This is a genomic window from Arthrobacter sp. 8AJ (genome assembly GCF_902506025.1).
Taxonomy (GTDB): Bacteria; Actinomycetota; Actinomycetes; order Actinomycetales; family Micrococcaceae; genus Arthrobacter.
The window spans coordinates 3,004,262-3,045,230 of record NZ_LR733289.1 but is presented as its reverse complement, the minus strand read 5'-3'; the positions used below and the strand labels follow the sequence as shown (position 1 = coordinate 3,045,230).

Annotated in this window: 42 protein-coding genes (1 of these 42 only partly in view); 24 read left to right on the top strand and 18 right to left on the bottom strand. The window is 67.5% G+C overall.

The window, feature by feature from the left end:
• The 4 genes from BACI349Y_RS14090 to BACI349Y_RS14075 all read left to right on the top strand — a co-directional run.
• The coding region (locus BACI349Y_RS14090) for a hypothetical protein (protein WP_236560839.1) at positions 1-551 on the top strand (551 nt) is incomplete at its 5' end.
• Between the two features lie 45 nt (positions 552-596).
• On the top strand, positions 597-1,238 hold the full coding sequence (locus BACI349Y_RS14085; protein WP_159632637.1) for a class I SAM-dependent methyltransferase: 642 nt from the start codon (positions 597-599) through the stop codon (positions 1,236-1,238).
• Between the two features lie 70 nt (positions 1,239-1,308).
• On the top strand, positions 1,309-4,035 hold the full coding sequence (mgtA, locus tag BACI349Y_RS14080) for a magnesium-translocating P-type ATPase (RefSeq protein ID WP_159632636.1): 2,727 nt from the start codon (positions 1,309-1,311) through the stop codon (positions 4,033-4,035).
• Positions 4,036-4,151: 116 nt separating this feature from the next.
• The gene (locus BACI349Y_RS14075; protein WP_159635699.1) at positions 4,152-5,831 is read left to right on the top strand and encodes a GAF domain-containing sensor histidine kinase; all 1,680 of its coding nucleotides are present in this window, start codon (positions 4,152-4,154) and stop codon (positions 5,829-5,831) included.
• Positions 5,832-5,905: 74 nt separating this feature from the next.
• Here the strand turns inward: BACI349Y_RS14075 and BACI349Y_RS14070 are convergent, their stop codons facing one another.
• The 3 genes from BACI349Y_RS14070 to BACI349Y_RS14060 all read right to left on the bottom strand — a co-directional run bounded on the left by BACI349Y_RS14070 (position 5,906) and on the right by BACI349Y_RS14060 (position 7,571).
• Positions 5,906-6,592, bottom strand: a complete 687-nt coding sequence (locus BACI349Y_RS14070) for a response regulator (protein WP_159632635.1) — start codon at positions 6,590-6,592, stop codon at positions 5,906-5,908.
• 91 nt (positions 6,593-6,683) lie between these two features.
• Complete coding sequence (locus BACI349Y_RS14065) at positions 6,684-6,998, bottom strand: hypothetical protein (protein ID WP_159632634.1); 315 nt, start codon at positions 6,996-6,998, stop codon at positions 6,684-6,686.
• 33 nt (positions 6,999-7,031) lie between these two features.
• The gene (locus BACI349Y_RS14060; protein WP_159632633.1) at positions 7,032-7,571 is read right to left on the bottom strand and encodes a hypothetical protein; all 540 of its coding nucleotides are present in this window, start codon (positions 7,569-7,571) and stop codon (positions 7,032-7,034) included.
• Positions 7,572-7,890: 319 nt separating this feature from the next.
• Between BACI349Y_RS14060 and BACI349Y_RS14055 the strand changes: the two genes are divergently transcribed.
• Positions 7,891-8,592: a hypothetical protein gene (locus BACI349Y_RS14055; RefSeq protein WP_159632632.1), complete on the top strand. Its 702-nt coding sequence runs from the start codon at positions 7,891-7,893 to the stop codon at positions 8,590-8,592.
• On the opposite strand, the gene BACI349Y_RS14050 is transcribed toward BACI349Y_RS14055, so the two are convergent.
• Genes BACI349Y_RS14050 through BACI349Y_RS14040 form a run of 3 tightly spaced genes read right to left on the bottom strand, consistent with a single transcriptional unit; the run spans position 8,519 to position 10,515 of the window.
• Positions 8,519-9,298, bottom strand: a complete 780-nt coding sequence (locus tag BACI349Y_RS14050; protein ID WP_268891567.1) for a hypothetical protein — start codon at positions 9,296-9,298, stop codon at positions 8,519-8,521. The genes BACI349Y_RS14055 and BACI349Y_RS14050 overlap by 74 nt on opposite strands.
• Entirely contained in the window at positions 9,299-10,063 is a 765-nt protein-coding gene (locus BACI349Y_RS14045) for an alpha/beta fold hydrolase (RefSeq protein ID WP_159632631.1), read from the bottom strand. It abuts the gene before it with no gap.
• A 41-nt stretch (positions 10,064-10,104) separates the two neighbouring features.
• Positions 10,105-10,515 carry a TfoX/Sxy family protein gene (locus BACI349Y_RS14040; protein WP_159632630.1) on the bottom strand — a complete coding sequence of 137 codons (411 nt, stop codon included), beginning with the start codon at positions 10,513-10,515 and terminating at the stop codon, positions 10,105-10,107.
• Positions 10,516-10,748: 233 nt separating this feature from the next.
• Here BACI349Y_RS14040 and BACI349Y_RS14035 point away from each other — a divergent pair, with 233 nt between their 5' ends.
• The 6 genes from BACI349Y_RS14035 (at position 10,749) to BACI349Y_RS14010 (ending at position 14,984) form a co-directional block, all read left to right on the top strand.
• The gene (locus tag BACI349Y_RS14035) at positions 10,749-11,237 is read left to right on the top strand and encodes a hypothetical protein (protein ID WP_236560837.1); all 489 of its coding nucleotides are present in this window, start codon (positions 10,749-10,751) and stop codon (positions 11,235-11,237) included.
• A gap of 10 nt (positions 11,238-11,247) precedes the next feature.
• Positions 11,248-12,474 carry an NRAMP family divalent metal transporter gene (locus BACI349Y_RS14030; RefSeq protein WP_159632628.1) on the top strand — a complete coding sequence of 409 codons (1,227 nt, stop codon included), beginning with the start codon at positions 11,248-11,250 and terminating at the stop codon, positions 12,472-12,474.
• Positions 12,471-12,881 (top strand): hypothetical protein, encoded by a 411-nt coding sequence (locus tag BACI349Y_RS14025; RefSeq protein ID WP_159632627.1) that lies wholly within the window; start codon positions 12,471-12,473, stop codon positions 12,879-12,881. Before BACI349Y_RS14030 ends, BACI349Y_RS14025 begins: the two co-directional genes overlap by 4 nt.
• The gene (locus BACI349Y_RS14020; RefSeq protein WP_159632626.1) at positions 12,868-13,215 is read left to right on the top strand and encodes a PRC-barrel domain-containing protein; all 348 of its coding nucleotides are present in this window, start codon (positions 12,868-12,870) and stop codon (positions 13,213-13,215) included. Before BACI349Y_RS14025 ends, BACI349Y_RS14020 begins: the two co-directional genes overlap by 14 nt.
• A 203-nt stretch (positions 13,216-13,418) precedes the next feature.
• Positions 13,419-13,622, top strand: a complete 204-nt coding sequence (locus BACI349Y_RS14015; protein ID WP_015936345.1) for a cold-shock protein — start codon at positions 13,419-13,421, stop codon at positions 13,620-13,622.
• Between the two features lie 408 nt (positions 13,623-14,030).
• Complete coding sequence (locus tag BACI349Y_RS14010; protein ID WP_159632625.1) at positions 14,031-14,984, top strand: plastocyanin/azurin family copper-binding protein; 954 nt, start codon at positions 14,031-14,033, stop codon at positions 14,982-14,984.
• A gap of 66 nt (positions 14,985-15,050) precedes the next feature.
• Here BACI349Y_RS14010 and BACI349Y_RS14005 read toward each other — a convergent pair whose 3' ends face one another.
• Entirely contained in the window at positions 15,051-15,785 is a 735-nt protein-coding gene (locus BACI349Y_RS14005) for a FadR/GntR family transcriptional regulator (RefSeq protein WP_159632624.1), read from the bottom strand.
• 190 nt (positions 15,786-15,975) lie between these two features.
• Between BACI349Y_RS14005 and BACI349Y_RS14000 the strand changes: the two genes are divergently transcribed.
• From BACI349Y_RS14000 to BACI349Y_RS13990, 3 genes are all read left to right on the top strand, one after another.
• Positions 15,976-16,521, top strand: a complete 546-nt coding sequence (locus BACI349Y_RS14000) for a gluconokinase (protein WP_159632623.1) — start codon at positions 15,976-15,978, stop codon at positions 16,519-16,521.
• 36 nt (positions 16,522-16,557) lie between these two features.
• Positions 16,558-17,961, top strand: a complete 1,404-nt coding sequence (locus BACI349Y_RS13995) for a GntP family permease (protein ID WP_159632622.1) — start codon at positions 16,558-16,560, stop codon at positions 17,959-17,961.
• 116 nt (positions 17,962-18,077) lie between these two features.
• On the top strand, positions 18,078-18,905 hold the full coding sequence (locus tag BACI349Y_RS13990; protein ID WP_236560835.1) for an SDR family NAD(P)-dependent oxidoreductase: 828 nt from the start codon (positions 18,078-18,080) through the stop codon (positions 18,903-18,905).
• An 8-nt stretch (positions 18,906-18,913) separates the two neighbouring features.
• Here the strand turns inward: BACI349Y_RS13990 and BACI349Y_RS13985 are convergent, their stop codons facing one another.
• The 4 genes from BACI349Y_RS13985 to BACI349Y_RS13970 all read right to left on the bottom strand — a co-directional run bounded on the left by BACI349Y_RS13985 (position 18,914) and on the right by BACI349Y_RS13970 (position 24,214).
• The gene (locus BACI349Y_RS13985) at positions 18,914-19,627 is read right to left on the bottom strand and encodes a hypothetical protein (RefSeq protein WP_159635696.1); all 714 of its coding nucleotides are present in this window, start codon (positions 19,625-19,627) and stop codon (positions 18,914-18,916) included.
• A gap of 252 nt (positions 19,628-19,879) precedes the next feature.
• The gene (locus BACI349Y_RS13980) at positions 19,880-21,580 is read right to left on the bottom strand and encodes a phospholipase C (RefSeq protein WP_159632620.1); all 1,701 of its coding nucleotides are present in this window, start codon (positions 21,578-21,580) and stop codon (positions 19,880-19,882) included.
• 72 nt (positions 21,581-21,652) lie between these two features.
• Positions 21,653-22,672: a DUF6454 family protein gene (locus BACI349Y_RS13975; protein ID WP_159632619.1), complete on the bottom strand. Its 1,020-nt coding sequence runs from the start codon at positions 22,670-22,672 to the stop codon at positions 21,653-21,655.
• A gap of 129 nt (positions 22,673-22,801) precedes the next feature.
• Positions 22,802-24,214 carry an aminotransferase-like domain-containing protein gene (locus tag BACI349Y_RS13970; RefSeq protein WP_159632618.1) on the bottom strand — a complete coding sequence of 471 codons (1,413 nt, stop codon included), beginning with the start codon at positions 24,212-24,214 and terminating at the stop codon, positions 22,802-22,804.
• Here BACI349Y_RS13970 and BACI349Y_RS13965 point away from each other — a divergent pair.
• Together BACI349Y_RS13965 and BACI349Y_RS13960 are read left to right on the top strand one after the other, a co-directional pair.
• The gene (locus BACI349Y_RS13965) at positions 24,213-25,247 is read left to right on the top strand and encodes a DMT family transporter (RefSeq protein ID WP_159632617.1); all 1,035 of its coding nucleotides are present in this window, start codon (positions 24,213-24,215) and stop codon (positions 25,245-25,247) included. The genes BACI349Y_RS13970 and BACI349Y_RS13965 overlap by 2 nt on opposite strands.
• Positions 25,160-25,780 (top strand): FMN-binding negative transcriptional regulator, encoded by a 621-nt coding sequence (locus BACI349Y_RS13960; RefSeq protein WP_159632616.1) that lies wholly within the window; start codon positions 25,160-25,162, stop codon positions 25,778-25,780. The genes BACI349Y_RS13965 and BACI349Y_RS13960 overlap by 88 nt, the downstream gene beginning before the upstream one ends.
• Positions 25,781-25,801: 21 nt before the next feature.
• Here the strand turns inward: BACI349Y_RS13960 and rlmC are convergent, their stop codons facing one another.
• Positions 25,802-26,929, bottom strand: a complete 1,128-nt coding sequence (gene rlmC, locus BACI349Y_RS13955; protein ID WP_159632615.1) for a 23S rRNA (uracil(747)-C(5))-methyltransferase RlmC — start codon at positions 26,927-26,929, stop codon at positions 25,802-25,804.
• Positions 26,930-27,138: 209 nt separating this feature from the next.
• Between rlmC and BACI349Y_RS13950 the strand changes: the two genes are divergently transcribed.
• On the top strand, positions 27,139-28,575 hold the full coding sequence (locus BACI349Y_RS13950) for an amino acid permease (protein ID WP_159632614.1): 1,437 nt from the start codon (positions 27,139-27,141) through the stop codon (positions 28,573-28,575).
• A gap of 95 nt (positions 28,576-28,670) precedes the next feature.
• Positions 28,671-29,432, top strand: a complete 762-nt coding sequence (locus BACI349Y_RS13945) for an IclR family transcriptional regulator (protein WP_159632613.1) — start codon at positions 28,671-28,673, stop codon at positions 29,430-29,432.
• Between the two features lie 3 nt (positions 29,433-29,435).
• Here the strand turns inward: BACI349Y_RS13945 and BACI349Y_RS13940 are convergent, their stop codons facing one another.
• Positions 29,436-30,197 carry an IclR family transcriptional regulator gene (locus tag BACI349Y_RS13940; RefSeq protein WP_159632612.1) on the bottom strand — a complete coding sequence of 254 codons (762 nt, stop codon included), beginning with the start codon at positions 30,195-30,197 and terminating at the stop codon, positions 29,436-29,438.
• A gap of 101 nt (positions 30,198-30,298) precedes the next feature.
• Here BACI349Y_RS13940 and mmuM point away from each other — a divergent pair, with 101 nt between their 5' ends.
• Entirely contained in the window at positions 30,299-31,255 is a 957-nt protein-coding gene (mmuM, locus tag BACI349Y_RS13935; RefSeq protein WP_159632611.1) for a homocysteine S-methyltransferase, read from the top strand.
• 55 nt (positions 31,256-31,310) lie between these two features.
• On the top strand, positions 31,311-31,658 hold the full coding sequence (locus BACI349Y_RS13930; RefSeq protein ID WP_159632610.1) for a DUF3846 domain-containing protein: 348 nt from the start codon (positions 31,311-31,313) through the stop codon (positions 31,656-31,658).
• Here the strand turns inward: BACI349Y_RS13930 and BACI349Y_RS13925 are convergent.
• Entirely contained in the window at positions 31,655-32,209 is a 555-nt protein-coding gene (locus BACI349Y_RS13925; protein ID WP_159632609.1) for a dihydrofolate reductase family protein, read from the bottom strand. The genes BACI349Y_RS13930 and BACI349Y_RS13925 overlap by 4 nt on opposite strands.
• A 223-nt stretch (positions 32,210-32,432) precedes the next feature.
• On the opposite strand from BACI349Y_RS13925, the gene BACI349Y_RS13920 reads away from it, so the two are divergent.
• Complete coding sequence (locus tag BACI349Y_RS13920; RefSeq protein WP_159632608.1) at positions 32,433-32,843, top strand: hypothetical protein; 411 nt, start codon at positions 32,433-32,435, stop codon at positions 32,841-32,843.
• 16 nt (positions 32,844-32,859) lie between these two features.
• Here BACI349Y_RS13920 and BACI349Y_RS13915 read toward each other — a convergent pair whose 3' ends face one another.
• Positions 32,860-34,974 (bottom strand): putative bifunctional diguanylate cyclase/phosphodiesterase, encoded by a 2,115-nt coding sequence (locus BACI349Y_RS13915; RefSeq protein ID WP_159632607.1) that lies wholly within the window; start codon positions 34,972-34,974, stop codon positions 32,860-32,862.
• A 213-nt stretch (positions 34,975-35,187) separates the two neighbouring features.
• Complete coding sequence (locus tag BACI349Y_RS13910) at positions 35,188-35,457, bottom strand: GlsB/YeaQ/YmgE family stress response membrane protein (RefSeq protein WP_043452229.1); 270 nt, start codon at positions 35,455-35,457, stop codon at positions 35,188-35,190.
• A gap of 199 nt (positions 35,458-35,656) precedes the next feature.
• Here BACI349Y_RS13910 and BACI349Y_RS13905 point away from each other — a divergent pair, with 199 nt between their 5' ends.
• Positions 35,657-36,520 carry an HAD family hydrolase gene (locus BACI349Y_RS13905; RefSeq protein ID WP_159632606.1) on the top strand — a complete coding sequence of 288 codons (864 nt, stop codon included), beginning with the start codon at positions 35,657-35,659 and terminating at the stop codon, positions 36,518-36,520.
• Between the two features lie 3 nt (positions 36,521-36,523).
• Here BACI349Y_RS13905 and BACI349Y_RS13900 read toward each other — a convergent pair whose 3' ends face one another.
• Positions 36,524-37,888, bottom strand: a complete 1,365-nt coding sequence (locus tag BACI349Y_RS13900) for a UDP-glucose dehydrogenase family protein (protein WP_159632605.1) — start codon at positions 37,886-37,888, stop codon at positions 36,524-36,526.
• Entirely contained in the window at positions 37,885-39,042 is a 1,158-nt protein-coding gene (locus tag BACI349Y_RS13895) for a glycosyltransferase family 4 protein (protein ID WP_201302448.1), read from the bottom strand. Before BACI349Y_RS13895 ends, BACI349Y_RS13900 begins: the two co-directional genes overlap by 4 nt.
• Before the next feature lie 262 nt (positions 39,043-39,304).
• Between BACI349Y_RS13895 and BACI349Y_RS13890 the strand changes: the two genes are divergently transcribed.
• Both BACI349Y_RS13890 and BACI349Y_RS13885 read left to right on the top strand, forming a co-directional pair.
• Positions 39,305-40,162 carry a DUF2382 domain-containing protein gene (locus BACI349Y_RS13890; protein ID WP_159632604.1) on the top strand — a complete coding sequence of 286 codons (858 nt, stop codon included), beginning with the start codon at positions 39,305-39,307 and terminating at the stop codon, positions 40,160-40,162.
• A gap of 438 nt (positions 40,163-40,600) precedes the next feature.
• Positions 40,601-40,969 carry the beginning of a cell division protein PerM gene (locus BACI349Y_RS13885; RefSeq protein WP_159632603.1) on the top strand. Its footprint extends 948 nt past the window's final position, so 369 of the gene's 1,317 nt are visible here — the first part of the coding sequence; its start codon is at positions 40,601-40,603; its stop codon lies off the right edge, out of view.

Here is a 40,969-nt window from a genome sequence, read left to right as displayed (position 1 = left end):
CCATGACGGCGACCCCGACGACGCCGGGCAGCACCTCAGCCGCGCCCACCACCCCAGGTGCCGCGCCGCCGTCGTCCGCCCCGGCAAGCCCGCCGCCCACGCGCGAACCAACGCAGGAACCCGCCCCTACCGGCCTTCCCGAGCAGATGGGGCCGCTGACCGTCTACTACGTGGCGGTAGGCGACAACGGCGTCTCGGGGCCCAGGATCGGGTGTGGTGACAGCCTGGTGGCCACCACCACGGCACCCGTCCGCTTCACGGACCAGGTGGGCCCCAGCGTGGGGACCCTGCTGGCGAATAAGAGCCGGGATGTGGGCCTGTCCGGACTGGTCAACGTCCTGTACCAGTCGAACCTGACCTACCTTGGCGGCGAGCTGAACGGCAGCACCATCACCATCTGGCTCTCCGGGCAGTTCATGCTGGGCGGCGTCTGCGACATCCCGCGGGCCAAGGCGCAGCTGGAATACACGGCCATGGCCGCCTCCGGCGCCACGGACGCGCAGGTGTTCGTCAACGGCCGGCCAATAGACGAAGTGCTGAGCCTTAAGTAGTTGTGAAGGGTGGCTTGCAGAGAGCATCCCCGAGGAGGCAACCGCATGGACCGCCTGCAACACCCGCTTTTCGCCCGGGCCTTCGCACGCGCCGTCGCCGGCATGGACCGCCGCGGGGCCGCAGAGCACCGCCGCCGCATCGTGGCCGGGCTGCAGGGAACTGTGGTCGAAATCGGCGCAGGGGCGGGATCGTCTTTTCCGCTGTACCCGCCTGCCGTCACTCATGTCCTCGCCCTGGAGCCCGATGACTATCTCAGAAGCGTGGCGGAGAAAGCAGCAGCATCGGCCAGTGTGCCGGTCACCGTTGTGGCCGGCGCCGCGGAGCACATTCCCGCCCCTTCCGGAAGCGTGGACGCCGTGGTGGCAAGTTTGGTCCTCTGCAGCGTCTGGGACCAGGCCACCGCCCTCGCGGAGATCCGCCGCGTGCTCAAGCCCGGCGGAACCCTGGCCTACTACGAGCACGTCCGGTCCGCCCATGCGGTCCTGGCCAGGGCCGAAGACGTGCTGACCCCGGTCTGGGGACGGTTCATGGGCGGCTGCCATCTCAACCGGGACACCCTTGCCGCCATCACCGCGGCGGGATTCACAGTCCAGGACAACCAACGCTTCGATTTTGCCGTTGCGCGGTTCAACCCGCCCATGGCCCACATCCTGGGAACCGCCATCAGCCCCGGGGCGCCTGATTGAACCGGCCCCGCCGTCGTACCCTTGCCTTAGGTTAAAACCACGAAGCCCACGCGTTCCGAACGGATCCGGCATGACAGACGTGAACGTCCAGGAGCGCAGCTCCCTCCAGCTGGCCATCACCGACGCCGCGAGCCTGACGGCGGAGCAGACGCTGGCGCGCCTGGGTTCCGGGCCTGGCGGCCTCACCGGGGAGGAAGCGGCCGCCCGCCTCCAGCAGCTGGGCCCCAACGCGGTCCGCACGCACCGCGCCAACGCCTGGGCTGTACTGGGCAGACAGTTTGCCAGCCCCATCCTCATTCTCCTGATCGTCACCGCCGGGTTGTCCCTCTTCCTTGGCGACGCCACCAACTCCATCGTCATCGGTGTGATCCTGCTGGCCAGCGTAGGCCTCGGCTTCACCAACGAGTACCGTGCGGAGCGGGCATCCGAAGCCCTGCACGACCGCGTAACGCACAGGGCCGTGGTGCTCCGCGACGGAACCACCGGTGAAGTGGACGTGACCGCCCTGGTGCCGGGCGACGTCGTCCATCTCTCCCTGGGTGCCATCATCCCGGCGGACATCCGGCTCCTGACCACCAACAGTCTTCTCTGCGATGAAAGCATCCTCACCGGGGAGTCCCAGCCTGCGGCCAAGGAAGTTGCTCCCGTTTCCGCCGGTTCAGCATTGGGCGACCTCGCCTCCTGCGTGTTCATGGGCACGGTGGTCCAGTCCGGCGGCTGCACCGGGGTGGTGGTGGCCACCGGCGGCCGGGCCGAATTCGGGCGCATCGCACTCGGGCTGGGCGAGAGGCAGCCGCAGACCGAGTTCCAGCTGGGACTCAAGCGGTTCTCCTTCCTGCTGCTGCAGGTAGCCATGGTGCTCACCTCGCTGATCTTCGTGGCCAACCTGCTGCTGCAACGTCCGCTCATTGAATCCCTGCTGTTCTCGCTGGCAATTGCCGTCGGCATCACCCCTAAGTTGCTCCCGGCCGTGGTCAGCACATCCTTGGCCACCGGCACCCGGCAGCTGGCCAAGCGCAAGGTGCTGGTCAAACGCCTGGTATGCATCGAGGACCTGGGGGACATGGACATCCTGGTCACGGACAAGACCGGCACCCTGACGGAGGGCAGGATCAGCTTCACCGGTGCGCTGCCAGCCGCCCCGGAGACGTCCGACGACGGCCTGCTCACCTTGGGCCTGCTGGCCACCGAGACCGATTATGCGGAGGCCAAGAATTCGCCGGCCGGGCAGAACCCGCTGGACGCCGCCCTCTGGGACAGCCCCGGGGCGTCCGGTTTCGATCCGGGGCGCTTCGAGCGGGTGGACCTGATCGGCTTTGACCACCAGCGCCGCCGCACCACCGTGCTGGTCCGGGAGCTCGCCGGCCCTGCGAAGCTGGTCACCAAGGGCGCCCCGGAGGACATCCTGGCCCTCTGCGGACCCACCCCGGCCGCCGTGCAGGCACTGCTGGACCAACAGTTCGACGCCGGCTCCCGGGTGGTTGCCGTGGCCACCCGCCCGGCCGCGGGGCTGGAAAGGCTGGCGCCGGCGGACGAGCGGAACCTGACCCTGGCCGGTTTCCTCGTCTTCCTGGACCGGCCCAAGGCCAACGCCCGGCAGTCCCTGGACCGCCTTGAGGCACTGGGGATTTCGGTGAAGATCGCCACCGGGGATAACGCCAAAGTTGCGGAGAAGGTCTGCGCGGACCTGGACGTGATTTCCGGCGGCACGCTCAACGGCTCCCAGGTTGAGGCGATGTCCGACGCCGACCTCGCCGCCGCCGTGCGGACGGCCACGATCTTCGCGCGCGTTTCGCCCGAACAAAAGGCGCGCATCATCGGCCTGCTGCGCCTCAGCGGCGGCTCCGTGGGCTTCATGGGCGACGGCGTCAACGACGCCCTGGCACTTCACAAGGCGGACATCGGCATTTCCGTGGACACCGCAACGGACGTGGCCAAAGACGCGGCCGACGTCGTGCTGCTGGACAAGGACCTGGGCGTGCTGGCGGACGGCGTGATGGAGGGCCGGCGGATCTTCGCCAACACCATCAAGTACGTGCTGATGGGCACGTCCAGCAATTTCGGCAACATGTTCAGCGCGGCGGTGGCCTCCGTGGTGCTGAGTTTCCTGCCCATGCTGCCGGGCCAGATCCTGCTGAACAACCTGCTGTACGACTCCGGGCAGTTGGCCATTCCGGGGGACCGGGTGGACAAGGAACAGCTGCGGGCGCCGTCGCACTGGGACATCGCGTTCATCCGGCGGTTCATGCTGCTGTTCGGGCCGATCAGTTCGCTGTTCGACTTCGCGACGTTCGGGCTGATGCTGTTCGTGTTCACTGCAGCGCCGGGGGAGTTCCGGGCCGGCTGGTTCATCGAATCCATCGCCACCCAGACGCTGATCATCTTCGCCATCCGCACCCGGCGGGTCCCCTTTCTGCGGAGCCGGCCCTCAGCGGGCCTCATCGCTGCCTCGCTGGGAGTTGTGGCCCTCGGCATCTTCCTGCCGCTGTCACCTGCGGCCGCAGTTCTGGGCTTCGACCCCTTGCCGGTGCCGTTCTTCCTGGCCCTGCTGGGCATGGTGGTGGTGTATCTGGTGCTGGTGGAGGCTGCCAAACAATGGTTCTTCGCACGCGACGCCCAGCAGCTGCCGGCCCTGCCGCCGCCCGTCCGGCGCCGGAAGGATACGCACCACATCTCCCGGCGGGCATTCCGGTTCAGCATCCCCGTCAAGGTGCCCCCTCACCCGGTCCCTGCGTCCCGCAGAAACCTGTTGAAGGGCCGAAGGGCACAGCGGGGGACGACTGTCCGTAACCTTTAGGGCGCGCAGTGCCGAGGGTTGTTAGCATGGTGAAAAGAGACGCTGGGGGCTTTCCAAAAACGGATCCGGGGTGATGCAGCCCGCCGTGGATGCGTTCGATTTCGGAGCGTTTTTACATGTGGCGTGAACCAATTAGGCGGCGGACCCGGGAACTCCTACGGGAGTTTGTAGAGCGGGCGGATGATCTTGTCCGGGCACAGGAACATGTCGAGGGGCTGCTCGGCGCAGTGGTCTCCATGACAGAGGACCTGAGCCTGGAAGCAGTACTGGACCGGCTGGTGCAGTCGGCGTGCGAACTGGTGGGGGCACGGTACGGGGCCCTGGGTGTCATCGGCGACGACCAGCAGCTCAGCCACTTCATCACCGTGGGCATCGATGAAGAGGGTGCCCGGGTCATCGGTGACCTGCCCACCGGCCATGGCGTGCTTGGCGAGCTGATCCGGGAACCCAAGCCGTTGCGGCTCCACGATTTGGGCGAGCATCCAATAGCGGTGGGGTTTCCTTCCAACCATCCGCCCATGAGCACCTTCCTGGGCGTCCCGGTCCGGGTCCGGAACGAGGTCTTCGGGAACCTGTACCTGACGGAGAAGATCGGTGACCAGGATTTCACCGGTGAGGACGAGGACCTCGCTGTCGCCCTGGCGGCGGCCGCCGGGGTGGCCATCCAGAACGCGAAGTTGTTTGATGACACCAGGCGGCGCCAGCGCTGGCTGGAAGCGGGCATGGAAGTCAGCGACCGCCTCAAGGACCAGCCACGCTCCGACACGGAGAACCTGGACATGATCGCTGAACGCGCCCTAAACGCCTCGGCTTCCGTCCTGGCCCTGATCGCCTCAGTGGGGCCGGACGGAATCATCAGGTGCCGGACCTCGGTGGGTGCCCAGTCGATGCCAGGCGGCCAGGAAATGCCTGCTGCCGCCGTCCTGTCAGAAGTCCTGGAAACGGGGGAGTCCAAGGTCCTGGCCGACCCGCTCCTGGTGTTCGATCCGACGTCTGCCGAGAAGTTGGGGCCGGTCCTGGTGGCTGCCCTGGGCAGCAACAGCGACGGCCACCGCGACAGCGTCCTGGTCCTGGCCAGGGCTGTTGGCGGAGCACGGTATACGGAAGTGGACGTTGAGCAAAGCGCCGTATTTGCGTCCCGGATAGGCCTGACGCTGGACCTGCTCAAGGCGAACCAGTTGCGGGAAGAGCACGCCCTGTTCATTGACCGGGAACGGATTGCGGCGGACCTGCACGACCTGGTGATCCAGCGGCTCTTCGCTGCCGGACTGAGCATCCAGGGCCTGCGCCGCTACACCGCGGATCCGCCTGCCCACGAGCGGCGCATTGCCGGGATCACAGCAGAACTGGATGACTGCATCCATCAGCTCCGGGACACCATCTACTCCCTGCAGGCCCGGGAGCCCGATAAGGAACTACTGAGCGGACGCGTGTTGCGCGCTGTCCAGGAGGCCGCAAACGCTTCCGGTTTCCTCCCCCGGATCCAGTTTTCCGGGCCGGTGGACGATGCGGTAGACGACGACGTCGCCGCACAGTTGCTCCCGGTACTCCACGAAAGCGTCAGCAACGCCGTCAGGCATTCGGGATCAGAGGACATCGCCATCCTGCTCGCCGTCCAGGATGGCGACGTGGTCCTCACAGTCCGGGATACCGGGCGCGGATTCAACGATCCGCAACGGGTCAGCGGGTTGACCAACATGAAGAACCGGGCCACCCGTCTGGGCGGGGAATGCATCATCGACAGCGTCCCGGGCAAGGGCACGAGTGTGACATGGAGGGCGCCCGCTGCCGGCTGAGCGGGTTACTGGACCGTGGCCGGCTCAAAATGGTGCCTGCTCACGATGGTTCCGGGGTGGCGGTCAGGGGGCGGTCAGTGCAGCAGCTCCCACGCTCGGGGGATGGGAGCGGGAATCAGGTGGCCCCGCCGCCGGAAGCCCAGTTTATGGAGCACAGAAGACACGTGGGTGGCCACGGCGGCGTCCGGCAGCACCATCTCCTGCCCGATCTGGGGGTTGGTCAGTCCGCGGGCCATGAGGGCGAGTACATTCCGTTCCGTCCGCGTCATGGCCTTCAGCCAAGGGGCTGAAGCGGTGGCGTACAGGCTCTCGGCCACCCGCTCCCTGACGCCGGGGCCGATGGGGGAAATGCCGGCGGCCGTGCTGCGGATGCAGTTGATCAACGCATCGCTGTCTCCGATTCGCTTGAGCACGTAGCCAGAAGCGCCCGCCAGGACCGCTGCCCGTACGGCGTGCTGTTCGTCCCAGCCGGTAAGGATCAGGCAACGCACCTCAGGAGCGGTGGAGCGCAGGTCGCGGCACACCTCGATGCCCGTGCCGTCCGGGAGCCTGTCATCCAGCACCACGATGTCCGGCTGCAGGACGTGGATCAGGCGCCGGGCTTCTGCAGCGGATCCGCTTTCGCCAACTACATCGAAGCCAAAGTGTTCGAGCAGGTCGCCAAGGCCTTTCCGGACCATTTCATGGTCAGTGAGGATGAAGACCCGGAGGGGCAGGATGGCGGACCAAGACTCGTCGGGGGGTGCTGCAGGTGTATTCATGAAGACGCTCTCATCAACTCGATGCCCTCCCCGGCTGCCCTTTCCCCTGCAGCCGCCCCTCCGGGAGGAACTTCATTAAATTATCGGGCACTTAGGGCCAGTCAATTCCCAGCGCCGTCCCGGAGGAAGCCGGAACCTCCCGGGGGACGCTGCAGACGGCGCAGATGGTGCTGTGCTCGGGCCCCGCTACCCATTCATGGAACTCCTCCAGCCGGTATTCATACCGCCCCCCGAGATTCTGGAGCCGGTTCAGGGCCACGCTGGCAGTTTCCCACGAACCCCAGCGGCCCACCACCCCTCCGCTGTCCTTGGAAATGACATTGCATCCGCCGTGTCCGAGCTCGGCGGCGTGGTCCAGGCCGCCTGGCGGTTCGTTGCCGGCGTGTACGGCCTTGTACTCGTCCATGGTTGCCAATGTTCCATACCTCCCTGCCCAGGCTCAGGCGGCCTGCTGCTGCGGCCGGGTGAGGAAAACCTCCAGCGACTGGAGCGTGGCGACTGCGTCCTGGAAGGCGGGGTTGCGGTGCGGATGCAGCCGGTGCAGCAGGCCTCCGTTGTATTGGAGGCGGCGGCGTGCGGTGCTGACGGCGCGGACAGCGTGGTGGGGATCTTCAGGACGGCGCGGCAGGACGCTGTTCAGGCACTGGATCGAAGCAAGGGCGACGGCCAGGACGTTGGCATCCATTTGCTGGCCCGCTGCACGGTGCTGCCGCAGCTGGACGGCGAAACCGTCCCAGATTTCCCGTGCGGCCGCCCGGGCCACCTCGGTCCTGGCCCCGTTAGCGGAGAGTCCCCGGTCCAGGAACTCCTTGTACAGGGCGTCGAACCGGTCGGCCTGCTCTTCGGCCTTCTCCGTAGCGTCACGGTCCGGAGCAGATGCCGGGACGAAATTGGACGGGTGGAGGAGCATCGCCCGCCGGCGCGCGGCGTCCGCCTGCGACAGGGGAGCGGGACGGAAGGTGAGGATGTCAGCGGACATGTCGGCCCTTTCAAAATCCAGCCAGCTGGGTGCGGCTGCACGCCGGCGGGCATCCTTGACGGTGCCTCCGGCGGAAAGTCACTGGGGGTTTCACGGTGGAAAGCCGCTCCGGCCTCGCAATGTGAGGACCCGGACGGTGCCTTTACAAGGATGCCAATCCTCCCGGGCCCGCTATAGGGCTGAAGGTCCCGTCCTGGACGCGGGCCACCGGCGGTCACCGGGGCCGGGGGCTTTGTGCCCTGTTTCAGGCTCCGAGGCCGCCCTAGCCTGAAACAAACAGGGCGGTGTAAGGCCGCCTGCCGGATCCGGGAGGCACACGGTGAAATCGGCAAACGCAAGCATCATCGCAGGCGTGATCCTCATTGCCCTGGGCGGCCTGTTGCTCCTGGACCGGCTGGGCGTCATCGACACTGCTGCGTTCGTGGCGCCGCTGATCTTCGCGGCCGTGGGGGTGCTGTTCCTGTCCCTGTTCATCCGGCGCCGGGAGAGCTGGTGGGCGGCCATCCCCGGGTCCGTGTTCCTGGGCCTGGCAGCTGTTGTCATCGCCACCGAGCTCACCGGAGGCGCCTGGGGCGCGGCCTTCCTGTTCCTCTTCATGGGTGCCGGGTTCGGGGCCGTGTTCGTGCGGGAACCGGGCAATTGGTGGGCGCTGATACCTTCCGGCGTCATGTTTACGCTGGCGGTCATCGTGGGCCTCCCGCAGGAACTGCAGGGTACGCCCACGGCAGCCGTCCTCTTCCTGGGCCTGGCGGCCACCTTCGGCGTGCTTTCCCTGGTCCCGGTCCGCGTTGATGAGGCCGGCAACCGCAGGGAACGGATGAAATGGCCGTTGATTCCGGCGGGCATCCTTGCCGTCATGGGCCTGATCTTCGTGCTGCAGGCCATGGCCGTGCTGATCCCGGTGGATTTCGCCTTCCCTGCAGTAATGATCGTGGCCGGCATCGCCCTCATGGTCTACGCCTACCTTGCCCACCGCGACGGCCGGCAGAGGGCCCACGGTCCCGGCCCGCGGGCAGGCTGACCCGGCACGCTGCGACCGCCAGCCACAGTTCGGCGCGGCCGATGGCTGCCACCAGGGGCAACTGGTCGGCGCGGCCCAGGTAGATCCTGGCTACGGCGTACATGCCGAGGGGGAAGATCACGCTCCACAGGCCCGGCTCGTAGGACAACGGCACGCGGTGGAGCACGTGGCGCCACCAGCCGGCGGCGGGGAGCACCGGGAAGAGCCACGAGGCGAAGGACCAGAACACCACGGAGGCGCCGGCCACCAGCCCGCGCGTTGCATCCACCATGGGCGCGCCTGCCATCTCCACGGTCCGTGCGCCAATTCCGGCGTCCACGGCACGACGTAGCCGAGCACCACCCAGGCGAGCACCGCGACCGCGAGCAGCACCGCCGTCGCGCCCTGCCATCCCGCCATGCCAAGGCGCGTCCCCAGCAGCGTTTGTTCCGGCGATGAACGTGAAGAAGCCGAACGCCCGCCCGGGATCCATGAAGTCGCTGCGCATGTCGGCGGCGAACCTGGCCAGGCGGAACAGGCTGGGGACAAGAATCAGGAGGTAGGAGAGGGCGCACACCACCAGCAGCGCCATGGACAGTGCGTGGAAGCCCTCAAGCACGGGCCCCACGGAGATGATGCCGCTGCCCATGGTGAGCGCGAAGTAGCCGGGAGTGAGCGTCCGTCCGCGGGGTTCCGCAGAAACAGAGGAAAAGGTCCCAGCCGCCAGCTACGACGCTGCCTGTGCCCGTGCCCAGTGCGCCCCCAGCAGCGCGGCAACCCGCTCCGGCTCCGCACGGTGCGGCGGGTCGAAATGGTGCCGGCGGGGAAACACCTCCAGCCGGAAATCAGGGAAGACTCGGGACAGGCGCCCAGCGTTGTCCCCCTGCTCATCCGGGCTGCTCATGCCGCCCAGCACAAAGAGCACCGGCTTTTCGAAGGCCGCCAGCCGGCCGCGGTCCAGGCCGTAGGTGTTGAACGCATGCAGGAAGGCGCTGATCCCGGCCGGGCGCTTGGCCATCCACGGCGGCGGGGGACCCGGCGGCGGAGGCGGCAGGACGGCGTCGGGCTTCACCTGCAGCCTCATGAAGGCGGCCATGAATTCCTCCTGCGGCAGGTCGCGCAGTTCTCCGTACCGGTGCCACAGCCGCGTGTGCTCCGGGCTCCAGTCCCAGGTGCCTGCCCAGGCCGGTTCAAGCAGGGCCAGGCTCAGCAGCCGTTCCGGGTTCCGGGCCGTGAGCGCCAGGGCCGCTGCGCCACCACCGGAATACCCCAGCAGGTGGAAGGTATCCCAGCCGCGGGCGTCCGCCTCGCGGAGCACGCCGTCCGCTTCGGTATCCAGGCTCCAGTCCGGCGGGGGAGCATCGCCCGCGTAGAGCTCAAGGTCCTTGGCCACGGCATCAACCGTGCCATCCAGTGCCGCCAGCAACGCGCCGTATGCGGGGCCGGCGGGGAGGACGCTGCCGGGCAGGAGGATGACCCGGAACGGTTCCATGGCTGGGGCTCCTTCCGACGGTACGCCAGGGGCGGACACGGTTACTTCGCCGCCGCTCCGCGTGCCCCGGCTTTGGTGGCCCGGCCCTTCGGCTCCTTGGCTTCCTTGGGCGGCAGGGTGGCGACGTAAGCCAGCGCCTTTTCGGCCCATGCCCGCGCCCGGGTGTCGTCGCCGTCGCCCTCTTCATTCCACACTTCAGGCAGCCCGGTGTAGCCACCCATGGGCCTGTCCGCCGGCCCGAACGGGACGGTCCGTTCTGATGACTCCAGCAGCTCCGCGTCCTCCCGGGAGAGCTTCACCCCGATGGTGGACCCGAACAGTCCCGCGAACATGTTGCCGTTGATGAACGCGCCGAGATTGCCGAACATCGGCTTCACCACAACTCCGGGATGGCTGGGGACCACGCGGCGGAACCGCTCTTTTTCTTCCTCGGTTGCCTTGGGCATTTCCATGGCGTCACCTCCCGGTGGCAGGGTTTTTCCGCAGGTCTGGATGCAGGATATGCCCGTTGGGTGCCGCCGTCGAGGGCTGGCCGCCACCCCTGGGCAGCAGGCAAGAATTCCGCCCCTGAGCAGGTCAAACTTCCCGCGCCGGTGCTATACCTGACCATAGGCAACTACTTTGTGGCTGCCTTGGGAAGGGCGAATTCCGAGGATCCGGGGGCTTCCCCGGAGGGTTGGAGGCGATGGTGCTGACAACTCCAGGGCCGGGCCCCGCCGGACGCAGCACGCGGACGGGCCGGAAGCACCTGGGCGGACTGGTCCTCGCCGCGCTCGCCCTGCTCACCGGCTGCAGCGGAGGCACCAGCCAGTCGGTGTCCACGGCCCTCAAAGACAGTTCCTCCGCCGTCGCCACCGCCCGCATAGCGCTCCGCCAGGACATGGACGGGAAACTGACCCGTGCCGCAGCCTCCACCACGCTTGACGATGAGCTCAAGGAGATCCAGACCAGCCGGAGCACCGTCCTGAAGCTCTCCCCGGCCACGCAGGAGGAGCGCGACACCCAGAAGCAGGCGCTGGACGTGCTGGACCAGTGCGCCGCCGGCTTTGCCACGGCACGCGCCGCGTTGGCAGCGAACGACGGCGGCACCCCCTCCGTGTCCGACGGGGACAAGGCGCTCGCCGACGCGCAGGACGCCCTCAAACAGCTCGAAGGCAAGGTGGGGTCCCCATGAAGGCTGAACCGTGAAGCGGCTCCTCGGCGTCGCGCTCGGGATCCTCACTGCCATCGGCGGGTTTGTGGACATCGGGGACTTGGTGACCAACGCCGTCGTCGGATCCCGCTTTGGCCTGTCCCTGGTGTGGATGGTGGCTGTGGGCGTGGTGGGGATCTGCCTGTTCGCCAACATGTCCGGCCGGGTGGCTGCGGCCTCGGGCCGGGCTACCTTTGAGGTGATCCGCGAACGGCTGGGCGCGCGGGCCGGGCTGGCCAACCTCGCGGCGTCCTTCCTGATCAACCTGATGACCGTGACGGCCGAGATCGGAGGCGTTGCCCTGGCCCTGCAGCTGGCCAGCAGCGTGTGCTACCTGCTGTGGATTCCCGTGGCGGCGCTGGCCGTGTGGCTGGTGGTCTGGCGCGTCAGGTTCACCATCATGGAGAACGTCACGGGCCTGCTGGGGCTGACCCTGATCATCTTTGCGGTGGCACTGTTCCTGCTGAAGCCGGACTGGGGCATGCTGGCCGGGCAGCTGGGGCCCGCTGTGCCGGAACAGGAAACGGTGTGGACGTACAGCTACTACGCCATCGCCCTGTTCGGCGCGGCCATGACCCCGTATGAGGTGTTCTTCTTCTCCTCGGGCGCCGTGGAGGAGGGGTGGACGGTTAAGGACCTGCTCCAGGAGCGGATCAACGTCCTGGTGGGATTCCCGCTGGGCGGCCTGCTGTCCGTCGCCATCGCCGCGTGCGCCGCCGTCGTCCTGCTCCCGGCCGGAATCTCGGTGACCTCGCTGTCCCAGGTGGTCCTGCCCGTCGCGGAGGGCGCCGGGAAGGTCGGGTTGGCGCTGGTCCTGGTGGGGATCGTGGCGGCGACGTTCGGTGCGGCGCTGGAAACCACACTCTCCAGCGGCTACACGCTGGCCCAGTTCTTTGGCTGGTCCTGGGGCAAGTTCCGCCGGCCCGCGGAGGCCGCCCGCTTCCACCTGGCCATGATCGTGTGCCTGCTTGTGGGCATCGGGGTCCTGGCTACCGGCGTGGATCCGGTGCTGGTGACCGAATATTCGGTGGTGTTCTCGGCGATCGCCCTGCCCCTGACCTACCTGCCCATCCTCATCGTGGCCAACGACCCCCAGTACATGCGCGAGCATGTCAACGGGAGGGTGGTCAATGTCCTGGGCATGGTCTACCTGGTGATCATCCTGGTGGCCTCCATCGCCGCCATCCCCCTCATGATCGTGACAGGAGCCGGCTCATGACATCCTCGCCCGACCCGCTGCTTCCCGCCCCGCCGGTGGCCGGGCGCGTCCTGGACGCCCAGTTGCACCTGCTGGACCGGCAGGTTCTGGATCACGACGGCGTCCCGGTCACCACCGTCGACGACCTCGAGTTGAGCGGGCCCGCGGTGGACGTGGAGATTGAGCCGGGGACCGCGGCGCCGGTCGTCACTGCATTGCTGACGGGGCCGGTGCTGGGGACGCGCATCTTTGGCGGCAGGCCGCCGTCGTCCCGGCTGATCCGCATCCCGTGGAAGGACGTGGCCGAGGTGGGTGTGGTGCTGGGGCTTGGCATCGGTGGTGAGCGGCTGGACGCGGGCTGGGTGGAGCGGTGGGTCCGGGACAAGATCATTGCGCGCATTCCGGGAGGCCGCCATGATCCTCGGTGACCTGCTGGGGACCCCCGTCCATGATGCCGACGGCGGGAGGCTGGGCCGGGTGGCAGACGTCAGGTTTGTCCTGGACGGCACCCCGCAGCAGCTGATGGCGGAGCCGCGCGTGCTGGGGCTGGTCATCGGCCCGCACAGCACGGCCTCCTTCATGGGCTACGACCGGAACGGCCTCACGCGGCCCCGGCTGGTGGCCAGGATCCTCCGCTGGCGGCACCGCGGGTCCTTCCTGGTGCTGTGGGAGGACATCGCCATGGTGGGCCCGCGCTCGGTCCGGCTCCGGCCCGGGTTCACCCGCTACAGCGCGGCGCTGCAGAAGGCTGCGAACGGATAGGGCGGAGTTGAAGAGACCCGCAATTAGGCGTGCGGCGGATCTCCTGTAGTGTTGACCCTGTTGTTGTGTTTATGCAGTTGGTAGTTCAGGCAGTACGCACGGTCGAAAGTCCGTGTTCTTCTGAAGTAGCGGTTTTTGAACACCCCACGCCGGAGGGCCCGAAAGTCGGGACGTTCCCTCCACCTTCACGAAGGACAAAAATAATGGCTACTGGTACCGTCAAATGGTTTAACGCTGAAAAGGGCTTCGGCTTCATCTCCCCGGACGACTCCTCGCAGGACGTTTTCGCGCACTACTCCGCGATCAACTCCTCCGGCTTCCGCTCCCTCGAAGAGAACCAGAAGGTTTCCTTCGACACCGAGCAGGGCCCCAAGGGTCCCCAGGCCACCAACATCCAGGCTCTCTAATTTCCTAGGGATCCGGGACCGTTAGGTTTCAAAAGCAGGGCTTGCCGTTTCACGGCAAGCCCTGCTTTTTTGTTAACCCGCGCCTTTCGTGGTCCGCTCCCAGGCCCTCGGTTTTTCCTCCTCGACAAAGTTCAGTTGAAGGAGCAATCTATTAGGTGCGTACGTACGCAGCGTGCCAACCCCACGCCCACGGCGGCGTTTGGAAAACTCCAACCAGCGCGGCACCAGTTGGGGTGGTGCATGTCCGGCACGATGCTCGGCCGGCCCGGCTGCCTGCGCTCCCCGGCATCGGCAGCCGGCACTTTCACTCCGATAATCAGTGGCCGGTTCGGCCCCATGAGCAGTGACTTGAATCGGCCATAGCTGTACACCGGCTGATGGCCGGTTGCCGTTCAAGGAAGCATTGCTATGAAGAGTAGTCGGGGAAGCAATTCCAGATTCAAGAAACTGGCGTTTATCGTTGCCTTCGCTGTTTCGCTGCTGGCCTCAATGGCTGCAGCGGGTCCCGCCTCGGCGGGCCAGCCGGGCCACCGGACGTGGGAGGTCCAGGTGGGCTCTGAGTCCCGCAACCAGGCAATCCAGGGCATGCAGTTCCTCCCCTCCGAGATTTTCATCAACGAGCAGGACACCATCACATGGGAGGCCAACTCCGCGGAGATCCACACAGTGACGTTCCTGGCATCGGGACAGCCGCTGCAGCCGTTCAATCCGTTCAACAACGATGAGCTGTTGAAGCGCGGAGGGGATAGCTACGACGGGCATTCGTATTACAACTCGGGCCTCCTGGCCAACGTTGACGTGCCCGGCTTCCCGGACGCCAGGAGTTACAGCCTGGCGTTCCCGCGCGAAGGCGATTTCACCTACTACTGCCTGGTTCACGGCGCCGTGATGAAGGGGACGGTGCACGTCCGCGAGCAGGGGACTGACTATCCGTACAGCCAGGCCGATTACGACAAGTCATCGCGGGCCGAGGAGCGGTCCATCCTGCGCGACGGACGCGAGCTCACCGCTGACCTGGCGGACCAGGCCAACAGTCACAGGGTGATCGCAGGCGGTGACGACGGCGTTGCGATGGTTATGCGCTTCGTCCGGCCCACCGTGACAGTGCATGTGGGCGATACCGTCGTGTTCGCCAATACCGGCATGGACGCTCCCCATACCGTCACGTTTGGTACCGAACCGGCGAACATTTTCGCCCCGTCCGGCGACCCGACGCATTTCACCGGGGGCAACCTCAACTCGGGAATCATGTGGCCCGGCGCTGAGTTCGCGGTGACCTTCCAGGCACAAGGTACGTTCGAGTACATCTGTGCACTCCATGACTACATGGGCATGGTGGGGAAGGTGAAGGTCGTCGACTGACGCCTGATTTCCACGCGGTCCGGTTGGGGCGGTTGCCCCGGCCGGACCGTTTGCGTGTCCCCGGTGTCAGTGCAGCCCCATCGCCTCTCGCACTTCATCGAGGATGTGGTGCATGGCCCGTTCCGCCACGGCAGTGTCTCCGCCGGCCACGGCAGCCGCCACATCCTCGTGTGCCTGCAGCGCCTCGGCCCGCGGCTTGAACGGCATAAGCCCTTGCCGGGTGCGGCTGGTCAGGACCTCCGCCACCATCCCCTCCAGCGCCCGGAACATTTCGTTGCCGCAGCTGCGCAGCAGCAGTTGGTGGAAGGCGATGTCGGCGGCCAGGAAAGCCTGCAGGTCCCCGGCTTCCCCCAGGCGGCGGAGGTCCCCGGCCAGGGACACCAGCTGTGCGCGTTCGGCGGCGCTGGCCCGGCGTGCGGCGCCGGCGGCGGCAATGGGCTCGACGGCGATGCGGAGTTCGGTCAGGCTGCTGTACTGCAGCTCCCGCCGGTCCGAGGCCAGCCGCCACCGCACCAGCTTCGGGTCAAAGACATTCCACAATGACGGGTCCTGCACCACGATGCCCACCCGGCGCCGGGAATAGACCAAATTCATGGACTCCAGGACTTTCATGGTGTCCCGCGCGACGGTGCGCGAGATCCCGTAGTCCTGCTGCAGCCCTTCAAGGGTCAGCCTGCTTCCCGGCGCGAGGCGCCCGGAGGCGACAGCGACTCCCACCGCCTCAAGCACCCGTTCGTGCATGGCCGGGGAGGACCCGCCGTCGTGCATCTCATCGCCATCCTGGACTGTCGCCGTCGACATTCTCTCCCCGTTCGCTCACGCGCCGCTGCGCCCTCCCAGAATAGCGGGGATTGGACGAAAGGTATGACTTGTGACACGAATAGATAGCATCTTTCAGAAGGAAAGGTGATACCTTATCGCTTGGCCCGTTGCAGGCGGGTCCACATCGAGCTTCTTCGAAAGCCAAAGACGTCTTCTCCGGAGGTATGACATGCAGTATCCAGCCACGCACCTTGTGGTCATGGGCGTTGCCGGTTCCGGCAAATCAACCCTGGCCGCGGCACTTTCCCGCCAACTGGGCTGGGCATACGCCGAAGCGGACGAATTCCACCCCGCCGCAAACATCGCCAAGATGAGCCAGGGCATCCCCCTCCAGGACGAAGACCGCTGGCCGTGGCTGGAGGAGATCCGTGACTGGATGACCGCCCAGGCTGCCGCAGGCAAGAGCACGGTCCTGACCTGCTCCGCGCTCAAGCGGGGATACCGGGAACTGCTGTCCGGCGCCCAGGGCCGCGTGGTCTTCCTCCACCTTGACGGCGGGGCGGACCTGATCAGCCAGCGCATGCAGGGCCGGGAAGGGCACTTCATGCCGCCCACGCTGCTGCCCAGCCAGCTGGCCACCCTGGAGCCTCTCACCCCGGAAGAGATCGCCGCCGGCAGCCTCCGCCTCGACATCTCGCGCTCACCCGAAGAGCTGGTCGCCGCCGTCGTACAGGCCCTCAACCTCCCCACCGGCCAGGCGCCCGGCGCGTCCTGACCCCCCAAATCCCCAACCCTGTTTCAAAGGAGAACCATGACCATCGAAGGATGGACCCAGACGATGGGCGCAGGTCCACTGCTGCTCATCGCCGCGGCGGCAATTCTCGTGCTGCTGTTCCTGATCATCCGGCTGCGGATGCACGCCCTGATCGCCCTGATCCTCATCAGCCTCGCCACGGCCTTCGCCACGGGGATCCCCGCCAACAAGGTGGTTCCCGTCCTGGTGGACGGCTTCGGCACCACCCTGGGAACCGTGGCCCTGCTCGTTGGCCTGGGCGCGATGCTCGGCCGGATCGTGGAAACCAGCGGCGGCGCCAAGGTCCTGGCCGATTACCTGATCGGCATCTTCGGTGAAAAACGCGCCCCGTTCGCACTCGGCCTGGCCTCACTGATCTTCGGCTTCCCCATCTTCTTCGACGCCGGCCTGGTGGTCATGCTGCCCGTGGTCTTCGCCGTCGCCCACCGCCTGGGCGGGGGAGTGCTCCGCTACGGCCTGCCCGCCGCCGGCGCCTTCTCGGTGATGCACATCTTCCTGCCGCCGCACCCGGGCCCGGTCTCCGCCGCCGCCTTCTTCGACGCGAACATCGGCCTGGTGCTCATCGCCGGCCTCATCACCGCCATCCCCACCTGGTACGTCACCGCCTACCTCTACGGCCTGTACACGGGCAAGAAGCTGGTCCTCCCCGTCCCCGAAATCCTGGGCCACGCCAGCGCCGAGGCCGAGGCGCACCCGCCCCGGTTCCGCACCATCATCGGGCTGCTGCTCCTGCCGCTGGTGCTGATCTTCCTCAACACCGGCCTGAACACCCTGGCGTCCTCCGGTGCGCTGGATGACTCCGTCAAGAAGGAACAGTGGTTCCAGGTCCTGCGCACCATCGGTGAAACCCCGGTGGCCCTGCTCATCGCAGTGCTCGCGGCGCTGTTCGTGCTGGGAACCCGCCGGGGCCGCGACGCCGGCGCCCTGGAGAAGCTGCTCGAGTCCTCCCTGGGACCGGTTTGCTCCGTCATCCTGATTACCGGCGCCGGCGGCATGTTCGGCGGCGTCCTGCGCACCTCCGGCATCGGCAAGGCGCTGGCGGACGTGCTGGGCAACGTGGGCATCCCGCTGATCCTGGCCGGGTTCCTGATCTCCGCCATCCTGCGCATTGCCCAGGGCTCCGCCACCGTCGCGCTGACCACCACCGCCGGCCTCATTGCTCCCGCCGTGGCGGGTGGCGGCCTGAACGGCATGCAGATCGCCGCCATGGTCATCGCCGTGGCTGCCGGATCCGTGGTGGTATCCCACGTCAACGACTCAGGCTTCTGGCTCGTGGGCCGTTTCTTCGGGATGGACGTCAAGACCACCCTGAAGACCTGGACCGTCATGGAAACCCTCATCGGCGTGATGGGCTTCGCCGTCGCCGCCGTCATCTTCCTGGCGGCCGGCGCGGTGGGCTGACACCCTCCTGTCCGGGAGCACGGCGGGGCGGCTGGTGGGAACACCGGCCGCCCCGCCGTCGTTGTGCCCCTTGGTGTGCCATGCCGGTGCGCCACCCGCCGACCAAAGGACACCCCTTGACGACTCCCCGCACGATCGTGATCACCGGCGCCAGCGACGGCATTGGAGCGGCAGCCGCAAGGACGCTGGCCCGGGCAGGGGACCAGGTGGTCGTCGTCGGCCGTTCCGCCGGCAAGACCCGCGCCCTGGCCGGGGACATCGGCGCCGACCACTACCTGGCCGACTTCGCCGACCTCGCACAGGTCCGCGACCTCGCGGAGAAACTGAAGGCAAACTACCCGCGCATCGATGTCCTGGCCAACAACGCCGGCGCGATCATGGGCAAGCGGACGCTCACCGTGGACGGCAACGAGACGACGTTCCAGGTCAACCACCTGGCACCGTTCCTGCTCACCACCCTCCTGATGGACACGCTCACCGCCAGCGGCGCCAAGGTGATCAACACCTCCAGCGCCGCCAACAACTTCGGCAAGCTGGACCTCTTCGACCTCAACGCCGAGTACGGGTACAGCACCAACCGCGCCTACGGCACGGGCAAGCTCGCCAACATCCTGTTCACCTCCGAGCTGCACCGCCGCTTCCATGACCAGGGGATTACGACGGCGGCATTCCACCCGGGCGTGGTCCGCACCAACTTCGCGGCGGAGTCCGGAAGCCCGTGGCGGCATGCCTACACCACCCTGCTGAACCGCTTCATGCTCAGCCCGGACCAGGGCGCCGACACGATGCTTTGGCTCATCAACGGCACCGCGGGCATGGACTGGATTTCCGGGGCCTACTACGCCAAGCGCGCCCTGGCCAAGGCCAACGCCCAGGCCTACGACGCCGGACTGGCGCGCGGGCTGTGGGAGAAGAGCGAAGAGCTGGTCAAGGCCTTTGCCTGACCGCTGTGTCACTCACAGCCGACACCGTCGTGGTCAGCATCGAGTCCGTAGATGTCGCGGCCGATGACCTGGACGGGGCCACGGACGTAGGCCGGCCCGTTGCCGCTTCCACCTGCGCAGTCAACGTCGGAGGCGATGGGAACGCAGCCTGAGTAGTTCGGGTCGCAGCTGGGGTTCGTTCCCGGCACGGGCTGGGGCGCAGGCGCGGGCGCTGGAGGTGCGGCGGCCCTGGCCGCGGCGTCTGCAGCGGCTTTGGCTGCAGCCGCGTCCTGGGCCGCCTTCGCCTCAGCCGCTTGCAGGGCTGCAGCCTCTGCTGCGGCCTTGTCCGCGGCATCCTTGTCCGCCGCGGCTTTGTCTGCGGCCGCCTCTTCAGCAGCAGCCTTCTCAGCTGCAGCTTTCGCTGCAGCTGCCTGTTCGGCTGCGGCCTTGTCGGCGGCCGCTTTGGCGGCAGCGGCCGCAGCCAGTTTGTCGGAGACGCGCTTGGACACTGCGGCCTCCAGCCACACCAGCCTGCCTGACTCGTCCTTGGTGCACACATAGCTGCTTCCGCCAGAGACCTGCCGGGCGTCGATGGCCGTGCACGGGGTGTCCGCAATGGGCTTCGCGGCAGGTGTGGCCGTGGCGGATTCGGTGGCGGGGCGGGCAGCAACGGACAGCGAGGCCTGTGTGGAGCAGCCGGTCAGCAGGAGGAGCACGGCGGCCGCGGCCCCCGCGCGCAATATCGGTTGCCGGGGCCCTGCCGCGGCAGGCGTCCCGTCCCCGCGGTACGCGCGAAAAGGCAAAGAAAAGTGTCGACTGGCAGGCATGTTTCCCCCAATGGCGTGCGCTGGATGCGATGGCACGGCCAGCGTAGCTTCGTCCATCGGGGGGAAGAGCGGTTAGGCGGAAACCTTGAGTTTTAAGCGGCAGGAGCGCTGCCCGGCTTATCCCGGACAGCGCTCCTGCCGTTCCTGCTCTGCAGCAGTGGGGTTATGTCATTGCCCTGCCGGGTGCCCGTTGTGGGTGATCGAGGCAACGGTCCCGGTCTGTTCGTTCAGCAGGACCTTGTCGTTGCGCTCATGATGGAAGTTGAACATTGCGTCCACTGACCCGGCCTTCGCATCAGCCGAGGAGTCGCCGATCTGGCCGGTGTGCCAGTTGTCCTCGATGAAGCGCAGGATGGAGGCCTGGTCGGTTTCGGTGTGGTCCACAAAGTTCTTCTTCGCATACGGGGAGATGACCACCAGCGGCTGGCGGGGGCCGGGTCCGCAGCGGTCGGCGTAGCCGCCGGCCACGGGGACGCCCTTCGCTGCGGCGTCCTGGCACCATGCGGCGTCGTCGGTGCCGGTGGAGGCGTTCTTGGGCTGCGCGGCGGCGTGGTCGTACCAGCCGTCGGAGTCGTCATAGGCGAGGACGACGGCGGTGTTGTCCCAGTTCTTGGACTGCTGGATCTGGTTGACGGTTTTGGCGATGAAGTTCTGCTCGTCAACCGGATCCGAGTAGGCGGCATGGCCGTCCTGGAACATGCCCGCTTTCAGGAAGGAGACGGCTGGCATGTTATCGCTGTCCACCACCTTGCTGAAATCGGTCAGGTCGTACTGGTGGTTGGCCTGGCCGTCGTGTCCGATTTCGGCGTCCGAGGCCGGGGCCAGGTGGTGCGGGTTGGCGGTGGAGGCGTAGTACTGGAAGGGCTGGTGGTGCGGGGAGTAGTCCACCACGGAGGCGCCGGCGGCGTTGGTGTGGCTGGCAAGGCATGATGCCGGGGTGCCATCGGCAGCCGCGGTGGTGGGGGCGAAGCCGCCCTGGAACCAGCCCCAGGACGTGCCCTGGGCGTTGAGCAGGTCGCCAATGTTCCTGCCGGTCATGCCGGCAAGGTTGTTGGTCTTGGCATGGCTGTTGTTGGAGCAGTCATCGTAGACCGGGTCGGGATCGTTGATCACCGTTCCGACGCCGTTTGCGTCGGGCTGCCGGACCGCGCTGCTTCCCGTGGCCGGCGTGGCGACGGGCTGGCCGGCGGCGGTGTATTCCTTGGCGCCGTGGGTCTGGCCCGAAATCAGGTTCAGCGCGCCGGGGGTCGACGGACCGAAGACGGTGCTGAAGTGGTTGTCGCTCATGGCGTAGTTCTGGGCGTAGTTCCAGATGCCGGTGACGGTGTTGCCGTCGTAGTAGTCCATGGTCAGGCCGGGGCGGCCGTACTGGTTGGTGCCGCAGGCGTCGCGGCTGGTGAACTGGACGAACTTGTCCATCAGGCCGCCGTTGTAGGCGTTCTGCTCGGCCTTGTAGCCGTGGTCCTGGTCGCAGGTGACGGCCTGCATCGGGGAGAGCCGCGCGGGCTGGACGGAGTTGGGGTTGTTCGGCGCCAGCAGGCCGGCGTTGGCCAGGGTATTGATGTCCTTGGGTGTGTCGTCCGCCGCCGTGAAGGAGCCGGCGGGGGAGCCTGATCCTTGAAGCGTCTCACCCGGGGTGTTTGCCGCCTTGGGGTAGGTGGCGAAGTAGTGGTCGAATGACACGTTTTCCTGGAAGAGGACCACGACGTGCTTGATGGGCGTCGCCGTGGCGTCCTGGGTGCCGGCGGCCGTGGCCGGGCCGGCGCTGACGCCGACCAGTCCGGCCGTCACTGCCGAAGCAGCCAGGACGGCCGCGCCGGTGGCCGCAGCAACTCTGTTTCTGGTGAATCTCGGTGCCGTAAAAGGCATGGGGTATCCAATCGTTCCTGCTCAGGGGCGCACCTGCCGCCGGACGGGGCAGGTGCAGGGAGGGTTCTGCTGCTACTTGGCGGGGGTGACGTCGGCCTCGTAGGTGAGGATCTCGGTGCCGTTGCCTTCGTCGCCGTTGTCGGGGGCCACCGTCATGCTCAGGTGGTTGCCGTCGGCGGTCATTTTGAACGGGTTGCGGGTGGCCACGTGCCCGGCAGTGGACCACTGCTGGAACGGGACCTCGCGTGTCACCTGATGGGACTTCAGGTCGATCATTGCCATGCCGCCCAGTTCATAGGTGGCCGCTGTCCCGCCGGCGGACGGAGTCTGCGGGAGGTTGGTCACTCCGCCGCAGAGCATCTTCGCATTGGGCACGTACTGGCAGTCCTGGTAGTCAATGAAATAGTTCGGGTTCTCCCAGGCGGCGAGTTCCTTGCCCTGCAGGTCCCATTCGGCGAACCGCCGGGAACCCCAGGTGTTGCCCACGAGGTGGCCGGTCTGCTTGTCCAGGACGATGCCGCCAAAGTGGTCTTTGACTTCAAACTGCTTGTGCACGTCCAGGGTCTGTGCGTCCACCTTGTAGATGATGGCGCTGCTGTCCGGCCGGTACTGGGCTACCGGAACCCACACGTTGGTGCCGTCGAAGTCGATGCCGCCCGGGTGGTACATGTCGCCCTCGCCCAGGATGATGTCCTTTTGCAGGTTGCCGGCCTTGTCCATGACGAACAGGTGGCCGATGCCTTTGCCGGGTGTGCGGTCGTAGCCGCCCTGGGGAGTGGGGTACTTGACGGTGGGTTCGAGGATCTGCACGGCCGAGAGGAAGATGTGGTCCTGGCTGTAGGCGATTCCCTCGGTGTGGTACGTGGGGAAGTTCAGCTTCAGCTTGGACGTCTGCTGCCAGGCGGTGTTGCGGGTGACGGAGTCGAACGCGGTGGCCAGGTCGGTGTCCGTTTCATGGTGGGTTCCGGCTGCGGGACTGGTGCCCTGCGCCGGGACGGTGGCCTGTGCTGCGGCGGTTCCGCCGGCCGCGCAGGCGGCAACGATGAGGGAGGCGGCCAGTGTCAGGGCACGCCGGTTGGGTTTGGGGCTCATGGTGGGGGCCTCTTAAGGTTGGGGTCTCAACAGGAGCTCCCAAGTTACTAATGGGTAATGAACCGGGAATGGCGGCCCGGTTAACGACTGCTGGCGCCCCGCTGACCTGTTGGCGCACGGGGCGGGTCCCTAGCGGCTGTTGCGCGCGAGCGCCTCTCCGATGATGCGGGCACCTTCCGGGTAGGCACCGGGGTTCGGTCCTGAGTAGTTGAGGCGGATGAACGCGCCGGCGGGCTCGGCGGGAAACCACCCGGTGCCGGCGGCGATGATCACGCCGGCGTCCCCGCAGTCACGCACCAGCCGTGGAAGGTCTGTGGTGTCCGGCAGCCGCAGCCACAGGTTCAGTCCGCCCCTTGGCAGGTTGTCGAGGTGTGCCTGCGGAACGTGCTCCCGGATGCTGGTGGCCAGCAGGTCCCGGCGGGCCTGCAGTTGCTGGCGGAGGCTGCGCAGGTGGGTCTGCCATCCGGGTTGCGTCACCACGTCCAACGCCGCTGCCTGCAGGAGTCCGCTGACGTACATCGACTCAGCGGCGCGGTGGCCCAGGATGCGTTCCCGCGCCGGCCCGCGCACGATCACGGCGGCAATGCGGATGGCCGTGGACACGCTCTTGGTCAACGACCTGATGTAGACCACATGGCCGGAATCATCCTGCGTGGCCAACGGGACGGGGTTCGAGGTGATGCCGAAATCGTGGGCCCAGTCGTCCTCCACCAGGAAGGCACCACGCCGGCGGGCTATGTCGAGGATCTCGGCGCCCCGGCCCGCCGCCCACTGGGCCCCGGTGGGATTCGCATAGTTGGGCTGCACGTAGAACGCCCGGGCCCCGGTCTCGGCAAAGGCGCGGTCCACGTCGGCGGGGTCCGGGCCTTCGGGCCCTGTGGGCACCGGGACCACCCGCACCCCGGTCTGGGCGGCGGCCAGGATGGCACCCCAATACGACGGCGACTCCATGAGCAGAGGCTGTCCCGCGCCCACCAGCGCCCGGAAGATGGAGCTGAGTCCGCTTTGGCTGCCGGGCAGGACGATGACGTCGTTTGGCGTTGGGGGCGTGATCCCCACGGGGGTTGCCGCGCCCAGTTCCTGGGCGAACCATTGCTGCAGTTCGGGCATGCCGGCGGCGGGCGGCCGGGACAGGGCCGCGTCGCCGCGGGCGGCGCGGGACAGCGCGGAGCGGACCAGCCGTTCCGGCAGCAGCTCGCGGTCCGGGTAGCCGGAGTGGAACCAGATGGCGTCGCCGGGGACGTTGCGCATGGTGTCCGACGACGGCGGCAGCGGAGATGACGGCGAGCGCAGCGCTGCGGTCTGCCAGCCATAGTCCGACGGGCGTGCGGTGCGGACGGCACGGACAAACGTCCCGACGCCGGGCCGGCTTTCGATCAGGCCCTGCGAGGCCAGCGCCTGCAGAGCCTTCTGGACCGTCACGGGGCTCGCCTGGTACTCGGCCACCAGCGAGCGGGTGGACGGCAGTTTGGCTCCGGGCGCCGCTCCCGCAACCCATTGCCGGAGTGCCGCCACGATCCGTGAACTGCTATCGTTGTTCATGAAAGAACATAGTAGCGCTACTGTCCTGGATGGCCCAGTGATACTGTCCCGGCCGTCCACCGGGATCTGGTGGGGCCTGCTGGGCGTTGCGGCCTTCTCCTTCACCGTTCCCTTCACCCGTTTGGCTGTCGCCGGGTTCCCGCCGTTGTTCATCGGTTCCGGCCGGGCCGTGATGGCCGCTGTCCTTGCCGCCGCAGCGCTCGCCATCAACCGCCAGCGGCTGCCGCATCCAGACACCTGGCTGCGGCTGGCGCCAGTGGCCGGTGGCGTCGTCGCAGGCTTTCCGCTGCTGACGTCCTACGCCCTCACCGCCGTGCCGGCCGCCCACGGCGCCGTGGTTATCGCCCTCCTGCCCGCCGCCACGGCCACGGTGGCCGTGCTGCGCACAGGCGAGCGTCCACCGGCCCTCTTCTGGGCCGTGGCGGTGCTTGGCTCGCTGGCAGCCATAACCTTTGCCGTCCTGCAGTCCGGGGGAGCGGGACAGCTGCACTGGGCAGACCTCCTGCTGCTTGGCGCCGTTGCCTGTGCCGCGGTGGGGTATGCGGAGGGTGGCCTGCTGGCCCGCGAACTGGGCTCGTGGCAGACCATCGCCTGGGCGCTGGTCCTCGCCGCGCCGGCCATGCTGGTCCTGGCCGTTGTCTCCGTCCAGGGCCAGCCGCCGTCGGCCACCCCCACCCAGTGGGCCGCGTTCGGTTATCTGGCCGTGGTCAGCATGTTCCTTGGCTTCTTCGCCTGGTACCGCGGGCTGGCCACCGGCCCCATGGCGCAGGTGAGCCAGATCCAGCTGCTGCAGCCGGTGATGAGCATCTGCTGGGCCGCGCTCCTTTTGGGCGAGGCGCTCACCTGGCCCACGGTGGCCGGCGCCCTCGCCGTCATCCTTTGCGCCGCCGCGGCCGTCCGCATCCGGCTCAAACCAACCTCCCAGCCGCACGAAAGGACACTCCCATGTACATTCCCGCCCACTTCGCCGCCCAGCCCGGCGCCATCCGGAACCTCCTTGCACACGCCGGTGCCGCCAATCTCGTCACCATGACAGACGGCGGCCTGCTGGCAACGCTGCTGCCCGTCGCGTTCAATCCGGCGGTGGGGGAGCATGGCGCACTGCAGGCGCACATGGCGCGGAACAACCCGCAATGGTCCAGCACCCCCACCGCGGAGGCGCTCGCCATCATCCAGGGCCCCGATGACTACATCTCGCCGTCGTGGTATCCCGCCAAAGCAGAGCATGGCCGCGTGGTTCCCACCTGGAACTACAGCACCGCACACGTCTACGGCGAGCTGGTGGTCCATGACGACGCCGGCTGGCTGGCACGCCATGTCCGGCACCTGACCGGCCTGCACGAGGGCGGCCGGCCGGATCCGTGGGCCGTGGACGACGCCCCGGAAAAGTTCATCGCCGGGCAGCTGCGCGCGATTGTGGGCGTGGAACTGGTGATCACCAGGATCGAGGCGAAGGAGAAACTCAGCCAGAACCGCTCCGATGCCGACGCCGCAGGGGTGGCGGCGGGACTCCGGGCCATCGGGCGGGAAGCCGGAGCGGCCGCCGTCGAACGCGTCCGCCCCTGACTCCCGGGAAACCGGCGGGCGCTAGGCCGTCCGTTCCAGGAGCACCATCACCTCGTAGTGCGTGGTCTGCGGGAACATGTCCAAAACCCGTGCCCGCCGGGCTGTAAAGGACGGGAGCGCGGCCAGGTCGCGGGCCAGCGACTGGGCGTTGCAGCTGGAGTAGACCACATGCTGGACATCGGATGACTCCAGCCAGCCGCACAGCTCCTTGCCGATGCCGCGCCGCGGCGGGTTCACGATCACCAGCTCCGGCGACTGCTCCGCGGCGAGGGCAAACGCCGTGGCGTCGCCGGCGTGGAATTCCATGCCCGCCAGGCCTGCCTCGTCACTGCTGAGCCGCGCCGAGACGATGGCCTCGCTGCTGGCTTCAATGCCGGTGACCGTGCGGGACGGGGCAGCGCTGTGCAGGGCGAAGCCGCCAACGCCGCAGTACAGGTCCCACACCGAGGCCGGCGCCAGCTCGTTGACCCACTCGCGCCCCTGCCGGTACAGGGCCGCGGCCATGCCGGTGTTGGTCTGGAAGAAGCTCTGCGGCCTCAGGTGCAGGTTGATGTCATTGACCCGCATCTCCAGCGTGAACTGCTCCGTCAGCAGGATCTCGCGGTCGCCTTCGAGGACGGCCTTGTGCTCGGGGAGCAGGTTGACGGAGACCACCTTGACCTGCGGCAGGTCGGCCAGGAGATCGGGGAGGTGCTTCCGGATGCGCGGCAGGGTCTGCTCGGAGCGGAGGACCAGGCGGAGCATGACCTCACCTGCCGGGGATTCGGTGATGATGACGTGCTTGAGTTCGCCGGTCCGGCGCGGAACGTCGTAGGGCGTCAGGCGGAGGCGGCGGATATAGGTGGCCAGCACCGGGAAGACAGCCCGCAGGCCGGGGGAGCAGACGCCGCACTTGCGCAGGTCCACGCCGTGGCCGTCGGCGTCAAGGATTCCGATGGCGGGGTTCTGCGCCGTCCCGCCGATCACCATCTTGGCCTTGTTGCGGAAGCCGGACTCCTGGCTGGCCACGGGCTCCAGCCACTCCAGCGAGGCGTGGTCGGACAGGAGGCCCCGGCAGTGCAGCTGCTTGCCGGCCAGCTGTTCGCTGTACGGCCTGCCCATCTGGGTGCAGGAGCGGCAGGTGCCGGTATCAAAGTAGGAACAGCGCATGACTGGTCAAGTTTACCCGGTCGCCTTCCCGGCCGGGACGGGAAGGTACGACGGCGGCACCCGGCCACGTGCCATCGTCGCACCTTCCAGCACGGCCGCAAACGTAACCCCGTGCAATATGAGCATGCTTCCATGCTTTTGATGCCGCGAAATTCGGCAGCCATGCTACTTTCGGCACTGACACCGTGCATTTATTCGTTTGGAGACCCGTGGAACCCACACCCCCGCTCACCCTCGATCCACGGCCTGCGGCACCGCAGCCCGTGGAGTCCGCCCTCCGCCGTTCCATGGGGCCTCGCCATCTGGTCATGATCGCCATGGGTGGGGTGATCGGCTCCGGCCTCTTCGTCAGCTCGGGCTACACCATCTCCCAGGCCGGCCCGCTTGGCGCCGTCATCGCGTACCTGGTGGGCGCCTTCGTGGTGTACATGGTCATGGCATGCCTGGGCGAACTGGCCATCGCCTATCCCGTATCCGGCGCCTTCCACATCTACGCCGCCCGCTCCATCGGGCCGGCCACGGGGTTCGCCACCGCCTGGCTGTACTGGCTGTGCTGGGCCGTGGCCATCGGCTCCGAGTTCACCGCGTCCGGGCTCCTCATGCAGCGCTGGTTCCCGGACGTTGAGGTGTGGGTCTGGTGCCTGGTCTTTGCCGCCATCCTCTTTGGCTTCAACGCCGTCTCCTCCCGGTTCTTCGGCGAGGCCGAGTTCTGGTTCGCCATCGTGAAGGTGGCCGCCATCATCGGCCTGATCGTCCTGGGCGGGGCGGCGCTGTTCGGCTTCCACCCGCTCAGCAACGGCGGCAACCACCCGCTCCTGCTCCAGAACTTCGCCACGGAATCGGGCCTCTTCCCCAACGGATTCACCGGCATCCTGGTCACGGTGCTGGCCGTCTTCTATGCCTTCTCCGGGTCGGAACTGATCGGCGTCGCCGCCGGTGAGACCAAGGACCCCGCAACCGCCATTCCCAAGGCCATGCGCACCACCGTGATCCGGCTGCTGATCTTCTTCGTGGGCGCTATTACCGTTATCGCCGGCACCATCCCCTACACGGAAGTGGGGCTGGACGAGAGCCCGTTCGTCACTGTCTTCTCCGCCATCGGCGTGCCGTTCGCCGCGGACATCATGAACTTCGTCATCATCACGGCTCTGCTGTCCGCCGGAAACAGCGGCCTCTACTCCTGCGCCCGGATGCTGTATTCGCTCGCCGATGAAGGGCATGCACCCCGCGCCCTGAAGAAGCTGAACCGCCGCGGCATTCCCATGGTGGCCCTCTCCGTGAGCATGGTGGGCGGCCTCGCCTCCCTGCTCAGCAGCGTGGTGGCCCCGGAAACTGTCTACCTGGTCCTCGTCTCGGTGGCAGGCTTCGCCGTGGTGGGTGTGTGGATGTCCATCACCGCCTCGCACTACTTCCACCGCCGCGCCTTCGTCCGCGACGGCGGCGACGTCTCCACCCTTGCCTACCGGGCGCCCCTGTTCCCGCTGGTCCCCATCCTCGCGTTCTCCCTCTGCATCATCTCCCTGGTCGGCATCGCGCTCGACCCGGCCCAGGCAGCGGCGCTCTACTTCGGCATCCCCTTTGTCGCCGCCTGCTACGCCTACTTCCACTTCCGGCACGGACGCAGCGCCGCGCGGGCCGGCCGGTAGGCAGGGCACGGACGACGACGGCAGCGCCCTGGGTGGAACAAGCAGCGCCCGTGGAACAATGGGGCCGTTGTCGGCAGCCGGGAGGGCAGGAAAGCGTGGAATCAACCGCCGAAGCGTCCTCGATGGCGCAGGGACTGCGGATCCTGCGGCACGTGGTGGAACGGGAAAAGCGGGGGCAGGCGCCGCTGGGTGTTTCGCAGCTCGCCGCGGAGCTTGGCATGGAACAAAGCCGGGTGTCGCGCCTGGCCCAGGAGCTGTGCGGCCTGGAACTGCTGGAGCGCTTTGACCGCGGGCCGTTCCGGACAGGCCCCCGCTTCTTCGGCCTTGCCGCCGCCTTGAACACGGGCTGGGTCCGGGAGGCGAAGCCGCTGCTTGAGGAGCTGGTCGCCGGGCTGGGGGTGCGGGCACGGCTTTCGGTCCGCGACGGGTACCGGGTCATCCTGCTCCGCGCCTCGAGCAATGAAGGCGTGCCCGGCAGTTTCGTGGTGCCCGGCATGGTCACGCCCGTCTGGTGCACCGGCGCCGGGAGGGCCCTGCTGTGGGACTTCGACCGGTCCGCCCTGGCCGAACTGCTCGCGGACGTGAATTACATCGGCATCGGCGGACCCGGCGCTGCCCACACTACCGACGGTATCTGGGATCTCATGGAGCGGGACCGCACTGCCGGGTTCATCGCCGCCGAGGAGGAGTTTGAACACGGCGTGGTGGAGCTCGCCGTGCCCGTGCGGGACGCAGGCGGTTCCATCCTGGGGGCGCTCAGTGTGCTGGGCAGCCGCGGAGAGTTCGGAGCTGATTCCGCCGCCGCGGCAGCTGTGCTTTCGGCCGCCGCCACGCGCCTCGGTGCACCCGGGACCTGAGGCTCAGCTCCGGTAGCCGAGCCTTGACTCGAGCCAGGATCCCCGGGCCATCAGGGCGGCTGCGCATGATTCCCGCCGTGGTTCCAGCCGGTCCTTGATACCCACGATCTGCAGGGCCGCCACCACGTCGCCCTTGAAGTCGCGGACCGGCACGGCCAGGGAGTACAGCCCGGGCTCGGCTTCTTCATCCACGATCGAGTATCCGCGGGCGCGCGCGGTTTCCCGCCGCGCCAGGAACTCATCTACATTTGCAGGCGTGTTGGGGCCGTGGCGCGTGAACACGACTTGTGAAAACACGCTTCGGACCTCCTCTTCCGGTGCCTCCCACAGGACCGCCTGGCCGGCGTCACTGCAGTAGGCGGGATAGGGGCGGCCCAGCCATGAACCCACCAGGTTGCTGCCCGCCGGGACACTCTCACCGATGGTCACCGTGCTGTCACCGCGCAGTACTCCAAGGAAGCACGCCTCGTTGGTCCCGGCGGCCAGGGCGTCCAGGGCGGTGGCGCCGTCGGCCTGGAGGCGGCGTTCGGTCAGCAGTTGCGCGTCGGTGAAGACCGACCAGTCCAGGACGTAGGTGCGCGCCGCAGTGCGGGCCAGGAAGCCTTCCTGTCCGCCGGTCCGCAGGCTGCGGGACACCTGGCTCCGGTCCCGGTCCAGATCGGCGGCGACCTCGGCGGCGCTGCCGCCGGGAAACCCCCGGGTGTGGCGTTCCCCCACGGCAAGCACGGCCTGGATTCCGCGGCCCATGCTGGAGGTCTTCGACATAGAAGGGAGTCTAGCGATCCCCAAGGGGCCCTCCCGTGCGGCAGAGTTGTCGGCGCCGGTAACACTCAGTAAAAGCATGAGTCCATGCCTATAGTGAACTTATGCCTCCCCTTTCTTCCCTCTCCGCCGCACTGGAATCCGGCCGCACCCTGATTGCCGACGGCGCCCTGGCCACCGAACTGGAGGCGCGCGGCTGCAACCTGGACGACCCCCTGTGGTCGGCCAAAGTCCTGCTGGAGCAGCCCGGGCTTATCAGGGACGTGCACCGCGACTACTTCGCGGCGGGTGCGAACATCGCCACCACAGCCAGCTACCAGGCAACGCCCCGGGGGTTTGCGGCACGGGGCATGGCTGAGGAGGAAGCCCTGGACCTGGTGGAACTGTCCGTCCGGCTGGCGGATGAAGCCCGGCGGGAGCACCTGATGGAGCATCCGGACGCCGGGCCGCTGCTGGTGGGGGGCTCCGTGGGCCCATACGGCGCCTATCTCGCGGACGGCTCGGAATACCGGGGGGACTACAGCCTCGCCCCAGGGGAGTTCGAGGAGTTCCATGCTCCCCGCGTAGCGGCACTGGTCAAGGCCGGCGTGGACTTCCTCGCCTTCGAGACGCTGCCCTCCTTCGCCGAGGCGGAGGCCCTGCTGGCACTCAGCCGGGAACACGGCGTCGACACATGGTTCTCCTTTTCCCTTCGCGACGGCGGCCACATCAGCGACGGCACGCCGCTGGCCGATGTCGCGCAACGCGTGAACGGGCAACCGCACGTTGCGGCGGTCGGAGTGAACTGCGTGCCCCTTGGCCTGGTACGGCCGGCGCTGGCCGCCCTGCGCCCGCACACGGACATACCCCTGGTGGCCTACCCGAATTCGGGGGAGACCTACGATTCCGCAACCAAGACGTGGAGCCAGGCAAGCGGAGACGAGGGCGGCGCGGCCGGGGGAGGGGCGCCTGCAAGCCTGGCCGCCGGCGCCGGGGAATGGCAGCAAGCGGGCGCGCGCATCCTGGGCGGCTGCTGCCGGACCACTCCACGGGACATCGCCGCATTGGCCGCGCAGGCGTAGCCTTCCGGGAACACTGCCGCCTCCACGGGTGTTAAACCCAGTGGAGAAGCGAACAATGGACACCAGAACTTACACAGCACTTGTCATACCGGCCGGCAATGCCGAGCCCATCCGCCTGGAACAGGTTGACGCGGACCTGAAGGCCCTTGAAGCCCTGGTGGGCGGCCCGCTGGAATCCGTGATCCGCGGCGACTGGCATGTCTACCTCAACGCGGAAAGCGTCACGAGGCTCCTGCCGGTCAACTTCCGCGCGGGGCAGCTGATGCACGAATGCGGCCTGGACCTTGACGGGATCCGCGGCACCGCAGTTTTCCTGGGCCGCGGCGAACACGGCACCGAGGCAGACATCCCCGAGCACCTGGAGCGGCTCGTGGAGGAGCTTTTCGGGGCGTTGGCCGCCTAGTCGCTGGCGCGTACACCGTAGGTGCTCAGCACGTTGCCCTTGCTGGTTGCCGACTGCTCCTGCAGCACCAGGCGCGTCAGCGGGTCGCCGTCCTCGAACAGCCGGCGGCCGCTGCCGGCGATCACGGGGTGGGTCATCAGCTGCAGCGAGTCCAGCAGCCCGGCGAACAGCAGCTGGCGCACCACGGAGATGCTTCCGCACACGGCGATTTCCCCGCCGTCGCGTTCCTTTAGCGCACCCACGAATTCCGTCAGCGGCGCGTCCATCACCCGCGAGTTCTGCCATTCCAGCGGTCCCGTCAACGTGCGCGACGCAACGAACTTTTCCACGGGGTTGATGAACGCGGCAAAGTCCTGGTCCTGCGCAGCGGTGGGCCAGTAATCCGCCCACTCCTGATAGCTCACGCGGCCCAGGATGACGGTGTCCACGCTGTTGATCATCCTGGCCAGGCCCGCACCGAGTTCCTCATCGAAGCTGTCGAACTGGAACTTGAAAGGTTCGGACACCACCCCGTCCACGGAGTGGAACAGGCCGGCAGTGACTTTGCGCATGGGAGCCTCCAGATAATGTGCGGACAGGCCCTACGGTATTCGGCCAGGTCCTTTGCGGGAAGGGTTTTGGGGCGGCCGTTTCGGCCCCCGGATACGGACGACGCCGGAAGCCGCGTTAGCTTCATCACTCGCCGTGTTGTCTTGCGCGGTTTCGAACCTGCCGGGCCCCATACTGGTGAGTGAACGGCTTTCGCCGTCCCCCCGGCCAGGCAGGAGGAAGTGCATGGAAACCCTGAAAAAAGTCGTGACCAACCAGTATTTTCCTGCCGGCGCCGTGCTGACGGCCGTCCTGCTGTTCTGGGTCGTCGCCATGCTGGGCGGCCTGTCGCTGCTCAACAACAACCAGCCGCCGTTGACCACCCTGACCTGGATGCTGTTCGTCTACGCCGCAGCCGTGCTGACGCCCCTCGCGGGACTGCTGGCCGCCGTCGACCTGGTGCGCCGCTGGCGCCGCGACCGCGCTGCCGTCCCGGCCGCCTCCACGCCCGCCGGCACGGCCAGCGTTCCTGCCGGTGCCGGGGAACCAGCCCAGCCCGCGCAGCCGCAAAACTCCCAGCCGCAGGCTTCCCAGCCCCAGAACTCCCAGCCCGCGCCGGCCAAGCCGCAGCGCCCGGGCCGCCAGGAAGCAGCCTGATCCCGGAGCCTTCCGGCTACCTGCCCTTCAGCGCGTTGAGGGCTTCTTCCGCGTGGTGCAAAGCCTGGTGCAGCCTGTCACCGGGTTCCGGCAGCGAGAAAAGGTACCCCTGGAGTGAATCGCACTCCAGTGCCGTCAGGTAGTCCGCCTGCGCTGCTGTCTCGATGCCCTCCGCCGTCACGGTAAGGCCCAGGCTGTGCGCCATGTTGATCATGGAGCTGAGGATGGGCAGGCGCTCATTGCCGGTCCGCACCATGGAGACGAAGGTCTTGTCGATCTTGACGGTGTCCACGGGCAGGTCCTGCAGCCGGCCCAGCGAGGAATAGCCGGTGCCAAAGTCATCCAGCGCCACCCGGGCGCCCGCGTCCCGCAGCGCGCTGAGCTGCTGGATCAGGCTGCAGTCGGCGTCGAAGAACACGCTCTCGGTAACTTCCACGACCAGCTGGTAGGGCGCCACCCCGCTGGCTTCCGCCAGCCGCAGGACGTTTTCGGCGAAGTCGGGTGCCTGCAGCTGCACGCCGGAGACGTTCACCGCCAGGGACCGTGACGGATCCTCGCTGAGCCACTGGGACAGCTGCACCATTCCGGTGGCCATCACCTCGGCCCCGATCTCGCCGATCAGCCCGGTGCGCTCGGCGAGTGGGATGAAGATCGACGGCGGTATCCGCTCGCCGCCCCGGTCCCACCTGGCCAGCGCCTCCAGTTGGACCACCTGCCCCATGCGGTGCGAGACAATCGGCTGGAAGTCCACGGTGATTTCGCCGCGGGGCACGGCCAGCTGGAGGCCGCTTTCCATGTGCGTCCGCTGTACCAGGGCCTGCATCATGTCCGGGTGGAACCGCAGGAACCGGTTCTTGCCGGCGGCCTTGGCGGCGTACATCGCGATGTCCGCATGCCGCAGCAGTTCGGACGGGCCCACGCTGTCCTGGCCCAGGGAGGCGAGCCCCAGGCTCAGGCTGGGGCGCAGGACGGTGCCGCCGATGGTCACCGGGACGTGCAGGCAGCGCACGATGCACGCGGCGATTGCGTCGGCGTCGGGGCAGGCCGTCAGGAGCACCACAAACTCGTCGCCGCCCAGCCGGGCCACGACGTCGGCCGTGGGAACGCAGCCGCGGAGCCGGCGTGCCACCTCGATGAGCATGTCATCGCCCGCCTGGTGGCCAAGGATATCGTTGACTTCCTTGAAGTCGTCGAGGTCCAGGAGCAGGACATCCACGGTCTTCAGCCGCGGTTCCTGCAGGGATTCGGCCAGGGCATCGTTGAAGACGGCCCGGTTGGCCAGCCCGGTCAGGGGGTCCTGGAAGGCCATGGCGCGCAGCTTCTCAGCCTGCACGGCGAGGTCCATCAGGGCCTGCTGTGCCTGCTCCTGCGCTTTCCGCCGCGGCGTCACGTCGCGGAAGCTCCATACGCGGCCCACGATTTTCTCACCGACGCGTTGCGGGCGGGAATAGCGTTCCAGGGTCCGGCCGTCGCGGAGTTCCACCACGTCGTGGCTTTCGGCTGCCGGGTCCTCCTGGACTTCGCCCAGCCGCGCGGCGAAGGGCACGGGATCTGCAATCTGCGCCATGACCAGCCTCAGCGCCGGCTCCTCGCTGTCGGCCTCCATCATCTCGGGAGGGATGCCCCACATGGTGAGGAACTGGTCGTTGAATCCGGCCACGCTGCCGTCGGTGGCGATGACCAGGATGCCGTCGGCAGTTGATTCAAGGGTGGCCGTCAACAGGGACATGGCCTCGCGGAGGTTGGCGTCGGCTGTCTTGCGGTGCGCAGTGCCGCGCGCAGAAAGCAGCAGCCGTGCGCCGGCGGGGCCGCTTATGCCGGCGCCGTTTGGTTGGGTGCCGTCCGGGTCCGGCCCGGGGAGGACGGCCACGGCCAGTTCGACTGCGGTCTCGGTGCCATCCCCGCGCAGGGCGCTGATTTCCAGCGGCGGGGGATGCTCTTCCGGGTGGGTGAGGAGCTGGTGCAGCAGATGGGCCACGTCGTCGCGGAAACCCTCGCCGATCAGCAGCCGGTGGTCCAGGCCGGTGAAGGCGTCCCGGTGCAGGGCAAACAGCCGTGCCGCTGCCGCGTTTACGGCCAGGACGGTGCCGTCCGCAGCCAGGGCCAAAAGGGCATCCGGACTTGCGTCCATGACCCCGCCAAAAGTTTGTAATGCCACATTGTTGTCACGGCCCGAAAAACCGGTCATCACACCACCCCTTCGCCATCATAAAGGCCGCAGGGGGAAATTGGGCCGGTACCCATACCTTCATATTGGTCCAGCACGGACCTGGCCCCGGACGTAAAAAGCGCCGGACCCCACAATGGGGTCCGGCGCCTCTTACTGATGAATAGGGGAAAGCCGCTACACCCGGCGGCCGCTGCGGTTGGTGACGGCGCCGTAGATCAGCAGCACGATGATCGAGCCGAGGATGGCCAGCAGCCAGGTCCTGATGTCAAAGAATTCGGCCAGTCCGCCGCCGAAGATCAGTGATCCGATCCAGCCGCCCAGGATGGCCCCAACAACGCCGAGGACCATGGTGATCACCCAGCCGCCGCCTTGGCGTCCCGGCAGGATGGCCTTTGCAATGGCTCCAGCAATCAGGCCCAAAATGAGAAATCCGATAATGCCCATGTTGCCACTCCTTGTCAGTAAGTTGTGCCGGGCCCCCATTTCCGGTTCCCTCATTCAATCAGCAGGCTTACTACTCTGCAAGGCTTTCAATATCACAGGATGACTATCAGTTTGACCCGAATTCCGCGAACTTTTCTCCGGCGGTAAAGCGGCTGCCGGTAAGATTGGGTTTCCCTGCATCTGATGAAGGAGCTCCGGCATGTCCAGCCACACCCAGCGGCCGCGTGCCATCTTCCTTGACATCGACGGCACCTACGCTGACCACGGGCTGGCTCCGGAGGCCCACGTGGATGCCGTCCGGACCGCACGGAAGCTGGGCCACCTGGTGTTCGTCTGCACCGGACGTCCCCTGTCCATGGTGCCCGGGCACATCCTCGAAGCAGGATTCGACGGCACCATTACCGGCGCCGGCGCCAGGGTGGAGGTCAGCGGTGAAGTCCTCAAGGACACCCGCTTTGAGCCGGAGCTGGCGGCACGCATCGTCGAAACGCTCGACGCGCACGGTGCGGCCTACATCCTGGAAGCGCCGGAGGCCCTGCACGGCCGGACGGGCGTGGACCGGCGGCTGCGGGAGGTCCTCGGGCCCATCTTTGCCGGCCGGCCGCAGCATGACGGCGTCCTCAGCACGGACGTTGATCCGCTCGAGGACATCCTGGGGCCCATGCAGTACAGCGACGACCTCCGCGCCACGTCCTACGCCAAAATCTCCTGCTTCGACTCGCCGGTGCCGCTGGGCCGCCTGATGGAAACCTTCGGCCCCGGGGTGGGGCTGATTCCCAGCTCGCTGTCGGCGCTGGGCGAGCGTGCCGGGGAGATCTACATGGCGGGCACCCATAAGGCCGTGGGTATCCAGGTGGTGGAGGCCCGGCTCGGCCTGGACCGGGCAGACATCGTGGCCATCGGCGACAGCGCCAACGACGTGGAGATGCTCGAGTACGCGGGCGTGGGCATCGCCGTGGAAGGTGGCCATCCCTCCGTTCTTGCCGTAGCTGACAGGGTTACCGCCGCGCCGGCCGGTGGCGGCGTTGCGCTGGCCTTCGCCGAGCTGGGGCTCCTGGGCTGAACCTCAGTGTGCGGCCGCCGCCAAGGCGCCCGCGGCGGTCCCAAGTCCTCGCACCACCCAGCCCTGTTCCTGCCAGGCGGCAGCATCCAGCACATTGCGCGCATCCAGGACCACCCGGCCTCGTACCTGCTGCCCGGTCGAGGCGGGGCACAGCTGCCGGTACTCGTCCCATTCGGTGAGGAGCAACACCAGTTCGGCGTCCTGGAGCGCCCGCGCCGCGGAGGACTCGAACCGGAGGCGTGGGTAGCGGCGCCACGCAAGGTTCACCGCTTTGGGGTCCGTGACGGTCACATGGGCACCGGCGGCGGCCAGCCGGTCCGCGACATCCAGTGCCGGGGAGTCGCGGATGTCATCGGTATCCGGTTTGAAGGATGCACCCAGCACGGTGATGGAACGCCCGGCGAGCGCCCCGCCGCACAGTTCCGCCGCCAGGCGCACCGTGCGTTCCCGCTGGCCCAGGTTCACTGCATCCACCAGCCGCATCCAGTCCTCCACCGCGGGCACGCCCAGGGTGGCTGCCTGGGTTCGGAAGCTGCGGATGTCCTTGGGCAGGCAGCCGCCGCCGAAACCAAGACCCGCGTGCAGGTACCGGCCACCGATCCGCGGATCCAGCCCCATCGCCTCGCTGAGCTCGGTGACGTCAGCGCCCGCGGCATCGCACAGTCCACCGACGGCGTTGATGAAGCTGACCTTGGTTGCCAGGTAGGCGTTCGCGGCCGATTTGATGAGCTCTGCCGTGGCGAAATTGCAGACCAGCCGCGGGATCCCGGCAGCCAGCAGCGGCTCATAGACGCCGTCCAGGGCCGCCGTCACCCCCAGGGGTGCGCCGGTGGCGGGATGGAAGGCGGCGGCCCGGCCGCCGTCCACGCCGTAGACCAGCCGGTCCGGGACCAGGGAGTCCTTGACGGCGGTGCCCTGCCGGAGGAACTCGGGATTCCAGCCGAGCAGCACATCAGGCCGTGCGGCCAGGACATCCTGAAGCATGTCCACGGTGCCAACGGGCACCGTGGATTTACCGACGACGACGGCGCCCGCGGCCAGGTGCGGCAGCAAGGCCGCCGCGGCGGAGACCAGGAAGGAAAGGTCGGCGGCGTCGGACGTCTTGTCCTGCGGCGTCCCCACGCACAGAAAGTGCACCTGGGCGTCCCCTGCGTCGGCGGGATCGGTGGAGAAGTGCAGCCGTCCGGTGGCGCGGCCGTGCTCCAGGAGTTCATCCAGTCCAGGTTCGTGGAACGGTGCGGCTCCCCGCGCCAGTTGCGCCACCTTGCCGGGGTCGACGTCGATGCCCACCACGGTGTGGCCCATGGAGGCCAGGGTTGCTGCGTGGACCGCGCCCAGGTATCCGCAGCCGATCACGGAAATCTTCATGATGATGCTCCTGCCTTTGAAACCTTTTGTGCTGGTGCGGGCGCCCCCGCGATGACGTCCGCGTAGTGCTGCACCAGTTCCGTGCAGAGCGCGGGCCATGTCCTGTCCTGGACCGAGGCGTGTGCTGCGGCCGCAAAAGCCCGCCGTTTGGCGTCGTCGCCCACCAGGTCCTGCACCCGGGCCCGCATGGCGGACAGGTCGCCCGGTTCGTAGAGCCACCCGGTGCGCGAGTTCTCCACCAGGTCCAACGGGCCGCCCCGCCCTGTGGCCACCACCGGTACACCCGATGCCATGGCCTCCTGGATGGTCTGGCAGAAGGTTTCGAACTCGCCGGGATGGACGAACAGGTCGAACGATGCCACCGCCCGTGCCAGGTCATCACCGCCCAGGAATCCGGTGAAGACTGCCCGGGGGAGTGCCGCCTCAAGGGCTGCCCGCTGCGGGCCGTCGCCCACAACCACAAGCCTGGTGTTGGGAATGCCGGCGAGGGCGGCAAGGTCTTCCACCTGCTTTTCGACCGCCAGCCTGCCCACGTAGCCGATGATCCGTTCCCCGCCCGGAGCCACCGAAGCCCGCCACCCGTCGTCGCGCTTTGCCGGCGAAAACCTCGCGGTGTCCACGCCGCGGCGCCACATGCGCACCCGCGGAATGCCCCGGCCGCGCAACTGGTTCAGCGCGAAGGTTGAGGGCACCAGGGTGCGTGAGGAGAGCAGGTGGATGTTCTCCACCCTGTTCCAGGCCCAGTTTTCCAGGAAGGGAACGCCGTACCGGGCGGCGTAGCTGGGAACTTCGGTCTGGTAGATGGCCACGGTGGGGATGCCCAGCTGGTGCGCAGCCTGTGCGGCACGCCAGCCCAGCACGAACGGCGAGGCAAGGTGGACAACGTCGGGCGCGTACTCGGCAAGGATTCGCTTGACCCGGTACACACCTCCCAGTGCCACCCGCACATTCGTGTAGCCGGCCAGCGGGACCGCGGGCAGCCTGTGCACCTCCGCCCCCTTGACCCGGCCCGCGGCCTCCCCGTCATGTCCGGAAGGCGCGATGACCAGCACCTCGTCGCCGCGCTCCTGGAGGTGGTCCAGGACCCGCAGGATGGAATGGGTGACGCCGTTCATCAGCGGCAAAAAAGATTCGGCAACGATTGCGATCCTCACCCCTCCACCGTGGTTGCCTTCCTTGAAATGACGGGGGAGGAAGCGTTACCTCGAGGAGAAGGCCGGGTGAACAACTGCAGCGGCCCGCCAAAAAAAATTACTAAGTAGGCTTTGCATTTGATGCTAAGCATGCTTACGGTAGTGGGGCAGTCAGCGCAGAGCCTCAAGCAGCCGGGGCGGAAGCCGGATGACGGGAGAATGCCCCGGTCCGGAACATCCACTGCTGGCAGACCCAGTGCAAAGACCATCCAAAGGAGACGTCATGCTCAACAGGGAAAACCTTGAAAACCTGCTCACCAAGGGCGGCAACGTCGTCGGTTCCGACGGCACGAAAATCGGTTCGATCGGTCAGCTGTACGCAGACGATGACACGGGCGAGCCCACATGGGTCACCGTGAAGACGGGGCTCTTCGGTACCTCCGAGTCCTTCGTTCCGGTGGAGGGCGCGCACAACCAGGGCGAAGACCTGGTGGTTCCCTTCACCAAGGAGCACGTCAAGGACGCTCCCCGCGTGGATGCGGACGGCCACCTCACCCCGGAGGAAGAGGACCGGCTCTACACGTACTACGACCGCGGTGCCCGGACCTACACCGAGGCCCGTTCCGGCACCGCCGGGGACGTTGACCTGCAGGGCGACGCCGACCTGAACGCAGGCACCCCCACCGCGGGGATCGGTGCAGGCCGCGACACGTATGACCGCGACGAAACCACACGCGGAACCGTTGGCCACGACACCTCCGGCCCCACCACGGACGACGCCATGACGCGGTCCGAGGAGCAGCTGCACGTGGGCAAGGAACGCGAAGCCACCGGCCGGGCACGGCTGCGGAAGTACGTCACCACCGAAAACGTCACCAAGACCATCCCGGTGGAGCGTGAAGAAGTACGCATCGAGCGGGAGCCCATCACGGACGGCAACCGCGGTGCAGCCTTCGACGGGCCTGCCATCAGCGAAGAAGAGCACGAGGTGGTCCTGCACGAGGAACGCCCCGTCGTTGAGAAGGAAGCCGTTCCCGTGGAGCGGGTCCGCCTGGACAAGGAAGTTGTCCGTGACGACGTCACGGTCAATGAGGAAGTCCGCAAGGAAAACATCGAAACAGACGGCGACACCCGTCGCTGATCGGGACCCGGGGCTCCGGCCCCCAGTTCCGCGGGCAGCCCGGATGAATCAGCTGCCCTGACACGGTGAACGGCGCCGGGAGCCTCCAGGAGGCTCCGGGCGCCGCACTGTTTAAAACGCTGGTGCAGCCGCGCCGGAAGCGGTGGCTGCACCAGCCAGTAGGACGAATATCTTCAGAACTTACGGTTCATCTCTCATTCGCGGCTCCTGTTTTCCCGGTTGACGGTATCCGGGTACACGGCTGGCAGTGTCCACGTCCGGCAGCCAGCAGAAATCACACCATGCCCTCAGCGGGGCGGCGGGTTGTGGTTTCTACCAATTTTACGGCGGGGCAGGGCAAAAAGCGCCGCACGCCGGGGCATTTGATTGGTGATCAGTGGATCCCCGGAGCCTGTCGTTCGCGGGTCCGGCACGCCCGGCGTGACACCATGGAACACGATGAAACTGCGCGCTGATCAGACCGGAGACCGTGGCCTACCCATGCCGTTGTGGCTGCAGGGTGCCCTTGAAGCGGCGCAGGCGGCCATCATTTCGGCCCTGGTGGTCGTGGCGCCCATCGTTGCCGTCTGGGCCACTGCCGGATTCCAGAACGGGCAGTTCGAAGTCCTGGCCCGCCTGGCCGGGCAGTCCTGGCTCCTGGTCCATGGGGTGCCGCTGGAACTTGCCGGCACAGGACCCGGGACTGCCACCCACGGCGGGTCCGGCATCCTGAGCCTGATTCCGCTGGGCCTGACCCTCATCCCTTTCCTCCTGGCCTGGCGCGCCGGCCGGCGGCTGGCCCGCGCCTCCTATACGGACCAGCTGTGG

Excerpts from the sequence above, each read along its gene's own strand:
- BACI349Y_RS14085 (WP_159632637.1), top strand. The coding sequence starts at position 597 with ATGGACCGCCTGCAACACCCGCTTTTCGCCCGGGCCTTCGCACGCGCC.
- mgtA (WP_159632636.1), top strand. The coding sequence starts at position 1,309 with ATGACAGACGTGAACGTCCAGGAGCGCAGCTCCCTCCAGCTGGCCATC.
- BACI349Y_RS14075 (WP_159635699.1), top strand. The coding sequence starts at position 4,152 with ATGTGGCGTGAACCAATTAGGCGGCGGACCCGGGAACTCCTACGGGAG.
- BACI349Y_RS14070 (WP_159632635.1), bottom strand. The coding sequence starts at position 6,592 with ATGAATACACCTGCAGCACCCCCCGACGAGTCTTGGTCCGCCATCCTG.
- BACI349Y_RS14065 (WP_159632634.1), bottom strand. The coding sequence starts at position 6,998 with ATGGACGAGTACAAGGCCGTACACGCCGGCAACGAACCGCCAGGCGGC.
- BACI349Y_RS14060 (WP_159632633.1), bottom strand. The coding sequence starts at position 7,571 with ATGTCCGCTGACATCCTCACCTTCCGTCCCGCTCCCCTGTCGCAGGCG.
- BACI349Y_RS14045 (WP_159632631.1), bottom strand. The coding sequence starts at position 10,063 with ATGGAACCGTTCCGGGTCATCCTCCTGCCCGGCAGCGTCCTCCCCGCC.
- BACI349Y_RS14040 (WP_159632630.1), bottom strand. The coding sequence starts at position 10,515 with ATGGAAATGCCCAAGGCAACCGAGGAAGAAAAAGAGCGGTTCCGCCGC.
- BACI349Y_RS14035 (WP_236560837.1), top strand. The coding sequence starts at position 10,749 with ATGGTGCTGACAACTCCAGGGCCGGGCCCCGCCGGACGCAGCACGCGG.
- BACI349Y_RS14025 (WP_159632627.1), top strand. The coding sequence starts at position 12,471 with ATGACATCCTCGCCCGACCCGCTGCTTCCCGCCCCGCCGGTGGCCGGG.
- BACI349Y_RS14020 (WP_159632626.1), top strand. The coding sequence starts at position 12,868 with ATGATCCTCGGTGACCTGCTGGGGACCCCCGTCCATGATGCCGACGGC.
- BACI349Y_RS14015 (WP_015936345.1), top strand. The coding sequence starts at position 13,419 with ATGGCTACTGGTACCGTCAAATGGTTTAACGCTGAAAAGGGCTTCGGC.
- BACI349Y_RS14010 (WP_159632625.1), top strand. The coding sequence starts at position 14,031 with ATGAAGAGTAGTCGGGGAAGCAATTCCAGATTCAAGAAACTGGCGTTT.
- BACI349Y_RS14005 (WP_159632624.1), bottom strand. The coding sequence starts at position 15,785 with ATGTCGACGGCGACAGTCCAGGATGGCGATGAGATGCACGACGGCGGG.
- BACI349Y_RS14000 (WP_159632623.1), top strand. The coding sequence starts at position 15,976 with ATGCAGTATCCAGCCACGCACCTTGTGGTCATGGGCGTTGCCGGTTCC.
- BACI349Y_RS13995 (WP_159632622.1), top strand. The coding sequence starts at position 16,558 with ATGACCATCGAAGGATGGACCCAGACGATGGGCGCAGGTCCACTGCTG.
- BACI349Y_RS13980 (WP_159632620.1), bottom strand. The coding sequence starts at position 21,580 with ATGCCTTTTACGGCACCGAGATTCACCAGAAACAGAGTTGCTGCGGCC.
- BACI349Y_RS13975 (WP_159632619.1), bottom strand. The coding sequence starts at position 22,672 with ATGAGCCCCAAACCCAACCGGCGTGCCCTGACACTGGCCGCCTCCCTC.
- BACI349Y_RS13965 (WP_159632617.1), top strand. The coding sequence starts at position 24,213 with ATGAAAGAACATAGTAGCGCTACTGTCCTGGATGGCCCAGTGATACTG.
- BACI349Y_RS13970 (WP_159632618.1), bottom strand. The coding sequence starts at position 24,214 with ATGAACAACGATAGCAGTTCACGGATCGTGGCGGCACTCCGGCAATGG.
- BACI349Y_RS13960 (WP_159632616.1), top strand. The coding sequence starts at position 25,160 with ATGTACATTCCCGCCCACTTCGCCGCCCAGCCCGGCGCCATCCGGAAC.
- rlmC (WP_159632615.1), bottom strand. The coding sequence starts at position 26,929 with ATGCGCTGTTCCTACTTTGATACCGGCACCTGCCGCTCCTGCACCCAG.
- BACI349Y_RS13940 (WP_159632612.1), bottom strand. The coding sequence starts at position 30,197 with ATGTCGAAGACCTCCAGCATGGGCCGCGGAATCCAGGCCGTGCTTGCC.
- mmuM (WP_159632611.1), top strand. The coding sequence starts at position 30,299 with ATGCCTCCCCTTTCTTCCCTCTCCGCCGCACTGGAATCCGGCCGCACC.
- BACI349Y_RS13930 (WP_159632610.1), top strand. The coding sequence starts at position 31,311 with ATGGACACCAGAACTTACACAGCACTTGTCATACCGGCCGGCAATGCC.
- BACI349Y_RS13925 (WP_159632609.1), bottom strand. The coding sequence starts at position 32,209 with ATGCGCAAAGTCACTGCCGGCCTGTTCCACTCCGTGGACGGGGTGGTG.
- BACI349Y_RS13920 (WP_159632608.1), top strand. The coding sequence starts at position 32,433 with ATGGAAACCCTGAAAAAAGTCGTGACCAACCAGTATTTTCCTGCCGGC.
- BACI349Y_RS13915 (WP_159632607.1), bottom strand. The coding sequence starts at position 34,974 with ATGGACGCAAGTCCGGATGCCCTTTTGGCCCTGGCTGCGGACGGCACC.
- BACI349Y_RS13910 (WP_043452229.1), bottom strand. The coding sequence starts at position 35,457 with ATGGGCATTATCGGATTTCTCATTTTGGGCCTGATTGCTGGAGCCATT.
- BACI349Y_RS13905 (WP_159632606.1), top strand. The coding sequence starts at position 35,657 with ATGTCCAGCCACACCCAGCGGCCGCGTGCCATCTTCCTTGACATCGAC.
- BACI349Y_RS13900 (WP_159632605.1), bottom strand. The coding sequence starts at position 37,888 with ATGAAGATTTCCGTGATCGGCTGCGGATACCTGGGCGCGGTCCACGCA.
- BACI349Y_RS13890 (WP_159632604.1), top strand. The coding sequence starts at position 39,305 with ATGCTCAACAGGGAAAACCTTGAAAACCTGCTCACCAAGGGCGGCAAC.